Origin of the sequence: Brevundimonas sp. 2YAF1 (assembly GCF_052114745.1) — a bacterium.
Classification (GTDB): domain Bacteria; phylum Pseudomonadota; class Alphaproteobacteria; order Caulobacterales; family Caulobacteraceae; genus Brevundimonas.
The window spans coordinates 508454-557619 of sequence record NZ_JBFRFI010000001.1 but is presented as its reverse complement, the minus strand read 5'-3'; the positions used below and the strand labels follow the sequence as shown (position 1 = coordinate 557619).

General features: G+C 66.6%; 48 protein-coding genes and 5 tRNA genes. 31 read left to right on the top strand and 22 right to left on the bottom strand.

The genetic code is table 11. From position 1 onward, the window contains the following. Window positions 1-339 precede the first annotated feature (339 nt). The 5 genes from rplM (at window position 340) to msrB (ending at window position 3261) form a co-directional block, all read left to right on the top strand. Window positions 340-816, top strand: a complete 477-nt coding sequence (gene rplM / locus AB4Y68_RS02610) for a 50S ribosomal protein L13 (protein WP_441453791.1) — start codon at window positions 340-342, stop codon at window positions 814-816. A 2-nt stretch (window positions 817-818) separates the two neighbouring features. Continuing rightward, window positions 819-1304 (top strand): 30S ribosomal protein S9, encoded by a 486-nt coding sequence (gene rpsI / locus AB4Y68_RS02605; RefSeq protein WP_441453790.1) that lies wholly within the window; start codon window positions 819-821, stop codon window positions 1302-1304. Between the two features lie 95 nt (window positions 1305-1399). Next, window positions 1400-1657 (top strand): hypothetical protein, encoded by a 258-nt coding sequence (locus tag AB4Y68_RS02600; RefSeq protein WP_441453788.1) that lies wholly within the window; start codon window positions 1400-1402, stop codon window positions 1655-1657. Window positions 1658-1782: 125 nt separating this feature from the next. After that, window positions 1783-2718: an N-acetyl-gamma-glutamyl-phosphate reductase gene (argC, locus tag AB4Y68_RS02595; RefSeq protein ID WP_441453787.1), complete on the top strand. Its 936-nt coding sequence runs from the start codon at window positions 1783-1785 to the stop codon at window positions 2716-2718. 45 nt (window positions 2719-2763) lie between these two features. Next, entirely contained in the window at window positions 2764-3261 is a 498-nt protein-coding gene (msrB, locus tag AB4Y68_RS02590; RefSeq protein ID WP_441453786.1) for a peptide-methionine (R)-S-oxide reductase MsrB, read from the top strand. Here msrB and AB4Y68_RS02585 read toward each other — a convergent pair. After that, the gene (locus tag AB4Y68_RS02585; protein WP_441453784.1) at window positions 3249-3626 is read right to left on the bottom strand and encodes a hypothetical protein; all 378 of its coding nucleotides are present in this window, start codon (window positions 3624-3626) and stop codon (window positions 3249-3251) included. The genes msrB and AB4Y68_RS02585 overlap by 13 nt on opposite strands. Next, on the bottom strand, window positions 3623-5584 hold the full coding sequence (gene phaC / locus AB4Y68_RS02580; RefSeq protein ID WP_441453782.1) for a class I poly(R)-hydroxyalkanoic acid synthase: 1962 nt from the start codon (window positions 5582-5584) through the stop codon (window positions 3623-3625). The genes AB4Y68_RS02585 and phaC overlap by 4 nt, the downstream gene beginning before the upstream one ends. 64 nt (window positions 5585-5648) lie before the next feature. On the opposite strand from phaC, the gene AB4Y68_RS02575 reads away from it, so the two are divergent. The 7 genes from AB4Y68_RS02575 to AB4Y68_RS02545 all read left to right on the top strand — a co-directional run bounded on the left by AB4Y68_RS02575 (window position 5649) and on the right by AB4Y68_RS02545 (window position 9769). Then, window positions 5649-6113 (top strand): hypothetical protein, encoded by a 465-nt coding sequence (locus AB4Y68_RS02575; RefSeq protein WP_441453780.1) that lies wholly within the window; start codon window positions 5649-5651, stop codon window positions 6111-6113. A gap of 63 nt (window positions 6114-6176) precedes the next feature. Further along, window positions 6177-7979, top strand: coding sequence for a single-stranded-DNA-specific exonuclease RecJ (recJ, locus tag AB4Y68_RS02570; RefSeq protein WP_441453778.1), 1803 nt, complete (start codon window positions 6177-6179; stop codon window positions 7977-7979). 103 nt (window positions 7980-8082) lie between these two features. After that, window positions 8083-8157 (top strand) — tRNA-Glu (locus AB4Y68_RS02565). A gap of 160 nt (window positions 8158-8317) precedes the next feature. Next, window positions 8318-8392: transfer RNA gene (locus tag AB4Y68_RS02560), tRNA-Glu, on the top strand. A 182-nt stretch (window positions 8393-8574) separates the two neighbouring features. Continuing rightward, on the top strand, window positions 8575-9123 hold the full coding sequence (locus AB4Y68_RS02555) for a cold-shock protein (RefSeq protein ID WP_441453777.1): 549 nt from the start codon (window positions 8575-8577) through the stop codon (window positions 9121-9123). A gap of 25 nt (window positions 9124-9148) precedes the next feature. Then, a complete protein-coding gene (locus AB4Y68_RS02550; protein ID WP_441453775.1) occupies window positions 9149-9625 on the top strand; it encodes a DUF192 domain-containing protein in 477 nt (158 codons plus the stop codon). 67 nt (window positions 9626-9692) lie between these two features. Further along, window positions 9693-9769 (top strand) — tRNA-Pro (locus AB4Y68_RS02545). Between the two features lie 853 nt (window positions 9770-10622). Here the strand turns inward: AB4Y68_RS02545 and AB4Y68_RS02540 are convergent. Then, on the bottom strand, window positions 10623-11300 hold the full coding sequence (locus AB4Y68_RS02540) for a DUF2306 domain-containing protein (RefSeq protein ID WP_441453773.1): 678 nt from the start codon (window positions 11298-11300) through the stop codon (window positions 10623-10625). A 165-nt stretch (window positions 11301-11465) separates the two neighbouring features. Here AB4Y68_RS02540 and AB4Y68_RS02535 point away from each other — a divergent pair, with 165 nt between their 5' ends. Continuing rightward, on the top strand, window positions 11466-12176 hold the full coding sequence (locus AB4Y68_RS02535) for a LytTR family DNA-binding domain-containing protein (protein WP_441453771.1): 711 nt from the start codon (window positions 11466-11468) through the stop codon (window positions 12174-12176). Here the strand turns inward: AB4Y68_RS02535 and AB4Y68_RS02530 are convergent. Both AB4Y68_RS02530 and AB4Y68_RS02525 read right to left on the bottom strand, forming a co-directional pair. Further along, window positions 12173-12895 carry a glutathione S-transferase gene (locus tag AB4Y68_RS02530; protein ID WP_441453769.1) on the bottom strand — a complete coding sequence of 241 codons (723 nt, stop codon included), beginning with the start codon at window positions 12893-12895 and terminating at the stop codon, window positions 12173-12175. The two genes, AB4Y68_RS02535 and AB4Y68_RS02530, sit on opposite strands and share 4 nt — an antisense overlap. Window positions 12896-12990: 95 nt before the next feature. After that, window positions 12991-14301 carry an erythromycin esterase family protein gene (locus AB4Y68_RS02525; protein WP_441453767.1) on the bottom strand — a complete coding sequence of 437 codons (1311 nt, stop codon included), beginning with the start codon at window positions 14299-14301 and terminating at the stop codon, window positions 12991-12993. Window positions 14302-14420: 119 nt separating this feature from the next. Between AB4Y68_RS02525 and AB4Y68_RS02520 the strand changes: the two genes are divergently transcribed. Further along, window positions 14421-15065: a dienelactone hydrolase family protein gene (locus AB4Y68_RS02520; protein ID WP_441453766.1), complete on the top strand. Its 645-nt coding sequence runs from the start codon at window positions 14421-14423 to the stop codon at window positions 15063-15065. A gap of 6 nt (window positions 15066-15071) precedes the next feature. On the opposite strand, the gene AB4Y68_RS02515 is transcribed toward AB4Y68_RS02520, so the two are convergent. Continuing rightward, on the bottom strand, window positions 15072-15749 hold the full coding sequence (locus tag AB4Y68_RS02515) for a phosphoribosyltransferase (protein ID WP_441453764.1): 678 nt from the start codon (window positions 15747-15749) through the stop codon (window positions 15072-15074). A gap of 250 nt (window positions 15750-15999) precedes the next feature. On the opposite strand from AB4Y68_RS02515, the gene AB4Y68_RS02510 reads away from it, so the two are divergent. Continuing rightward, window positions 16000-16485: an Hsp20/alpha crystallin family protein gene (locus AB4Y68_RS02510; RefSeq protein ID WP_441453762.1), complete on the top strand. Its 486-nt coding sequence runs from the start codon at window positions 16000-16002 to the stop codon at window positions 16483-16485. Window positions 16486-16608: 123 nt separating this feature from the next. On the opposite strand, the gene AB4Y68_RS02505 is transcribed toward AB4Y68_RS02510, so the two are convergent. Further along, on the bottom strand, window positions 16609-17211 hold the full coding sequence (locus AB4Y68_RS02505) for a CC0125/CC1285 family lipoprotein (protein WP_441453760.1): 603 nt from the start codon (window positions 17209-17211) through the stop codon (window positions 16609-16611). Window positions 17212-17428: 217 nt separating this feature from the next. On the opposite strand from AB4Y68_RS02505, the gene AB4Y68_RS02500 reads away from it, so the two are divergent. After that, window positions 17429-18466, top strand: coding sequence for a zinc-dependent alcohol dehydrogenase family protein (locus tag AB4Y68_RS02500; RefSeq protein WP_441453758.1), 1038 nt, complete (start codon window positions 17429-17431; stop codon window positions 18464-18466). A gap of 18 nt (window positions 18467-18484) precedes the next feature. Here the strand turns inward: AB4Y68_RS02500 and AB4Y68_RS02495 are convergent, their stop codons facing one another. Together AB4Y68_RS02495 and AB4Y68_RS02490 are read right to left on the bottom strand one after the other, a co-directional pair. Continuing rightward, the gene (locus tag AB4Y68_RS02495) at window positions 18485-18883 is read right to left on the bottom strand and encodes a cupin domain-containing protein (RefSeq protein WP_441453756.1); all 399 of its coding nucleotides are present in this window, start codon (window positions 18881-18883) and stop codon (window positions 18485-18487) included. A 135-nt stretch (window positions 18884-19018) separates the two neighbouring features. After that, the gene (locus tag AB4Y68_RS02490; RefSeq protein ID WP_441453755.1) at window positions 19019-19738 is read right to left on the bottom strand and encodes a polysaccharide biosynthesis/export family protein; all 720 of its coding nucleotides are present in this window, start codon (window positions 19736-19738) and stop codon (window positions 19019-19021) included. 119 nt (window positions 19739-19857) lie between these two features. Between AB4Y68_RS02490 and AB4Y68_RS02485 the strand changes: the two genes are divergently transcribed. Then, complete coding sequence (locus tag AB4Y68_RS02485; protein WP_441453753.1) at window positions 19858-21303, top strand: GumC family protein; 1446 nt, start codon at window positions 19858-19860, stop codon at window positions 21301-21303. Between the two features lie 60 nt (window positions 21304-21363). Further along, window positions 21364-22065, top strand: a complete 702-nt coding sequence (locus AB4Y68_RS02480) for a hfsB (protein WP_441453751.1) — start codon at window positions 21364-21366, stop codon at window positions 22063-22065. Here the strand turns inward: AB4Y68_RS02480 and AB4Y68_RS02475 are convergent. Genes AB4Y68_RS02475 through AB4Y68_RS02455 form a run of 5 tightly spaced genes read right to left on the bottom strand, consistent with a single transcriptional unit; the run spans window position 22062 to window position 27706 of the window. After that, window positions 22062-23027, bottom strand: a complete 966-nt coding sequence (locus AB4Y68_RS02475) for a glycosyltransferase family 2 protein (protein ID WP_441453750.1) — start codon at window positions 23025-23027, stop codon at window positions 22062-22064. The genes AB4Y68_RS02480 and AB4Y68_RS02475 overlap by 4 nt on opposite strands. After that, window positions 23024-23767 carry a polysaccharide deacetylase family protein gene (locus AB4Y68_RS02470; RefSeq protein WP_441453748.1) on the bottom strand — a complete coding sequence of 248 codons (744 nt, stop codon included), beginning with the start codon at window positions 23765-23767 and terminating at the stop codon, window positions 23024-23026. The genes AB4Y68_RS02475 and AB4Y68_RS02470 overlap by 4 nt, the downstream gene beginning before the upstream one ends. After that, the gene (locus tag AB4Y68_RS02465) at window positions 23764-24702 is read right to left on the bottom strand and encodes a glycosyltransferase family 2 protein (RefSeq protein ID WP_441453746.1); all 939 of its coding nucleotides are present in this window, start codon (window positions 24700-24702) and stop codon (window positions 23764-23766) included. Before AB4Y68_RS02465 ends, AB4Y68_RS02470 begins: the two co-directional genes overlap by 4 nt. After that, the gene (locus AB4Y68_RS02460) at window positions 24699-26150 is read right to left on the bottom strand and encodes a lipopolysaccharide biosynthesis protein (protein ID WP_441453744.1); all 1452 of its coding nucleotides are present in this window, start codon (window positions 26148-26150) and stop codon (window positions 24699-24701) included. Before AB4Y68_RS02460 ends, AB4Y68_RS02465 begins: the two co-directional genes overlap by 4 nt. Beyond that, on the bottom strand, window positions 26150-27706 hold the full coding sequence (locus AB4Y68_RS02455; RefSeq protein ID WP_441453742.1) for an exopolysaccharide biosynthesis polyprenyl glycosylphosphotransferase: 1557 nt from the start codon (window positions 27704-27706) through the stop codon (window positions 26150-26152). The genes AB4Y68_RS02460 and AB4Y68_RS02455 overlap by 1 nt, the downstream gene beginning before the upstream one ends. 137 nt (window positions 27707-27843) lie before the next feature. Between AB4Y68_RS02455 and AB4Y68_RS02450 the strand changes: the two genes are divergently transcribed. After that, window positions 27844-27935, top strand: a tRNA-Ser gene (locus AB4Y68_RS02450). Window positions 27936-27977: 42 nt separating this feature from the next. Here AB4Y68_RS02450 and mgtA read toward each other — a convergent pair. The 3 genes from mgtA to AB4Y68_RS02435 all read right to left on the bottom strand — a co-directional run bounded on the left by mgtA (window position 27978) and on the right by AB4Y68_RS02435 (window position 32322). After that, entirely contained in the window at window positions 27978-30545 is a 2568-nt protein-coding gene (gene mgtA / locus AB4Y68_RS02445; protein WP_441453741.1) for a magnesium-translocating P-type ATPase, read from the bottom strand. Beyond that, window positions 30542-31501: a hypothetical protein gene (locus AB4Y68_RS02440; RefSeq protein WP_441453739.1), complete on the bottom strand. Its 960-nt coding sequence runs from the start codon at window positions 31499-31501 to the stop codon at window positions 30542-30544. Before AB4Y68_RS02440 ends, mgtA begins: the two co-directional genes overlap by 4 nt. 146 nt (window positions 31502-31647) lie before the next feature. Continuing rightward, window positions 31648-32322, bottom strand: a complete 675-nt coding sequence (locus tag AB4Y68_RS02435; protein ID WP_441453737.1) for a 2OG-Fe(II) oxygenase — start codon at window positions 32320-32322, stop codon at window positions 31648-31650. A gap of 323 nt (window positions 32323-32645) precedes the next feature. Between AB4Y68_RS02435 and AB4Y68_RS02430 the strand changes: the two genes are divergently transcribed. Both AB4Y68_RS02430 and AB4Y68_RS02425 read left to right on the top strand, forming a co-directional pair. Beyond that, window positions 32646-32951: an SCP2 sterol-binding domain-containing protein gene (locus AB4Y68_RS02430; protein WP_441453735.1), complete on the top strand. Its 306-nt coding sequence runs from the start codon at window positions 32646-32648 to the stop codon at window positions 32949-32951. A gap of 77 nt (window positions 32952-33028) precedes the next feature. Then, complete coding sequence (locus tag AB4Y68_RS02425) at window positions 33029-34234, top strand: acyl-CoA dehydrogenase family protein (protein WP_441453733.1); 1206 nt, start codon at window positions 33029-33031, stop codon at window positions 34232-34234. Window positions 34235-34302: 68 nt separating this feature from the next. Here AB4Y68_RS02425 and AB4Y68_RS02420 read toward each other — a convergent pair whose 3' ends face one another. Both AB4Y68_RS02420 and AB4Y68_RS02415 read right to left on the bottom strand, forming a co-directional pair. After that, on the bottom strand, window positions 34303-34485 hold the full coding sequence (locus tag AB4Y68_RS02420; protein WP_441453731.1) for a hypothetical protein: 183 nt from the start codon (window positions 34483-34485) through the stop codon (window positions 34303-34305). 112 nt (window positions 34486-34597) lie between these two features. Next, window positions 34598-35185 carry a sigma-70 family RNA polymerase sigma factor gene (locus tag AB4Y68_RS02415; protein ID WP_441453730.1) on the bottom strand — a complete coding sequence of 196 codons (588 nt, stop codon included), beginning with the start codon at window positions 35183-35185 and terminating at the stop codon, window positions 34598-34600. Between the two features lie 187 nt (window positions 35186-35372). Between AB4Y68_RS02415 and egtB the strand changes: the two genes are divergently transcribed. Next, entirely contained in the window at window positions 35373-37529 is a 2157-nt protein-coding gene (gene egtB / locus AB4Y68_RS02410; RefSeq protein WP_441453728.1) for an ergothioneine biosynthesis protein EgtB, read from the top strand. 69 nt (window positions 37530-37598) lie between these two features. Here the strand turns inward: egtB and AB4Y68_RS02405 are convergent, their stop codons facing one another. Then, complete coding sequence (locus AB4Y68_RS02405) at window positions 37599-37832, bottom strand: general stress protein (RefSeq protein ID WP_441453726.1); 234 nt, start codon at window positions 37830-37832, stop codon at window positions 37599-37601. Window positions 37833-38016: 184 nt separating this feature from the next. Here AB4Y68_RS02405 and AB4Y68_RS02400 point away from each other — a divergent pair, with 184 nt between their 5' ends. Continuing rightward, window positions 38017-38295, top strand: coding sequence for a hypothetical protein (locus AB4Y68_RS02400; protein ID WP_441453724.1), 279 nt, complete (start codon window positions 38017-38019; stop codon window positions 38293-38295). Window position 38296: 1 nt separating this feature from the next. Here AB4Y68_RS02400 and AB4Y68_RS02395 read toward each other — a convergent pair whose 3' ends face one another. Continuing rightward, window positions 38297-38998 (bottom strand): MBL fold metallo-hydrolase, encoded by a 702-nt coding sequence (locus AB4Y68_RS02395; protein ID WP_441453723.1) that lies wholly within the window; start codon window positions 38996-38998, stop codon window positions 38297-38299. Window positions 38999-39168: 170 nt separating this feature from the next. On the opposite strand from AB4Y68_RS02395, the gene tig reads away from it, so the two are divergent. From tig to AB4Y68_RS02375, 4 genes are all read left to right on the top strand, one after another. Then, on the top strand, window positions 39169-40512 hold the full coding sequence (gene tig / locus AB4Y68_RS02390; protein WP_441453721.1) for a trigger factor: 1344 nt from the start codon (window positions 39169-39171) through the stop codon (window positions 40510-40512). Between the two features lie 164 nt (window positions 40513-40676). Further along, a complete protein-coding gene (locus AB4Y68_RS02385) occupies window positions 40677-41603 on the top strand; it encodes a hypothetical protein (protein WP_441453719.1) in 927 nt (308 codons plus the stop codon). 115 nt (window positions 41604-41718) lie between these two features. Continuing rightward, complete coding sequence (locus AB4Y68_RS02380; protein ID WP_114816234.1) at window positions 41719-42360, top strand: ATP-dependent Clp protease proteolytic subunit; 642 nt, start codon at window positions 41719-41721, stop codon at window positions 42358-42360. A gap of 137 nt (window positions 42361-42497) precedes the next feature. Then, window positions 42498-42818: a hypothetical protein gene (locus AB4Y68_RS02375; RefSeq protein WP_441453716.1), complete on the top strand. Its 321-nt coding sequence runs from the start codon at window positions 42498-42500 to the stop codon at window positions 42816-42818. A 16-nt stretch (window positions 42819-42834) separates the two neighbouring features. Here the strand turns inward: AB4Y68_RS02375 and AB4Y68_RS02370 are convergent, their stop codons facing one another. Further along, a complete protein-coding gene (locus AB4Y68_RS02370) occupies window positions 42835-43482 on the bottom strand; it encodes an HAD-IB family hydrolase (protein WP_441453714.1) in 648 nt (215 codons plus the stop codon). A gap of 193 nt (window positions 43483-43675) precedes the next feature. Here AB4Y68_RS02370 and clpX point away from each other — a divergent pair, with 193 nt between their 5' ends. The 4 genes from clpX to AB4Y68_RS02350 all read left to right on the top strand — a co-directional run bounded on the left by clpX (window position 43676) and on the right by AB4Y68_RS02350 (window position 48191). Next, on the top strand, window positions 43676-44944 hold the full coding sequence (gene clpX / locus AB4Y68_RS02365) for an ATP-dependent Clp protease ATP-binding subunit ClpX (protein ID WP_441453712.1): 1269 nt from the start codon (window positions 43676-43678) through the stop codon (window positions 44942-44944). A gap of 336 nt (window positions 44945-45280) precedes the next feature. Further along, complete coding sequence (gene lon / locus AB4Y68_RS02360; protein ID WP_441453710.1) at window positions 45281-47680, top strand: endopeptidase La; 2400 nt, start codon at window positions 45281-45283, stop codon at window positions 47678-47680. Between the two features lie 118 nt (window positions 47681-47798). Next, window positions 47799-48074, top strand: a complete 276-nt coding sequence (locus AB4Y68_RS02355; RefSeq protein ID WP_441453709.1) for an HU family DNA-binding protein — start codon at window positions 47799-47801, stop codon at window positions 48072-48074. Between the two features lie 40 nt (window positions 48075-48114). Then, window positions 48115-48191, top strand: a tRNA-Val gene (locus AB4Y68_RS02350). The last annotated feature ends 975 nt before the right edge of the window (window positions 48192-49166 follow it).

Here is a 49166-nt window from a genome sequence, read left to right as displayed (position 1 = left end):
CGGACGCCGGGGTCCAGTTCTGTGGCTGCAAGCGGGGCGCATGGGGCTCGCACTGGATCCCGGCGTCCGCCGGGATGAACGGGAAAATGGTGGGGAACCCCTCATCCGTCGGCCTTCGGCCGCCACCTTCTCCCGCAAGGGGAGAAGGAAGGCGGTTTGTGCTGGTCATGATCGGGTATTTTAATACCGTTTAAGATAAGTTGTTTTAAATCAATATGTTGACTTAAAATTAGGTCGCGAACCGGTGTTGACCTGCTGTGGATGACCCTCTATCAGCACGCCTTCCGCTCATTCCTGCTTTGGAATGGGCCGCACCGTTCGTCTTTCAGGACCCTCATTATGCTGAAGAGCACTACGGCTTCGATGAAGCCGGCAGAGGTCGAAAAGAAGTGGATCCACATCGACGCCGAAGGCGTCGTGGTGGGCCGCCTCGCGACCTTCATCGCCAACCGTCTGCGCGGCAAGCACCTGCCGACCTACACCCCGCACGTTGACATGGGCGACTATGTCGTCGTCACCAACGTCGACAAGGTGGTGTTCACCGGCAAGAAGTCGACCGACAAGGTCTACTATCGCCACACCGGCCACCCGGGCGGCATCAAGCAAACGACCCCGGAAAAGGTCCTGAACGGCCGCTTCCCCGAGCGCGTGCTCGAGAAAGCCGTTGAGCGCATGCTGCCGAAGGAAAGCCCGCTGGCTCGCAAGCAGATGACGCACCTGCGTCTGTTCTCCGGCGCCGCCCACGAGCATGAAGCCCAACAGCCGCAGACCATCGACTTCAAGTCGGCCTCGGCCAAGAACACCCGGAGCGCCTGAGCATGACCGACGTGACTGCTGAAGCCACCGGCTTCGACGCCCTGAAGAGCCTGGGCACTGTCGAAAACGACACGCCCGTCTACACGCAAAAGCTGGACGCCCAAGGCCGCGCCTACTCGACCGGCAAGCGCAAGAACGCGATCGCTCGCGTCTGGATCAAGCCAGGCACCGGCAAGATCACCATCAACGGCAAGGACCAGGAAGTTTACTTCGCTCGTCCCGTGCTGCGCATGATGATCGCCCAACCGCTGACCGTTTCGGACCGCGCCACGCAATACGACGTGATCTGCACCGTCGAAGGTTCGGGTCTGTCGGGTCAAGCCGGCGCCATCCGCCACGGCCTGTCGCACGCCCTGACGCACTTCGAACCGGAACTGCGCAAGGTCCTGAAGCCGCACGGCTTCCTGACCCGCGACAGCCGCGTCGTCGAGCGTAAGAAGTACGGCCGCGCCAAGGCACGCCGCAGCTTCCAGTTCTCGAAGCGCTAATCGCTTTCAGGCGATTTGGATTTGGGGCGCTTCGGGGAAACCCGGAGCGCCCTTTTTCTTTGGAGCGGTTGATGCAGACGTCTTGGTTGCGAAGGATGATCGCGAAGGTCTTTCCGGAGGCGAGGCGCCGTACACCCGGGGAAGTGGTCGCCTACTTGTCGAACTTCATTGAAGGTGAGGGGCGTCCGAATGATTGGGACGATTTCACCTCTGTCGATATATCGGATCCAGAACTGGATGCGATCCGTGCTGCAGCGGCGAACATCTATCTGCCGGTGAATGTCGATGGCGACCGACGGCTGCGCACGCTTTTGGAAGAGGCGCGAAGAGTCGAGCAGGAGAGACGCCGTTGATGTTGGGCCGACGATTTGGGGCAGCGTCTCAAATCCGCTGAATTCTCGGGGTCAGTGCGACCCCTCATCCGACCCGCTGCGCGGGCCACCTTCTCCCACAAGGGGAGAAGGATCAGGAGTGTGACATGACCCACACCATCTTCATCGACGGCGAGGCCGGGACCACGGGGCTGGAGATCCGCGAGCGTCTGGAGGCGCGCACGGATCTGGAGCTGATCCTGCTGGGCGACCGTCGGCGCGACGTCGCGGCGCGGCGCGAGGCGCTGAACAGCGCCGATGCGGTGATCCTGTGCCTGCCTGATGATGCAGCGAAAGAAGCCGTGGCTATGATCGAGAACCCGAGCGTGCGGGTCATCGACGCCTCGACGGCCTACCGGGTCGATCCGGCCTGGACCTATGGCTTCGCCGAGATGGATGCGGGTCAGCGCGCGGCCATCGCCGCCTCGACGCGGGTGTCGAACCCCGGCTGCTATCCAACCGGCTTCATCGGCCTGATGCGGCCGCTGGTGCGGGCGGGGCTGGTCCCAGCCAGCCAGCCGGTCACGGTCAATGCGGTGTCGGGCTATTCCGGGGGCGGCAAGGCCATGATCGCCGAGTTTGAGGCGGCGGGGGCCTCGACCGCCTTCCGCGCCTATGGCCTGAGCCAGAAGCACAAGCATGTGCCGGAGATGACCCAGCATACGGGGCTGACGCTGCCCGTCCTGTTCGCGCCCGCCGTCGGGAACTATCGCCAGGGGATGCTGGTCGAGGTGCCGCTGCACCTGTCGGCCCTGCCGGAAACGCCCTCGGTCGAGCGGCTGCACGGCGCCCTGGTCGAGGCCTATGACGGGCAACGCTTTGTCGAGGTCGCCGATCTGGACGAGACCGAGGCCATGACGGGCATCGAGCCGGAGGCCCTGAACGGCACCAACCGGATGCGGCTGCACGTCTTCGGCGATCGCGGCGGGGAACAGGCGCGTCTGGTCGCCCTGCTCGACAATCTGGGCAAGGGCGCCTCGGGCGCGGCGGTTCAGAACCTGAACATCATGCTGGGTCTGGACGAGACGACGGGTCTGATCTGAACCCCCGAGCTGAAACCAAAGGCGTCCGGCCGTCGTATAGAGGGCATGGACGCTTTTCTCGAACGACGGGCGTTGGTTCTGGGCGGGGCCGCCCTGGCCCTGTCGGGCTGCACGCCCAAGGCGGCGGACGCCTCGGCGGATTCATGGGCGAACTCGCCCTTCCGCCAGATCAGCGATGCGGACTGGAAGCGGCGTCTCGGCGACGCCTCATGGAGCGTGCTGCGCCATGAGGGGACCGAGCAGCCGTTCAGCAGCCCTCTGAACGACGAGCATCGGCGCGGCGTCTTCGTCTGCAAGGGCTGCGCCCTGCCGCTGTTCCAGTCGGCGTGGAAGTTCGACAGCGGCACCGGCTGGCCCAGCTTCTTCCGCGTGACCGAGGCCAATATTGGCTCGAAGACCGATCGGCTGATCGGCATCGCCCGCACTGAATACCACTGCGCCCGCTGTCTGGGGCATCAGGGGCATCTGTTCATGGACGGGCCGCCGCCGACCGGGCGGCGCTATTGCAACAACGGCGTGGCCCTGACGTTTCAGCCCGCCTGACGGGCCTTGAGCGCGGACTGCACCGTCACCCCGAACCAGACGGCGCCGATGATGACCAGCAGACCGTAGTCGTGGCCGGGGAAGAAGACCGGCACGGCGGCGGCGAAGATCAGCACCAGCGGGAACAGGCTGGCCCAGACGGCGGTGGATGCGGCCTCGGGGTGGATCATCGGCGGGCGCTGCGTTCCCATGCGCTTGGCCAGGACGCCGTTGAGCGCAACGAACAGGATGCTGCAGATGACGGCCAGCAGGACATACTTCAGCGTGTTGCCCGGCTCGCCGAACAGGCTGGCGGTGGCGACCAGCAGAGCGAGGGGAATGGCGGTGGCGAGGGCCAGCAGCAGATTGGGTTCGATACGCTTCAAGACTTCACTTTCACATAGGCGCCGGGCGCGGGCTCGATGGGTTTGAGCGGGCCGGTTTTCGGATCACGCGCCGGGATCTGGTCGCCCGACTGGGGGTGCAGCCAGGCGGCCCAGTGATTCCACCAACTGCCCGGATGCTGTTCCGCGCCCGCTTGCCATTCCGCGAGCGTCTCGGGAAGGGCGGGGTTGGTCCAGTGCTGGTATTTGTTGGCCGACGGCGGGTTGATGACCCCGGCGATATGGCCCGATCCGGCCAGGGTATAGGTCACGGGTCCGCCGAACAGCCGCGCCGAGCGATAGACCGAGTTCATCGGGGCGATGTGGTCCTCGCGGCTGGCCTGGAAATAGAGGGGAACCTTGACCGTCGACAGGTCGATCCGCTGACCGCCGATCTCGAACTCGCCCCTGGCCAGAGCGTTCTGGCCGTACATGCGGCGCAGGTAGTCGAGGTGCAGGCGTTTCGGCATCCGCGTCTGGTCGGCGTTCCAGAACAGCAGGTCGAAGGCCGCCGGCGCCTTGCCCATCAGATAGTTGGACACGAAGAAGGACCAGATCAGGTCGTTGGCGCGCAGGGCGTTGAAGGTGTCGGCCATGGCGGCGCCCGGCAGGAAGCCGCCGGCGGCGTCCATCTGTTGCTCGATCCCGGCCAGCCAGTGCTCGTCGGTGAACAGCAGCAGGTCGCCCGCCTCGGCGAAGTCGTGCTGGGCGGCGAAGAAGGTGGCCGAGGCGATGCGGTCGTCCTGGTTCGCCGCCATATGCGCCAGGGCCGCGCCCAGAAGGGTGCCGCCGATGCAGTAGCCGACAGCGTTCAGCTGCTTCTGGCCGGTCTGTTCCAGCGTCTTTTCGACGGCGCGGTAGATGCCTTTTTGCAGATAGTCGTCGAAGCCGAACTCGGCCTTGTCCTTGTCCGGATTGACCCAGGAGCAGACGAAGACGGTGAAGCCCTGGGCCGACAGCCAGCGGATCAGCGAGTTCGCCGGCTGCAGGTCCATGATGTAGAACTTGTTGATCCACGGCGGGAAGATCAGCAGCGGCACGGCGGCTTGCGTCTCGGTCGCGGCGTCGTACTGGATCAGTTCGAACAACTCGTCGCGCCAGACGACCTGACCGGGGGCGGTGGCGACGTTCTCGCCGACCGTGAATTGGCCGTAGTCGGCCTGACTGATCTTCAGCTTGCCGGCCCCGCGCTCAAGGTCGGCGGCGAAATTCTGCATCCCCTTGACCAGGGACTCGCCGCCCGTCTCGGCCAGGGCCTTCAGCGCCGCCGGGTTGGAAGCGAGGAAGTTGGACGGCGAGAAGGCGTCGGTCAGCAGCCTGGTGAAGAACTCGGCCCGGCGCTTCACGCGCGGATCGACGTCCTCGACGCTGGAGACCAGGCCGTTCATCCATTCGGACGTGACCAGATAGGATTGGCGCATGACGTCGAAGACCGGGTTCTCGCTCCAGGCAGGATCCCTGAACCGCTTGTCGGTCGAGGGGGCGGGGGCGACGTCCTCGCCCATGGCGCGACGCGAGGTGGCGGACCACAGGTCCATATAGCGGCTGAACAGGTCGGCCTGGGCTTGGAACAATTTTTCGGGGCGAGCGGCCAGACTGGTCATGACCGAGGTCATGGCCGGGGCGATGTTGAACGGATCGGGCGACAGGGCGGCGGGGCGGTCGGCCTGACTGAGGGCCGCCTCGGCGATGGCCGATTGGGCCGTCATGGCCGCCTTGGCCAGGTTCAGCGACAGGGTTTCCAGCAGGTGGCGCTGATCGGCCCCGAAGGCGAAGGGATCGGCGGCCTCGGGCTGAGGCGGCGGAGGCGGGGCCGCCTTGGGCTGGGCGGGGGCTTCGGCGGACGAATCGGGCGCCGCCTTCTTCGGCCGGGGCTTGGCCGAGGTCGGACGACCCGATTTGCGCGGGGCGGCGGCGGCCGCCAGCGGGGCGGGGGGAGCCTTGGTCGGGCGCTTGGCCATGGGCGAACCTCCGGAACCGGCGCGCGTCGGGCCGCGAGCCTTCCTCCGGGACCGATGATGGCATATGACCGGGCCTGAGATGAACGTGTTCCTGTCGAAAAAGACGATCCTGCCGGCGATGACCGGTCTGCTGCTGGCCACGGGCGGCTGCGTCGGCGCGTTTAACCCGCAGACGGACATGACCTCGCCGGTCGCGCCGCGCGTGCAGGAACTGGTGGACAGTCATCGACAGTATCCGCGCTGGGCCGATTTCCCGGCGACGTCGACGGACCTGCCGCAGCCGGCGCAGGTGGCCGCGAAGGTCAATGCACTGAACACCGCGGGCGGCGCCCTGACGAACCAGGTCGCGCATATCGACTGGACCCTGACCGGCGATCCGGCGGCCTTCGTCGAGTCGGTGAACCGCCGCTTTGATCCCGCGCGGATGGCCCCGATCGGCCCGCAGACGCCGGAAGCGGTCGAGGCTCTGGCCGAACGCCTGCGTCGTCGCGCCGCCCCGCCGCCGCGGATCGACCGCCCGCGCCCCTGAGGCCCGTCCTATCGTCTGATCGACAGAATCCCGCGATGATGACCGGGCTCAAAAGGATTGTTCATGGCTGACGGTGGCGACACTCCCGCCTTCCTCGACGTTTCGCGCTCCCTGTCGGGCCGCGCCTGGCGACAGCGCCCGGCCGATGCCGGGGTCATTCGCGCCCATATGCAGGCGCTGGATCTGGACGAGCCGATGGCCCGGGCCCTGGCGGCGCGCGGCGTGGCGGCGGATCAGGGCGAGAACTTCCTGAGGCCTACGCTGCGGGCGCTGTTCCCCGATCCGTCCAGCTTCATGGACATGGACACGGCGGCGACCGCCGTCATCGACGCCCTGCAGGCCGGAAACAGCATCCACGTCTTCGCCGACTATGACGTGGACGGGGCGTCCAGCGCGGCCCTGCTGGTGCGCTGGTTCCGGACGCTGGGCGCGGAACTGCCCATCTATGTCCCTGACCGCCTGACCGAGGGCTACGGCCCCAGCGCGCGGGCGTTCGACACGCTGAAGGCGCGCGGCGCGGACCTGGTCATCACCGTGGACTGCGGGGCGGCGGCCAACGAGGCCGTGGCCCATGCGGCGGCCATAGGGCTGAAGGTCGTGGTCATCGACCACCATATGATGCGCGAGGAGCCGCCGGCCTGTCTGGCCGTGGTCAATCCGAACCGGCCGGGCTGCAACTCGGGGCAGGGCAATTTGGCCGCGGCGGGGGTGGTCTTCGTCCTGCTGGCCGCGCTGAACCGCGAGGCGCGGGCGCGGGGTCTGTTCGAGGGAAGGACCGAGCCGGACATCCGTCAGTGGCTGGATCTGGCGGCCATGGGCGCCATCTGCGACGTGACGGGGCTGACGGGCTTCAACCGGGCGCTGACCAGTCTGGGCCTCAAAGTCATGTCGGACTGGAAGAATCCCGGCTTGAAAGCCTTGCTGGCCGCTGCCGGGGCCGAGCCGGGGCCGGCCAAGTCCAATCATGCGGGCTTTATCCTGGGGCCGCGCATCAATGCGGGCGGGCGGATCGGCAAGTCGGACCTGGGGGCGCGCCTGCTGTCCACCGACGATCCCGATGAGGCGAGGGCGCTGGCGCAGGAACTGGACGCCCTGAACATCGCCCGCCGCGAGGTCGAGGCCCAGGTGACGGAACAGGCTGTGCGCCGGGTCGAGGCGACGGGCGCGCACAATGACGAGTCCGCCCTGGTCGTGATCTCGGGCGAGGATTGGCATCCGGGCGTGGTCGGCATCGTCGCCGGGCGTCTGCGCGAGCGCTGGCGCAAGCCGGTCGTGGTGATCGGCGTCGACGCCATCAACGGCCTGGGCAAGGGTTCCGGCCGGTCGCAGCCGGGCATGAACCTGGGCCGGGCGGTTCAGGCGGCGTGGAATGAAGGCGTGCTGATCGCCGGGGGCGGCCACGCCATGGCGGCGGGCCTGACGGTCGCGGCCGACCGGATCGACGAACTGCGCGCCTTCCTCAACGACCGTCTGTCGGGCGAGCGCGCCGAGGCCGTGGCCCAGGACTGGGTCGAGGTGGACGCCCTGATCGACCCGCGCGCGGCGACGCGCGACCTGTTCGAGGCCTTTGAGCAGATGGCGCCCTTTGGTCCCGCCAACCCCGAGCCCCTGTTCGCGCTGGAGGGGGTGCAGGCGCGCGAGCCTGCGGCCATGAACGGCGGCCATGTGCGGTGTCGTCTGGTGGGGGCCGACGGGGCCTCGGTGCGAGCCATCGCCTGGCGCTGCGCCGATCTGCCGTCGGGCAGGGCGCTGCTGGCGGGGCAGGGCGGGCTGAACCTGGTCGGGCGGTTGAAGGCCGACGACTGGAACGGCCGTCGTGGCGTGCAATTCGAGATCGAGGATGTGGCCGACCCGCGCATGGCTTAAGCGGCGCCGCCGAGCGCAGGTCTTTGAAAAAGTCGCACAAACGGAGCCGCAGGCGCTTGCAAGCGTCGGAATCGACGGCTATTACCCCGGTCCTCCGCGCAGCGGTCCCTTCGTCTATCGGTTAGGACGTCAGGTTTTCAACCTGAAAAGAGGGGTTCGACTCCCCTAGGGACTGCCACGCGGAGCTTTCCTTCCCCTGACATCGTTATCGGTTTCGCCCTTGATCGGGCTCCTGCTTTCGTGCGCGCGACCCCGATGTGATGTCTTTGTTCGGAAAGTTGGAAAACAGGCTTGCGTCGTCCGATAGGGGCGGCTATCAGGCCGCTCCTCCGCGCAGCGGTCCCTTCGTCTATCGGTTAGGACGTCAGGTTTTCAACCTGAAAAGAGGGGTTCGACTCCCCTAGGGACTGCCACGCGGAGCCTTCCCCAACATCGCTGAACTCGTCGCGCGGCCTCGCTTGTCGCTGCCGCCATACGGCTGCGACCGAGTTATGGTTACGCTTGGCTTTAAAACCGTCATTTTTGATTTTCCGCGGTTCAAAGAACCGTGTTAATCGTAATCCGCCTGAGTTGTTTTCAGGCGGGGGTTTGGCAAGTGACGGAATTCGAAGGGACTGAAGCGTCGGAGATCGTTCGTATCGCCGGCACGGTCAAATGGTTTGATCCGGGCAAGGGGTACGGTTTCATCGTGCCCGACCAGCCGGATCTGACGGATCTCAAGGACGTGCTGCTGCACGTCAGCAGTCTGCGCGACGGCGGTCATGAGACCGTGTCCGAAGGCGCGCCTGTGACCTGTGATTGCGCGCGCCGGGCCAAGGGCTGGCAGGTGGTTCGCATCGTGGATCTGGGCGAGGGCCTGACGTCGCCGGTTCGCCGGGAAACTGCGCGTCCGGCCGCGTCGGCGCGAGCGAATTTCGAGCTTCCTCCTGGCGCTCCGCTGGAGACGGCGGTCGTCAAATGGTTCAATCGGACCAAGGGCTACGGATTCGTGGTGCGCGACGGTCAGGCTGGCGATATCTTCGTCCACGTTGAAACGCTGCGGCGCTGCGGGCTGGATGACCTGGTCCCCGGCGACGCCGTGCAGGTGCGGTTCGCCGAAGGGCCCAAGGGCCTGGTGGTGGCCGATATCAGACCGGGCGAATAGGATTCGCCCTTCGAGGGGCCGAACCATGAATTTCAGTCGTCGTATCTTGCTGGCGGTCGCGCTTTCCGCGGCGAGCCTGTCTTCGGCCTGCGCCCAGAACGGGCCGGTCGACGCGGCTGGACGCGCGCTGGAGCCGCTGAGCATCGTCACCGCCTCCGGCGAGCACAAGTTCCTGGTCGAGATCGCTGACGACGAGGCGGAGCGCCAGCGCGGCCTGATGTACCGTCCGCCGCTGGAAGACGATCGGGGGATGCTGTTCCAGTTCCCGGTAGCCGCCGAACAGAACTTCTGGATGAAGAACACGCCCAGCTCGCTGGACATCATCTATATCGATCCTCAGGGGCGCATCGTGTCGATCGCCGCCCACGCCACGCCCTATTCGGAAACGCCGTTGCCGTCGAACGGCGCCGCCAACGGCGTGCTGGAGCTGCGCGCCGGCCGCGCCGCGGAGATCGGCGCCAAGCCGGGCGACCGGGTTCGACACCCCTTCTTTCGTCCCTGATGTGGATTAAGGGCGCAAGCGCGTTGCGGCGCGGCGCCCGCCGTGCCATGAGGGCGCTCCATCGGTTCGGGGTGTAGCGCAGCCTGGTAGCGCATCTGGTTTGGGACCAGAGGGTCGGAGGTTCGAATCCTCTCGCCCCGACCATGGATTAAGCCCGTTTGGGCTGGACGAGTTTTACACTCGTCCGAGAGGCAAAACGCTGCCTTTCGATCGGTACCCTCGCTGGACATTGATCCTAGGTCCCCAAGAGCGGACCCGCGAATGTCCGCAAAGGGTGGGAAGCGGACCTTATCGCCAGCGCGCTGCTTACCTTCGAGCGAGGCTAAAGGTGAAGGAAATGACGGTCTGGGCGCCGTTCTCGTGAAACGCGATATCGCTCCCCACCACCTGACGCCGACTGCCACAACGGAGCAGTCCCCAACTAGCGGTCGCTGGCTTGCCAATGGCCGAAGGCCAGCGTGCATACGGAAGGTCCTGAGGCGGAGTGAGCGCATCGCAGGGCCGCAGCAAAGCGGCTTCGACAGCCGACCTGACCTCTGGGTCCTTAAATAGCCTGCTGCCTACTGTGAGCCGTATGCAAAGGTCGAGTTCGCGGCAGTCGGGACTGTCGCCAGGACCGAGCAGTGCACAACCGTGCTGCAGCGACAAGAAGTGCTGGAGCGTGTCCTCCGCGCATAGCCCGGATTGGCCCAACGTATAGGCCTTATCCCCAAAGACCTCGTAGAAGCCTTCGCCCAGCTTGCTGCGGATGACTGCTTCCGTCGCCGCAGCCCGGAAGGCGTCGCCATAAGGTGCCGGATCGTAACCGATCAGGGGCGGCCCCTTCGGAAATGGGGCGCATCCGGCGAGAGCCAGGAGGCCTAGGACGAGCAGGGTTCTGAGGCGCATGGATGCACCCTGACGGGGCTGCCGGAAAAGCTCAACAGTTCGCGCCCACAACAGACGGCCTGAATGTCTCAGATGGGTCGAGAGCGGAATTTGGACGTAGCGCGCGCTACTATGCTTCTCCAAGACGTCCTGGCCGGGTTTGGACGCGCGCCTGCGTGCGTCGCAGCCAAAGCTCCGCCGCGATCAGGTTGGGGACCCAGGCCAGGAAGGAGATGGCGCGGTACCAAGGCAAGAACGGCAGATCCAGGACCATGACCAGCGGCAGGTAGAGCCGCAGGGTGACGGCGGCCAGCGTGAGCGCCCAGGAGCGGATCATCCAGCGGCGGTGCTCGGCGAAGCGGCCCTGCACGGCCGCGCGCCATCCCAGGAGGGTCCCGGCGACCCAGATGACAGCCAGGCTGCCGAAGCCCGCCGAGGCGATCGGGCCGGCGGAGGAGCCCGGCGCCAGGATGAGGCCCGCCGCGCCGCCGACCAGGCATCCCGCGACATAGACCCGTCCAGTCCAGCGGTGCGGCGGGCCAAAGCCTCGACCCTGGCCCCGGCGCAAGGCGGGCAGGAACTGCAGCGAGCCCAGCAGCAGTGCGGTGATTGAGCCGGCGATATGGATGAAGAGCCACGGAACCCCGAGCGGGTTGCCCAGCGCCTGGGCCGGCGTCTGTGGCGGATGCAGCAGGTAGCGCGCGGAATAACCGGCGATCCCCAGGCAGAGAAGGGCGAGGAGCATCCAGGCGATGCGGGCGCGCCAGGACGGGGTTCTGGTCGGGGGCGTGGCGATGGTGGTGGTCAAGCGGAGGTCCTCGTTGGCGGTTTCGCTGAACGCCATTGCCGACCGGGCGGCCGCTCGCTAGGCCTCGCTGCGCGAACGGCGCCAAGGTTACGCGAACGGGACGGCATGAACGGTGGGGCGAGAGGGGCGGGGGATATGGCGCGGCGGTGGGCCATAGACCTGGCCATGCTGATCGCGATCGGCCTGCTGATGGGGTTCCTGGGCCCGTTCGCCTCGGAGCACGCGCCCATCGTGGGACGCTATGTCTACTGGATGATCTGCATGGTCGGCGGGGGACTGATCGGAATTTGGGTGGACGGACTGCTGAGCCGGCGCATGGCTGTGATCTGGCGACGGGTGGCGGTGGTCTCAGTGCTCATGACGCCGCCGGTGTCGCTGCTGGTGATGACCACTGACCACCTTCTCATGGGCGGGCCGTTCGGCTGGCCAGGCTACCTGCGGCTGCTCTGGCAGGTGTGGCCTATTTCTCTGGCGGTGATGGTGGTCCGGGCCTTGGTCTGGCGGCGCTCGCCCGCGCAAGTCGAAACGCGAACCGTCATCGCCGCGCCGCTGCCCGAGGCCGAGGCGGCTTTCCGGCGTCGGCTTTCGGCGAAACGTCGCGGAGCGCGGCTGATCGCGATCGAGGCGCACGACCACTACCTGAAGGTCCATACCGACGCCGGCGCGGAGCTGATCACCCTGCGTTTCGGCGACGCCCTGGATGAACTGGCGCGGGCCCACGGCTGGCGGGTCCACCGCTCATGGTGGGTGGCGGCCGACACGGTGGAGGACGTGCGTTGGCGGCGCGGCGCGGGCGAGATGCGCCTCGTCGGCGGCCTCACGGCGCCGGTGAGCAGGACCTATGGTCCAGTGCTGAAAGAGGCCGGTTGGTTCTAGAGGTCTGTCTTGGCGATTCTCGATCCCAACACCTTGCGAAGGGATTGTTCGATCAGGCCGCCGCAATAGACCTCGCCGTACTCGTGCCCCGCGCGTTCGGCCAGTTGGGCGAGCGGGGGCAAGGTCGAGACGCGACGCGTCAAGCCCGCCGTCATGGGCGCGGCGTCCTCAAGGATCGCTCCTATCTGCGGAAACCGCTCGGACAGCGTCGCCCACAGGGTGGCGGTGACCACATCAGCGACACCGGGAGCGTCGCCGCCGAGCAGGAAGCCGGAACGGGCGTTCAGGCCATGTCGCCGTCCCAGGTCGTCCCACAGCGCCATCCACTTTCTCAGCCGGGGGACGAAGGCGGCCCATCGCTTATCGGTCCACATCTGGCGGCCCCCATCCAGAGTGAGTTCGTCGATGACGTCGTTCGCGTCGTTGACCACCTTGATCGTCAGCGCGCGCAAGGCCGGGGCCGTTGGTAGAAGCGCGAGCGTTTCTCCGAGGTAGAAGATGATCGCCGGCATCTGGGAGATAGCGACCCCCGCGGTCTCGTCGACCAATACCGGCGGACCCATGAACGGAACCGGCATGTCTTCTGGCGGGCCTTCCATCAGGGCGGCGATCGCGTCGTCGCCGGCTTCTGACCAGCGCTTTCCTGCGAAGGCCAGGACGGCGCGCACGAACTGGCCGCGAAAGGGCGCGGACCAATAATAGAGGGTGTAGCCGGGCATCCTGACCTCGCTGGCGTCGCGCCTCGCTCAACGCGGGCAGGGAGCGGTCTGTTCGCGCCGATCCAGCGCGCCTCGATCACCGGGCGGTTCGCCGGTCAAAGGCCGAAGGGATAGATGTCCGGCGCGCCTTCCGGCGGCGCCCCGGCCAGCGGCGTCACGGCTTCCGTCTCTTCGAACCAGACATAGGCGTCGAACTGGGCCGAAAGCCGGGCGTCGAAATAGTGGCTGCTGCGCTCCGTGTCGGGTCGGTAGATGACGCCGATGGCGCGTTCGAGCCGGGTTCCGCCCAAGGCCTCGGCCAGGCCAGGATCGGCGCGCCAATCGGTCAGCGACCGGCCCATGCCGGCCTGCTGGAAGACATGCTCCCAACTATCGCGGCGCGCCGGGATAATCTGTTTGAACTCCTGGGGGCCGCCCCAGTCGTCCGCCGCCGCCACCTGTCCCCGGTCGGTCCCGAAGCCGATGGACACGCAGTCCCGGTCGAAGGCTTCGCGGCACAACTGGCCGAGATTGTATTCGCCGGCCTCGCCCATGGCCGTGGCGGAGGCGTCGCCCAGGTGCGAATTATGCGCCCAGACGATGATCTTGGCTCCCGGACCGCGCGCCTGCAGCAGATGGCCGAGCGTCTCGAACATATGGCTGTCGCGCAGGTTCCAGCTCTCGACCGAGCCGCGATACATGGCGCGGTAATAGGCCTCGGCCGCCCGCACCACGCGCGCGTTCTGAGCCGCATCGAGATAGTCCTCGCCGTCCTGGCGGCTGTAGTCGAGCCGATGACGCAGCAGGCTGACCAGTTGGGCGACGACCGCGTCCTCGCAGTCGACCGTCCCCAAGCGCGCCGCCGCGCCGTAACGCTGAGGCTGGTCCAGATAGGGGCTGAGGCAGCCGTAGCGCAGGCGCGCCTCGCCCGCCGCCTGGGGATCGACCCGGTCCAGATAGTCCAGAACCTCGCGGCGCGACTGCGACAGGCTGTAGACGTCCAGGCCGCGCAGTTCGGCGCGGTCCGCCATGGGCCGCTCCAGGTTCCAGGCGCGCAGGGCGTGCACGAAGGCGACGAATTCGACGTTGCGCCACATCCAGCGGGGGAAATTGGGAAAACTGTCCCTTTGGCCCCAGACTCCGCGGTTGCGGATGAAACGGTCCAACTCGGCCACGTCGGGCCAGTCGCCTTCGACCGCCACGATGCGGAAGCCGTGCCGGTCGATCAGCCGTCGCGTGATCGCCGCCCGCGCCTTGTAGAACTCCCGCGTGCCGTGGGTCGCTTCGCCCAGCAGGACCACCCGCGCATTTCCGAAGCGATCGAAGGCGGCGGCGAAATCCTCTTCGGCGACGGGCGGTAGCGGCAGGGAAGACCTGCGCACGAGCGCGGCGAGCTCCTCGATCTGGAGTGAAGAGGGGGCGGTCATCTGCGCATCTGAGCCGCTTTCCGCCGCCTCGCCTTGACGCCCGTCAATGTCGAGGAGAGGCGTCGAACTAGACTTGCGCTCACCCGTCGTCGGTTCTGACGGTGGTTCAGGAGGCCGCCATGCCCGCCGACGCCGCCCCTTCCGCCGAAGCCGTCCTGATCCCGCCGCTGGATCTGGCTGGCGATCTTCGAAAGCCGCCCCGGCCGCGCGGCCTGGTGATCTTCGCCCACGGCAGCGGCTCCAGCCGGTTCAGCCCCCGGAACAGGGAGGTCGCCCAGGTCCTTGTCGGGGAAGGGATGGCCACCCTGCTGTTCGATCTGCTGACGGAGAAGGAGGCGGGAAACCGCGCCAACGTCTTCGACATCGACCTGCTGGCCGAACGGCTGGTCCAGACCATCGACTGGGCCAGGGCCCGGCCCGATCTGGCGGACCTGCCGCTGGGCCTGTTCGGGGCCAGCACAGGGGCGGCCGCGGCGCTCAGGGCGGCGGCGGATCGGCCTGAGACGGTCGCCGCCGTGGTGTCGCGCGGCGGACGGCCCGATCTGGCTGGCGAGGCGTTGGCGCGCGTCACGGCGCCCACCCTGTTGATCGTCGGCGGCGACGACGAACTCGTCCTGACCTTGAACCGAGAGGCGGAACAGCAGATCGCAGGGCCGAGCCGGGTGGCGGTCGTGCCGGGCGCGACCCATTTGTTCGAAGAGCCGGGGACGCTGGAGGCGGCGATCCGTCTGGCCGTCGGCTGGTTCGAGGACTATCTGCGCTGACTGTGCCTAGCCGTCCCGGTCTGCTCCGAAGGCGGCCGCGCGGGTCATCAGATCCAGCACCTCCTCGTCCTCCAACTGATGGAAGTCGGCATAGGCCTCGCCGACGCTGCGGAAGATCGAAGGCTCCTCCAGACAGACCAGGACGTCGACCGCTTCGCGCATCGCGGCGGCCACCTCGGGCGGTGCGACCGGCACGGCGAGAATCACGGTCGCGGCGCCCTGTTGGCGCAATCCCTGAACGGCGGCCCGCGCCGTCGCCCCCGTCGCCAGGCCGTCATCGACCACGATGGCGGTCCGCCCGCGCGGATCGGGTCGGGTTCTTCCGGCGAAATAGAGGGCGCGGCGGCGTTCGATCTCGGCCAGTTCGCGAGCCTGCGCCTGGGCCAGATAGGCGTCGCTGGCCGCGGTGGTTCGCCGGACGGACTCGTTGATCACCATATGAGGCTGGTCGCCGTCGAACACCGCCGCCAGCGCCAGTTCGGGGTAGCCGGGCGCGCCGATCTTGCGCACCAGGGCCAGGTCCAATGGCGCGTCCAGACGCCGCGCGATCTCGAACGCCACGGGGACCCCGCCCCGGGGCAGGGCGTAGATCACCGGATCATGGGTGTTCAATCCGGTCAGCACATCGCCCAGCCGCCGTCCCGCCTCGGCGCGGTCCTCGAACAGGGGCGGGCGCCGATCCATGGTCAGGACCCGGCCGTCAAGCTCAGGCGCGCGACGGCGCTGCCTGTTGAATCTTCCGTCACGGCTTCGATCTCCCTGTGGGGATCGTTCATCTTGCCCCATCGGCGCTCGGGTGGGTTGACGTCCGTCAAGTCACGGACGGGACGGGCAGGATCGATATGGTCCCGCCGCCCGGTCGTTCTCCGCTCCGCGAGGAAACTTCCTGCACCGAAGCCGGTTGAGGCCTCGGGGGCTCAATGGAGACGCCGTCATGCCGACCCAAAGCCTTATCCCTCAACCCTCGTCCCTGCTGGGCGCTTTCGACCGGGATCCATTTTCGCCGATGCAGCGAGAACTGGACCGGCTGATGGGCGATTTCTGGCGCATGCCCGAGCTTCGATCCAAGGGTTCCGACGGCGCCAGGCTCTGGCCCAGTCTGGAAATCAGGGAGACCGAAAAGGATTATCATGTCACCGCCGACCTCGCGGGCCTCGAGCAAAAGGACATCCAGATCGACCTGAACGACAATGTCCTGGTGCTTCAGGGCGAGCGGCGCGACACCCATAGCGAGAGCAGCGAGGGACGTTGCTATACCGAGCGCAGTTATGGACGGTTTGAACGCCGGATTCCTCTGGATCAGGAAGTCGACGCCGACCGGGTGGAGGCCCGGATCAAGAACGGGGTGCTCGATATCGACATCCCCAAGAGCCAGCACGCCCAATCCAAGGCGCATCGCATCCAGGTGAAGCCGGGCTAGGCGTAGGCTCGAAGGGGGGCATGAAGGCGGGTGGCTTAGCGGGGGCCGTTCTTGCGCCCGCCTTCTGGAGGCGAAGGCCGTTCCGAGGCCTGCGTCGCCGCAGCGCGGAGGAATTTGTCGGGATCAGCGGGGACGAACGATCTGGCTGGACAGGGCGTCCATCAGACTGCGGGCCTCGAACGCGTGAGGATCGTCGGCGGGCTTGGCCCCGCGTCCCATGATGATCTCGGCCGAGGCTTCGTACTGGGTGACCAGATCGACATCGAAGAAGGGATCTGAACCCCAAGGGTCCCAGCGCCGCCAGACGCCGATGCCGTCGTGGTAACGCCAACGCGGCCCCCAGGCCGGCCCCCAGGGGCGATCGATGGGATAGGCGTATGCCTGTGTGGTGGCGTCGGTGCTGCGCTGCGCCGTGGTGAACCAGTCATAGCCGGACTGAACCGTGAGCTCGGCGGCGCGATAGAGGAGATAGGTTTCGACCGTATCGCGAGAGGTCAGGCTGTTGCCCGCGAAGGTGACCCGCCAGCGGTCAGGCTGGAGCTGGACATCGCTGTAGCCGCCCGCCCCCTCGGACGAGGGCGCGCCCATCGGCTGGTAGGGGGTCGCCGTGGAGCAGGCCGCGAGCGCGGCGCCAAGGGCGGCGGCGACCAGCGCCCTGCGTCTGGACGAGTGTGAAAACGGGCTTCCAACGGACGTCGGGGTAAAGACGGGGGCGGGGCTTCTCATTGGCGTTCTCCAGGGCCGAAGAACGCGCCTCTTTCCCGCATTGGCCCTTGATCATCGTCAATTCGCCTCGCGAAATTCGGGGGTGAACCGCTCTGGCGCCGCGCGACGGAACTTGACGTCGATCAACTCGATCCCGGCGGAAAGGCGCGAGGGTCGGCGTCGCGTCGCCCGGTCGAGCGGCGCATACCGGCATCGTGCCGGAGGAGGAGTCCGCACCATGAAGGCGCTCGTTTACAAGGGGCCGGGCCAGAAGGCCCTCGAAGACCGGCCCATGCCCGTGATCCAGGCCCCCGGCGACGCCGTCGTCAAGGTGGTCAAGACCACGATCTGCGGCACCGACCTGCACATTCTCAAGGGCGATGTCCCGACATGCGCGCCAGGCCGGATTCTGGGCCATGAGGGCGTGGGGGTCATCGAGGCGATCGGCGCCGCCGTCACGACGTTCAAGCCCGGCGACCGGGTCCTGATCTCCTGCATCTCTTCCTGCGGGAAATGCGAGTATTGCCGCCGGGGCATGTATTCTCACTGCACCACCGGCGGCTGGATTCTGGGCAACGCGATCGACGGGACCCAGGCGGAATACGTCCGCATTCCTCATGCCGAGACCAGTCTCTATCCGATCGCGCAGGGGGCGGACGAAGAGGCGATGGTGATGCTCAGCGACATCCTGCCGACGGGATTCGAGTGCGGGGTTCTGAACGGCAAGGTCGCCCCTGGTTCGACGGTGGCCATCGTCGGCGCCGGGCCGATCGGACTGGCCGCCCTGTTGACGGCGCAGCTCTACTCTCCGGCCGAGATCATCATGATCGATCTGGACGACAGCCGTCTGGAAATCGCGCGTCGTTTCGGCGCCACGCAGGTGATCAACAGCAGCGACGGCAAGGCGGCGGAGACGGTGTCGTCCCTGACCGGCGGTCGAGGCGTCGACACCGCCATCGAGGCCGTCGGCGTCCCGGCGACCTTCGAGCTGTGCGAGGAACTGGTCGCGCCCGGCGGCGTCATCGCCAACATCGGCGTTCACGGCAAGGCGGTGAACCTGCACCTCGAAACCCTGTGGTCCCGGAACATCGCCGTCACCACCCGGCTGGTGGATACGGCGACGACGCCGATGCTCCTCAAGACGGTGCGATCCGGCCGGATCGATCCGACCCGATTGATCACGCACCGCTTTACGCTCGACCAGATTCTGGACGCCTACGACACCTTCGGCCGCGCCGCCGAGACCAAGGCGCTGAAGGTGATCATCAACGCCTGACGGACGGCCTCGGCCGCCTTAGGGTTCCGTCGTGACGCCGTCGAAATGTTCTTCGCCGGCCTCGGCATCCGACTTGGTGGCGCGCACAATCCCGTCCTTGTGATCCGGAGGACCATAGACGGTGTAGAGCTTCAGCTTCTTGTCGCCCGTGTTTACGACGTTGTGACGGGCGCCGGCGGGCACGATGATGGCGTCATCGGCCTTGATCCTGGTGCAGGCGCCGTCGATCCAGACCTCGCCTTCGCCCTTTTCGATGCGGAAGAACTGGTCATGGTCGTCATGGACTTCCTCGCCGATTTCTTCGCCAGGACGCAGGGCCATCAGGACGAGTTGCAGGTGTTTGCCCGTGTAGAGCACGCGCCTGAAATCCTTGTTGTCGACCGTCAGTCGGTCGATGTTATCGACGAAACCCTTCATGCCGCTCTCCTGACCCATGTTCTCGGAAAGCCTATCATCCTGACGAGGGGGCGGCCATTGACCAGCGTCAATGCACGTTCTTCGCTGAAAGGGTTTTGGGGCGGCGGCCTCTCGTCCCGACCCATGGAGGACCCGTCAGGTCGAGGCGTAGCCGCCGTTCAGGGCGTAGTTGAAGCCGATGGGCAGGGCCGCTCTCACCTGGGTGAAGAAGGCGGCCAGTTCGCCCAAAGTCGTGCGCGGCAAATAGATGATGTCCCCGCGACGCAGGGCGACCACCTCGCCTCGGCGAGGGCGCAGGTCGACCACGCGCATCATCCGCACCCCGCCCGGTCCGCGCCGAATCAGCGCGGCCTGTTGCAGCCTGGCCGAGGGCAGAGCGCCACCGGCCAGGATCACGGCCTGATGGGCGTCGATGTCGCCGGGCATGTCGAAGACGCCCGGATTGCGCACCTCGCCGTCGACCCAGACCTTGAGCGGGCCGGCCGCGCGCAGGGTGACCTCGACCTCGGGGCGTCTAAGCTGAGTGGCGTAACCTGCTGAAATGTCGGCCTCGAGTTGGGACAGGGTGCGGTCGGCGGCCATGACGTGGCCGAGCAGGGGCAGGGAGACGCGGCCGTCCGGTCCGACCTTCAACTGGCGGGTCAGTTCGCTGGCCGTCGGGGTCGCCACCTCGATCTCGTCGCCGGGATAGAGCAGGTATTCCGGCTCTACGTCGGTCCAGTCGGCGAAGGGGACGTCGGGGAACCGGCTTGCGGGTACGCCTTGCACGCGACGCGCGTCACCCGTCGCCGCGCCCGCGCAGCCGGTCAGGCTGGCGGCCAGACCCATCAGGACAAGGCGGCGATCAGGAATCATGGAGGCGGGGACCAGGCTGGAATTCGAGCTGATATGAAGCTGAACGGTTATGGGTAACGCGTGGTTAACGCAGGCCCCGCAAAGGTGCAGGCGACGATTTCAGTGGATTCGCCCCGTTCATGCGTTCGACAGCCTATGCAGCAGCCCGGCCGCGGTATGGCGTCATGGACGTCGTGGCCTTGCTGTTCCGCGAACTGCTGGTGATGATTCTGGTGTTCGTCGTCCTGTTCGTCATCGGCGCGGCGGCCATCCTGACGCTGAAGAAGACCTACACCGCCGGGGCCAGTCTGTTTGTCGGCGTCGGTCAGGAATATGTCTATCAGCCGCGCGTGGGCGCCACGGATCGTGCGTCGCCGCCTGCCGCGGGCGAGGTGGCGCAGTCGGAAGCGGCCATCCTGAACAGCCTTGAGGTCAAGCAGCGCGTGGTCCGCGCCCTGGGCGTCGAGACCTTCCAGGAAGGCAAGCGCGCGACCGGCACGCCCGAGGCGCAGGAAGCGTCGGCCGTCCGCGCCGTGGCGGCCAGCCTGGCCGTGACGGCGGCGCCGCTGAGCCCGGTCGTGGGCCTGAGCTACAAGAGCGATGATCCGGCCCTGTCGGCGCGCGTGCTGAACACGGTGATCGACCAGTATCTGACCTATCGGCGCGAAGTGTTTCAGGACCGCGCGACTCCAGCGATCCAGACCCAGCGTCAGACCTTCGAAGGCGAGCTGGCCGACGCGGACCGGGCCTATGAGGCCTTCCTGCGCAGCAACGACATCGGCGATTTCGCCACCGCCAAGGCCACCCTGGCGGGGACTTATCAGTCGACCTTCGCCGAACGCATGAGCCTGCAAGCCCAACTGAACCAGGCGTCACAGCGGCTGGCGACCCTGGTGGGCCAGCAGGCGCGCACCCCCGCTGAGATCGCTCTGCAGCAGGATCTCAACATCTCGGCGCAGGATCAGATCCTGCAACTGCGCACGCAGCGCGAGGGCTTGCTGGCGCGCTATCAGCCCGACGCCCAACCGGTGCGCGAGCTCGAAGGCCAGATCGCCCAGCTGCAAGCCTATGTCGGCACCGGCACGGCGGTCGGCGCCAAGGAGGTTCGCACCGGGCCGAATCCGATCTGGACCGAGCTGGAGACGACGCGCATCAACGCCCAGGCCGATCGCGACGCCCTGGCGGCGCGGCTGGCGGTTCTGGATCGTCAGGTGACGGACCTGCGCCAGCGTCAGGCGCGCCTGACCGAACTGGAATCGCGCAACGCCACCCTGTCGGGCAATCGTGAGGTGCTGTCAGCCTCGATCCGCGAGTTCCAACTGCGCGAGACGCAGAGTCGCGCCGACAACGAACTGGTCAAGGCCGGGGCCGACAACGTCACGGTGATCGAACGCGCCCAGCCGCCGTCCAAGGGCAAGAGCCTGAAGCTTCCGCTGCTGATCGGGGTCTTTCTGTTCGCCGGATTCACGGCGCTGTGCGTCGGGCTGCTGCGGGTCTTCCTGCGGCGCGGCTTTGCCATGCCATCGACGGCCAGCCGGACGCTGCAACTGCCCGTCCTGGCCGTGGTCCCGATGAAGCGGGCCTGATCCGCCGATGTCCGGCCATGCTAAAGCTGACGCCTTGAGGGCGAGCGCGTAACCGATTCGATGGTCGATCTGACGACGGAAATGGCGGGACTTTGGGCGGCGCTGGGGCCAGCGCCGGCTCATCGCGGCCGCGTGATCCAGTTCGTCTCGGCGACCTCGGGCGAGGGCGTCTCGACCGTGGCGCGCGAATATGCGCGGTTGGCGGCGGTCCGCGCACGCAGGCCGGTCTGGCTGATCGACGGCGATCTGGCGCAACAGGGGCAGGCAGACGCCGTCGCCGCCGAACCCGAGCGGTTCGGGCGGCTCGCCGCGCCGGTCCAGGCCTCGCCCGACGGTTCGGCCTTCTATGCCGTGACGCCGCCCATGCGCGGCCGCGACGGTCGGCCGGTGGCCCCGGCGCGGCTGATGACGGCGCGGGCCTGTCTGGGCGGGCGTCTGTACGTGACCCGATTCCATACGGAGTTGACGCGCGCCGGTCAGCGGGTCGAGCCGTTGGGCGAGGCGCGCTACTGGAGCGCTCTACGCGCCCACGCCGACACCGTCGTCATCGACACGCCGGCGGCGGATCGAAGCGACATGGCGATCACGCTTGCGCCCTTCATCGACGCCACCATCATTGTGGTCGCGGCGGAAGCCACGGCGGCCGGAGAGGCCGTAGCCCTGCGCGACGAGATCGGCGCCGTGGGCGGCCATATCGCCGGGGTGGTGATGAACCGCTCGACCTGGACGCCGCCGTCGATCCTGAGCCGTCTGACGGGCTAGCTGACGGTCTGTGCGGCGCCTTGGCGGTCCAGCCGCGCCAGTTCGTGTATGCCGTAAAAACGAGGCTCTAAGCCCTTCATCCAGAAGATTTTTCCGGTTCCTCGCGCGGTGCGGTCCAGCGCCTCGGCGCGCGTCGGACTCCGGACCAGCGTCAGCGCCAGAGCGGTTACGCTCCAGACCAGGGCTTGCGCGGCGCCGATCGCCATCCACCGCGCGACGCCCGGCCAGTCGCGCGCGGCGGCGGCGGTCTGGCTGGGTCCCTGGCCATAGGCGAAGGCGCGCGTCAGGGCGTAGCGCAGCCTGGCGCGATGCGGCGGCGCGAACTCGTCGACCCAGGCGTCAGCTGCCCAGCCGAAGCGGCCGCCACGCGCCGCCAGCGCCGCGAACAGGGCGTCGTCCTCGCCGCCCGACTGATCGGCGGCGGTGTTGAAGGGCGTTGCGCTGGGCAGGGCGGTCGCTCGCACCAGCAGGGCGTTGCCGCAGCCATAGGGGGCGTCGATCAACTGGGTGCGATCAGGGCCTTCGCGACCGAAGAAGCGTTCCAGATAGGGGCGTGTCCAGCCGGTTTCGTCCGGCACGCGGCCGCGAATGGGACCGAAGACGGCGTCGGCGCCCGTTAAAATTTGAGCCGAGATCAGCGCGGCCAGCCAGGAGGGCGAGGCGGCCTCGTCGTCGTCGAGGAAGGCGATCAGCGGGGCCGTGGTGGCGGCGAGGCCTTCGTTGCGGGCGGTGGCGACGCCGGGGCGCGGCGCATGGCGCCAGATTACCGGCACGCCGGCGTCGGCGGCGAGGCGCGCCGTGACGTCGCGGGCGCTGGCCTGGGGGTCGTTGTCGACGACGACGATCTCTCTCAGGCGATCCGAGACGCCGGTCTGGGCCAGCGCGGACAGGACGGCCCGCTCCAGGCTGGCGGGGTGGCGCAGGGTGGGAATGATGATCGCGACGTCGGCCTGGGCGCTCATGCCGCCAGAACCTCGCCGACGGTGCGGATGTCGCAGCCGACGGAGCGGGCGTGACCGATCAGCCGCTCCAAGGCGTCGGGCGTGCAGCCCCAGGGCGACGGCGTTTCGCGCACGTCGTGGGTGTAGAGGATCAGCCAGGCCTGTTCGGCCACGGCGCGGTCGATCCAGGCGCGGGCGAGGGATTCGCCATCGGGCCCCTCGATGCCCACGCCCGGCAGTTGGTTCTGGTCGTCGCCGTCGTGGACCAGCCCCCTGTGGACGCCGCGCAGGGAGGCGTAGCGGCCCCCCAGCTGCTTCTTGGCGCGGGGCGACACCTCGCCATAGGGATAGGCGAAATGAAGCGCGGCGGCGCCGAGGCCGCGCAGGGCGGTGTCGTTGGCGTCCAGATCCGTGCTCAGTTCGGCGGGCGTGGTGAGGTGGCAGTCCACGTGGTCGAAGGTGTGGCCGGCGACCTCATGCCCCTGACGGATCAAGGCGCCGATCTCGGCGGCGTCGGCGAAGCGGCCCATGTGCCCCATTTGCCCGAACAGGCCAGCGCAGACGTAGAAGGTGCCGCGCGCGTCATGCTTCTCCAGCATTTCCGCCCCTGAATGGGCGGCGCTGACGGGGATGTCGTCGAAGGTGAAGCTGACGGTCGGCCGCGCCAGGGCTAGCCGTGCGGGGCGACGGTGCGTCAGTCGCGCGAAGCGGCGGCGCAGCTTGCCGCCCAGGCTGACGTCGGGCGTGTAGGGCTGGATCATATCGCCTCCGCATAGAGGGCGACGCGGTAGAGCCGCAGGCTGAACGCCCTGAGGGCGACGGGCAACACCGGCAGCTCCGCCGCCTGCTTGAACAGGGGGCGGATAGCCTTCAGGCCCGGCACGGACTTCAACCGTCGCGCGACGCGGTAGCTGGGATAGACGGCGACGAAGTCGGGATGGCGGGCGACCACGCGGGCGAAGTTGGGCGCCGACTGCTCGTACTTGGCAGCCAGGGTCTCGACCGTGTCCAGACCCATGTGGGTGGCGGGGTTGTCGACGTGTTCGACTTTGAAGCGGCGTGAGACGCGCATGGCCCATTCGACGTCTTCCCAGCCCCAGCTGGTGAAGCCGGGATCGAAGGCCTCGGCCTCGAATACGTCGCGGCGGACCAGCAGGTTGGAGGTGAAGACGTATTTTTCAGGCTGCAGGGCGCGCTGGTCATGGGGGATACAGTCGGATCGCGCCGCCATGCTGCGATGGACGGCGAAGCGCGCCTCGTCGGGGGCTTGCAACAGGGAGAAGCCGCCGAAGGCCACGGCGGTCTGTCCGTCGCGCGCCAAGGCGGCCCAGGTGCGCAGGAAGCGGTCGTGGTCGGGGCGCATGTCGCTGTCGAGGAACAGCAGGCTGGACCCGCGCGCAGCGGTCGCCAGTCGGTTGCGTCCGACGGAGCGGCCTTCATTGGTGGAAAGGGAGATCAGGCGGATCGGCAGGGCGCAGACGGCGATCCGGGCGGTTAGCCGGGCGGTCAGGGCGTCGTCGCTCGTGCCGTCGTCCAGCAGGATCAACTCGGCCATGCCGTTTAGAGGCGGCGCTTCGCGGTCGAGCAGGGCGATCAGGGGCTCGGGATCGTCGCGAAGAAACGGGATCAGCACCGACAGGGCCGGGCGGGCGTTGGCCCAGGCCGCATTGTCGTGAATGGCGGCGGAGACGCTCATGCGGCCGCCCTCCGCGCCTGGACCGCACCGAGGATCCGCCGCGCCAGATCGCGCATCCCCCCAGCATTCAGGGCGAAAGCGCAGGCGCCATAGACCGCTGCGCCGACCGAGGCGTCGAGCATCAACTCGGGGAAGCCGCCGATGGGCGGCAGCAGCGACACCGCGACGGCCATCACCGCGCAACTTGTTCCGCACGTCAGCAGCGACCTCCACGGGACCGGAAGGGGCAGGATGCGACGCCCCATGGCCCAGGACGCGATCAGGCCGATGGCGAAGCTTGCGGCCGTGGCCCAGGCTGCGCCCAGAACGCCGAAGCGCGGAATCAGCACGATGTTGAGGATCACGTTGGCCAGCGCCGGAATGCTCATCGCCGCCAGCAGCCAGCCGGTGCGGCGGCCCAGGGTGAAGGCCTGATGGAAATAATAGACTGTCACGCCCGACAGCAGGGCCGACAGGGCGATCCATGGCGTGACCAGGGCGGCGGCGTCGCGGAGATCCTCGCCGATCATGAACTCGGCCAGCGGGCGCGCGACCAGGGCCACGCCGACCGCGGCGGGCAGACCGATCAGGATCAGGGTTGAGGCCTGCTCCCGCGCGGCGGCGGACAGTTGATCGCGCCCGCCGCGCTCCAGCGCCATGACCAGGGCAGGCGTGCCTGCCGCGCCGAGCCAGATGAACAGGACGTCCAGCGTCCGGTTGGCGATGCTGTAGCCTGCGTGATAGGCGCCGACGGCGGCCTCGTCCATGAACATGGCCAGCAGGAAGCGGTCGGTCGACGCCAGCACCAGGGCCAGGCCAAGGGAGGCGGCGATGGGATAGCCGTAGACCGCGTAGTTTCTTAGCCGCTCGCGATCGACGTAGCCGCTGCGCGCCTCGCGCAGCTCGCCGGGTAGGATGAAGGGCAGGGCGAACAGAGGCGCGATGAGAAGGCCCGCCAGCGGCGAGGCGGCCCCGCCGCCCGACAGGGCGAAGGCCGCGCCGACGCCGAAGCCGGCCAGGGTGTTCCAGATGTCGAGGCTGGCGGCCTGGCGCACCTCGCCCGCCGCGCGATAGCGCTCCTGCGCCAGCTTGGTCAGGCAGCGCACGGGGATGCCGAGCAGGGCCACGGCGATCGGCAGGCGGAAACCGTCCGGCATGGGCCACAGCCAGATCGCCAGACCCGCCAGCGGCAGGAACAGGCCGGTCAGGATAAAGGCGGTGCGATACAGGCTGGCGAAATGGCTGGCCATGTCGGCGCCGTCGCGCTGGGCGGCCCAGAACCGCGCCATGGCGGCCTCCAGCCAGCTGAAGGTCGCCACATGCGCCAGGGTCATGACCGAAAAGGCCAGGGCGTAGCGGCCGAAGTCTTCGGCGCTGAGCAGCCGCGTGTAGATGATGATCGCCAGGAAGCCGACGACGCCCTGAATGATGTTGGCGGGCAGATAGCCCAGGACCCCGCGCCAGAACATCAGCGCACCGACAGACGGTCGCCGAGCAGCACCGGGATGGTGACGGCGATGATCCACAGGTCGAGCCAGAAGGACTGGCGCTCGATATAGTCGATGTCGAGTTGCACCCGGCGACGCACTTCGGGCGCGGTGTGCATGGGGCCGCGCGAGCCCTTGATCGCGGCCCAGCCGGTCATGCCCGGCTTGATCCGGTGGCGATGGGCGTATTCGGCGACCAGACGGGCGGATTCGACGGCTCCGGTCTTCATGCCGATGGCGTGGGGGCGCGGCCCGACCAGGGACATCTCGCCCCGGATCACGTTCAGCAACTGCGGCAACTCATCCAGGCTGGCGGCGCGCAGGACCCGGCCCACGCGCGTGATCCGGTCGTCGTCGGCGGTGACCTGGCGGCTGGCGGTCGCGTCGGCGTCGGCGTGGCGCATGGTGCGGAACTTCAGCACCACGATCTCTTCCTGATTGAAGCCGTGCCGGCGCTGGCGGAACAGGGCCGGACCCTCGCTGTCGAAACGGACCAGCAAGCCGATCACGAGCAGGATCGGCGAGAGCAGGATCAGGGCTGTGGACGCCAGGACGACGTCCTGCAGACGTTTGTGGAAGGCGCGGCGATCGGGGTCGACAGGGCCTTCGAGCGGGGCCATCGGCGCCTGCGCCAGCTTCTCCAGCGCGGCGTTGCGCTGCTCGGCAGTCTTGGGGTCGATCAGCAGGGTCAGGCGAATGGGCAGGGCGCCGAGACGAGCGGTGAGGTCCCGCACGCGCGTCTCGGCCTTGGGATCGATGGCTAGCACGATCTGGTCGATGTAGGGCGTCAGCCGGTGGTTCAGCAGGGCGTCCGCTTCGCCTAGGAACGGCACGCCTTCAACCGCGTCGGGGGAGCGCGCCAGGCGATCGTCGAACACTCCCAGCACGTTCAGGTCGCGGCGCTGCAGCGCCTCCCGGATCAGGCGTTCGGCGTGGCGGGTGGCGCCGACCACCGCGATGTTAGGGGTCAGGGCGCCCTTGCGTCGCCAGTCCGCGACCAGAAGGCTCCACACCGCATGGGTCGCCAGCAGCAGCGCCATGACGCCCGCGCTCCAGCGGCCATAGACGACCCACGGCGTGGCCGCGCCATGCAGGGCGAACCCCAGGGTGAAGGTCAGCGCCGCGCCAAAGGCGACGACGCAGGCAATCGACGCCATATGGGACCGCAAGCCATGACCCCTGTCGAACCGATAGAGCCCGAGGGACCGGAGCAGGACGAGAAGGGCCAGGGCGCCCAGTCCGAGCGGAGCCGCATCAACCAGCCGCGCCGACAGAGGGGCTCCGTCCGCGAGGCGCGCGACAGCGACGACGGTCGCGGCTGCAACGCCCACGATATCCAGTCCGCGGAAATAGAAGACGCGCCGCCGGGCGGCGGTGCGCTGGCGCGTGTTCAACCAGAGGTCAGGGCGGAAGGGGCCGCGTCGCGCCTTGCCGGACGTTGGGAACGAATCACGCGTAGCAGAAACGGATTCGCGGATGCGCCGCGCCTGCACGTCGGAGCCGTCCGCAGCGGGAAAGAGGGTGTCGGCGGACGTCATGAGGCGAACAGCGTGATCCCGAAGCAATGATTACAGCTGTATTCGTCGCATAGCGCCTGTCTATCCGACGTTAACGCCACAGTTTGCAGGTCCCCGGTTGCGTCGCGGCGCGCGACTCGCTATCCACGCCGCCTGCCGGAGACGTGGCCGAGTGGCTGAAGGCAACGGTTTGCTAAATCGTCGTACCCTGTAAGGGGTACCGAGGGTTCGAATCCCTCCGTCTCCGCCAGACTTCCTCAAGTCTCGCACAAGCAGGTCAGCTTCAGCGGCCCTAGGGCTGCTGGCTGGCCGCTGACCGCATCAGGCCCGGCGTCTGCTCTGGTCGTTTCGCTGCACGGCGTCGAGCGTCGCGGAAGAACCACGCCTTCGCTGTCTCGGTCACGGCCACATAGGCGCACACCACGCCCAGCATGGCTGCCATCAGCAGCGGCGACAGGGGCGTGAAGCCGAACAGGCGGGAGACGGGGCCGAGATAGGGCGACGCGAGGGCGACCGCGGCCACGGCGAGGCTTGTCCAGACGAGCCAGCGCCCAGGCCGGCTTTTCCACGCTCGCCCTCGGGTTCGCAGCACCATGACCACGGCCAGTTCGGTCAGCAGGGACATCACGAACCAGGCTGTCTGGAACAGCGACTGGGGCGCGTGGAAGACCTGAAGCAGCAGGACGAAGGTGATCAGGTCGAACGGGGAACTGATCAGGCCGAACACCAGCATGTAGCGCTGGATGTCCGCCGTCCCGATGCGCTGGGCGACCTGAAGCTGCTCCGGGTCGACCGCATCCGACGATATGGCCATCGACGGCAGGCCGGACAGGAAGTTGTTCAGCAGGATCTGCTTGGCCAGCATGGGCAGGAAGGGCAGGAACGGCGTCGCCACGGCCATGCTGACCATATTGCCGAAATTGCCGCTGATGGTGATGGACAGGTATTTCAGCGTATTGGCGAAGGTGCGGCGCCCGCCCTCGACGCCGCGCTTCAGCACGCCCAGATCACGCTTCAACAGGACCACGTCAGCGCTTTCTCGGGCGACATCGACGGCCTGTTCCACCGACACGCCGACGTCCGCCGCCGACAGGGCGGGCGCGTCGTTGATCCCGTCGCCCAGATAGCCGACCGACTGGCCGCGCCTTTGAAGCGCGCGAACGATCCGCTCCTTCTGCTGGGGATCGACTTCGGCGAAGAGCACGGTGCGCTCGACCTGCACCCACAGGGCTTCGTCCTTCAGCGCGGCGATATCCGCGCCGGTGAGAAGCGCATCGCTCGCCAGGCCGAGGGCGCGGGCGACATAGGCCACGACGTGGCGGTTGTCGCCGCTCAGCACCTTCACCGACACGCCCAGCGCCGCGAGATCGGTGATCGCCTGAACGGCCTCGGCCTTGGGCGGGTCCATGAAGGTCAGAAAGCCTTCGAACCGCATGTCCACTTCGTCGGTCATGCCGTAGTCGGGCTGCGGCGGCAGGCGTCGCGTGGCCACGGCGAGCACGCGCAGTCCCTCCTCGCCGCGCGCCCGATACCAGGCCTCAAGGACGGCCTGCCGCTCTGGCGTCAACGGCGCGTCCGTCTGGCCGTCGCTGACTGTGGAGCACTGGGCGAGCACGGCCTCGAAGGCGCCCTTGCTGATCATCTGGCGATCGCCGCCCGACGCGTTCGATTGAACGACGATGCTCAGTCGCCGCCGGATGAAGTCATAGGGAATTTCGTCAATTTTGGTGAACCCTGCCGTCGTCAGTCCTCCGGCTTGACCTGCCGCCACCACGGCCTGATCCAGGGGGTTTTCGATGCCCGTCTCGAAGGCGGCGTTGATGAAGGCCAGCCGCCGAACCGCGGCGGAGTCCTGGCCGGCGGGGTCCAGGGCGCCCTTGAGCATGATGTCGCCCTCGGTCAGCGTGCCGGTCTTGTCGGTGCAGAAGACGGTCATGCCGCCCAGGTTTTCCATCGCTTCGAGCCGGCGCACGATGACGCCGTTGCGGGCCAGATCCCGCGCCCCGGCCGCGAGGGTCACGCTGACGACCGCAGGCAGCAACTCAGGCGACAGGCCGACGCCCAGGGCGACCGAAAACAACAGGGAGTCCAGGAATGGGCGGCCGAGCAGTTGGTTGGCGATCAGCACCAGGATGACCACCACCAGCATGACTCGGATCAGCATCTCGCCGAAGCGGCGTATGCCCCGGGCGAAATCGGTTTCGAGGGGCTTAGCCTTCAACCGCGCCGCAATGGCCCCGTAACGTGTCGCCAGGCCGGTGCGCAGAACCAGAGTCTCGGCTGTGCCGCTGCGGACGGAGGTGCCGAGAAAGACCATCTGATCGGCGGTCGGCGCTTGCGCGGTCGCCGGGTTGGGCCGTTTCTCTACAGGAAAGGATTCCCCCGTCAGCGCCGCCTCGCTGACCAGCAAGTCCACAGCCTCGAGCACGAGGGCATCGGCCGGCACGACGGCCCCCGCGGACAGCAGCACGCGATCCCCGGCGACGATCTGTTCGAACGGAATCGTCCGGATCTGGCCGTCCCGGCGCACACGGGCGTTCAGCGCCAAGCGCCGTTGCAGGGCTTCGACGGCGGCGGAAGCGCGGTATTCCTGGACAAAGCCGAGCAGGGTGCTGCCCAGCACAATGGCCAGGATGATGCCGCCCTCGAGCCATTGCTGCACGACGCCGGACACCACGGCGGCGATGACCAGGATGAGGACGAGGGGGCTACGGAACTGCTGAATCAGGAGGGCCGCGGCGGAATGGCCGCGCTTGGACTGGATGGCGTTGGGACCGTCCCGGCGCAGGCGCGCGGCGGCTTCGACGCTCGACAGGCCGCCTGCATCCTGCTGCTCGGCGATTGTGGCGCACGGAGTCATGGCACGATCGAGCGGCGCAGCCGAGCGCCGGCCTTGAGCGTCACGACAGTGGTCGCGACGATCGTCGCGGGGCCCAGGCTGTAGATCAGGCGATAGACCAGCAGGGCCGCCGCGGTCTCATGCGTCTGGGCCACGAGCGGCGTCAGTCCGATCACCACGGCCTCGAACACGCCGAGCCCGCCGGGCACGCCGGACGCGGCGCTGACCAGGGAACCGAGAATGAACACCACCAGAAAGACCGCGAAGGCGGCGATCGTGGGCTGCGGCAAGAGGATGAACAAGGCCGCGCCAGACGCCGCCCAGTCGCCCAGGCCCGCCGCCAGGGCGGCAAGGCGGTCTCGCCAGGTCAGTACGGACGGGCCGCCGCCTCCGAGCCATCGCGGGCTTGAGGAGCGAAACGCCGCGAACCAGATCGCGGCCGGCGCGACCAGCACGAGCGCCGCGACGCCGATCAGGACGTTCGAACGATGGAGTGCGTGCGCGAACACCGACGGGGCCATGGCGATCGTCAAGCCGGCCGTGACGATCCCGCTGAGAGACACCGCCGAACTGACGACCAGCGTCAGGCGCGCGATCTGAAACCGCGTCAGGCCGGCCGGCTCATAGCCGCGCAGACGCACGGCGCCGCCAGAGGCGAGGCTGAGGCCGAGGGTGTTGGAGACGGCGAAGGCCGAGATCGCGGTCAGGGCGATCCGCCGAGGGTTTGCCTTGAAGCCCATGATCCTGGTGACGATGACCTCGGTCATCGCCAGACAGCCGTAGCTGATCGCCGTCAGCATCAGCGCCGCGCCCACGGCCCACATAGGGATCTGGGTCAGAGCCGAAACGACCAGAGAGAGGGAAATGTCGCGGATCTCGCGCCAGATCACCCAGACCGCCAAGGCGAAGGCGGCGAATGAGAAGCCGATCTTGAGCAGGCCTGTGATCGGACGTCGGGCGCTGCGAATGACGCTCATGCGGCCTCCTCCATCTGGCGATGGTCGGGCGGCGTCCGAACGATGAAGGCTGGGGTCAAGGTCGGTTCTCGGCAAACCTCTCAATCAGCACGCTCGAACCGGAGCGAGTTTGACGATGGTCAAAACGCGAATTTCCGACCCGCCGGTCAGGCGCTCGGCTTCAGGCGGCCAAACCAGCGCTTCAGCTTCTGATGCAGGTGATTGTTGGCCACCTTGCGGTTCATGGCCTCGGCGTCTCGCAGCCAGGTGACCTGCACCACGCGACGCTCGCCGGTGAAGGGCAGGTGTCCATGCCAGGATCGGTCGGATCGCGGGAAGGCGAAAGCCGAGCCGTTCAGCGGCGGCACCTCGAGCGCATAAGGATCGTAGTTCTTGCCGTCGTAGAGGACGCGCAGGCGACCGCCGGACGAGTCGTGCCAGTCCGAGTTGAGGTAGATCAGCATCGTCATCACCTTCCGCTCGGAGTCGGTGTGGATGTGGCCCTCCTTGGCCTGTGACCAGCGGCGCACCGTCACCAGGCGGGGGAAGGGATGCATGTCGCGCCCGAATTTCCTCGAAAGGCGCTCGGTCAGGTCCGGCCCTTTCAACTCCTGCTCCAGGGCGGCGAAGGTCGGGGTCGAGGTCTCTTCGTCCAGCGTCACGAAACCCGACACCTTGATCGGCGGGTAGTCGGCCGCCAGGCGCTCGAAGGCCCCTGGAGCCAGCAGGTTGGGGACCAGAAGGTGAGGATACGGCTCGGTGGAGGCTAGGGACTCGTCCAGCGCCTTGAGATCGAGAAGCGTATCCGGATTTGGTTGAGCGGCTGGAGCGTGAGCGGGCAAGTAACGATCCTCCCGATTGGGACAATGGCTGAGCGATTCATCGAACCTGGTTGGGCAGCGGGCGCTGAAGCCTGACTTTTGTCAATGAGGTCGGAGGCGGGCGGCCTCGGTCGTAATTCTCGGCAAGGGGGCAGGCGAGGGGAGATACGTCCAAGAACGACGTGTTTCTCCATGATGCTAGCGCTTGGGGGGCGCGAGCGCCTCGCGCGTCAGCAGTCGGCTGGGGGGCTTTTCTCCTTCTAGACGTTTCCCTTGCGTGATCTTGGCGCCGTCGTCGGGGCGGGCTACGCCTGCGCCTCAACATTCTCTTGGGAGAGACGCACATGGCCGATCTGGCTTCCGTCACCGAACACATTCGCGGCGCCGTCGGCGACAACTCCGGCCTGGGCAAAACCGTCAAGCTGGACCTGGGCGATGTTGGCCAGATCTTCATCGACGGCGCCTCGGCGCCGAACTCGGTGAGTAACGACGACAAGCCCGCCGATGCCACGGTCTCGATGAAGTGGGACGATTTCATCGCCCTGTCGGAAGGCAAGCTGGACCCGATGATGGCCTTCATGCAGGGCAAGCTGAAGATCGCCGGCGATATGATGATCGCCCAGAAGCTGGCGCCGCTGCTGAAGCGCTGATGCGTTTCTGAGCAACCAGAACAATGGCGGCGCGGCTCCCTCGGGGCCGCGCCGTTTTGCTGTCGGAGGGACGAGCCATGAATTTCCAGCCCAGCGAACGGGGCCAGCATTGGCGGGAGCGGGTGCGCCGTTTCATGGACGAGCAGGTGCTGCCGCGCGAGGCGGAGTACCGCGCCCAGGTCCACGCTGATCCCAAGCGCCAGTCGCCGATCATGGAAGAGCTGAAGGCCAGGGCGAAGGCAGAGGGGCTGTGGAATATGTTCCTGCCCGGCGATCACGGCGCGGGTCTGAGCAATCTGGAATACGCCCCCATCGCCGAACTGATGGGGCGCGCCCTGTGGTCGGCCGAGGTGTTCAACTGCAACGCCCCTGACACCGGCAATATGGAAGTCCTGCACATGTACGGCGACGCCGCCCAGCAGGAGCGATGGCTGGCGCCCCTGATGGCGGGTGAAATCCGCTCGGCCTTCCTGATGACCGAGCCGGATGTGGCTTCGTCGGACGCCACCAATATCCAGACCAGCATTGTCCGCGACGGCGACCACTATGTCGTCAACGGGCGCAAGTGGTGGTCGACCAATATGGCGCACCCCAACGTCGCCATGACCATCGTCATGGGCAAGACCGACCCCGACGCCGCCACCCACCAGCAGCAGAGCCAGATCATCGTTCCCCTGAACACGCCCGGCTTCCGCGTCGAGCGGATGCTGTCGGTGTTCGGCTATGACGAGGCGCCGATCGGCCACGCCGAGGTGGTGCTGGACAACGTCCGCGTCCCGGTCGCGAACCTGATCGCGGGCGAGGGCCGGGGGTTCGAGATCGCCCAGGGGCGGCTTGGCCCGGGCCGCATCCACCACTGCATGCGTGTTATCGGCGCGGCCGAGAAGGCGCTGGAGCTGATGTGCGAGCGGCTGTTGACCCGTACCGCCTTCCGCAAGACCTTGGCCGAACATTCAGTCTGGGAGCAGCGGATCGGCGAGGCCCGCACCAATATCGAGATGTGCCGTCTGCTGGTGCTCAAGGCCGCCTGGATGATGGACGAGGTCGGCGCCAAGGGGGCCAAGTCCGAGATCGCCCAGATCAAGGTCGCTGCGCCGCGCATGGCGCTGAAGATCATCGACGATGCGATCCAAGCCTTCGGCGGGGCCGGGGTTTCGGGCGACACGCCGCTGGCCGAACTCTACGCCACGGTACGGACGCTCAGGATCGCCGACGGCCCGGACGAGGTGCACAACCGCACCATCGCGCGGTTGGAGTACGCCAAGCACGGCGGTCGCCGCTGACAAAAAAACGGGGCCGTGGCAGTTCGCCATGGCCCCTCCGCTCACGCCGCTATGAATCTATTCGACTGTTAGTGCCGCTTGTCCGGTCGATAGACCTGATGGTGATGGTGCGAACCGATGCCGCCCTCCGTCACGTCGCTGATGAAGAAGTTGGGGCTGTGTTTGTGCGGAGGTTCGCCGCCGAAATGGCGATGAAACCATCCTTTCAAACCGGGTTCCTTGGTTGGCCTCCTCTCTTCGGAGGTGTTCATGGAGCTATCCTGATCGGACGGGTTGCGGGGATGGGTATGAAGTGGGTTCATCATGATCGACTCTCCCGGGTCTGTCCCTAAAACAGGGTAGGAAGGCCTGCGTTCCCCCTGCCTAGCTGTCACCCTCAATTACATTTTGGACAGCTTCGACCGGGGGTTCGTCGAGCAGCAAGGCCAGTCGATGGCGCGCGCGATTGACGCGACTCTTGATCGTGCCGACCGCGCAGCCCGCTATGTCGGCGGCTTCCTGATAGGACAGTCCCGCCGCCCCCACCATGACGATGGCTTCGCGGTGCTCGGGCGGCAGGGCGTTCAGCGCCGCCTGCAAGGATGTAAGTTCGGCCGTCCATTCCTGGCTGGCCTCGGCGGTCAGACCGGCGGCGTAGCGCCCTTCCTCGTCGGGAACTTCGCGTCTGCGTTTGGCGGCGTTGGTGTACCAACTGTTGCGCGCGATGGTGAAAAGCCAGGCCCGCAGATTGCTGCCCGGTTCGAACCGGGCCCGGTGCGCCCAGGCCTTGGTCAGGGTCTCCTGAACCAGATCGTCCGCATCTGCTCCGTTGCGCGACAGGGAAAAGGCGAAGGCGCGCAGGGACGGAATGAACCCCATGATCATCTCGCGCCAATCGACCGGGTCGATGATGCCGGCTGGATGGCGAGGGCTCGCTGTCGGCGGCCCTTCAGGCACGCGAACATTGGGCATGCAACGGAGGTCCTGAACTCTGGCGGACGACCCGGCGTCGGGTCGAGGGCGCCAGAGGAACGTCGCGTCCCGACGACTGTTCCCGCCTCTCGCGCATCACATCGCGCGGAACCGGGGTCGATCAACCGGCATTGAATATCGTCGGCGCTGGATCGCCGAACGAGAGGCGGGAAGGCTCTGCGTGCGAATGACAAAGCCCATCGGGGTGGCGGTGAGCGTTGAAAGCGATCTTGAGCGGTACCGTCGGGTGCGTGCGGCTCTGCCGAATTTGGCCCAGGGCCTGTCGGCCGAGGATCTGGCGGTTCAGTCGATGCCCGACGCGAGCCCGGGGAAATGGCATCTGGGTCACGTCAGCTGGTTTTTCGAGGTCATGCTGCTGGGCCTCCGGCCTGGCTACCGGCCGGTCGATCCGCGCCTTCAACCCCTCTTCAACTCCTACTACGAAGCCCTGGGTGAACGGGTCGAGCGACCTAAGCGCGGTCTGATGACCCGGCCTTCTCTGGCCGAGGTGATGGCCTATCGCGCGGAAATCGACGACCGGATGGAGACGTTGCTGGCCGGCGGGCTGAAGGACGGACTTGAACGCTACCTGTTCGAACTGGGCCTGAACCATGAGCAGCAGCATCAGGAGTTGTTCCTGATGGATCTGTTGCACCTGATGTCCTGCTCGCCGCTGGACCCTGCGGCCTATGACGCGGAGCCGCGCAGCCAGAAATGCGAGCAAGCTCGAGGCGGCTGGGTGTCGTTCGAGGGCGGGCTCACGCAGATCGGAGCGGACGCTGGCGGCTTTGCCTTTGACAACGAGCGGCCCCCGCATCGGGTCTGGCTGGAGCCGTACGTCCTGGCGGAGGATCTGGCGACCAACGGCGACTGGATTCGGTTTATCGAGGACGGCGGCTATCGCCGGCCGGAACTGTGGCTCAGCGACGGATGGGCGGCGGTCAGGGCACAAGGATGGTCGGCCCCCCTGTACTGGCGAAATGATCCGTCTGGCTGGACCCTCATGACGCTGGCCGGGCGGCGGCCGGTCGATCCGGCGGCTCCCGTTCGCCATGTCAGTTTCTACGAAGCCGACGCCTATGCGCGGTGGTCGGGGCGGCGCCTGCCGACCGAGGCGGAATGGGAGCATGCCGCGCGGACCGAACCGGCGGCCTTTTCGAACCTGGACGGCGAGGCGTGGCAGTGGACCGCCAGCGCCTACGCGCCCTATCCGGGCTTTCGTCCGACCGAGGGAACGGCCGCCGAGTACAACGGCAAGTTCATGGCCAATCAGATGGTCTTGCGCGGCGGATCGTTCGCCACGCCGCCGGAGCATCGCCGGATCAGCTACCGAAACTTCTTTTACCCGCACCAGCGCTGGGCGTTTTCGGGGGTGCGGTTGGCCTGGGACAGCACGCCGGAAGGGATATCCATGGACGACGACGCGACCGACGCCTTTCGCCAAGACCTGATCGCCGGTCTGTCCGAACGACAGAAGACGCTGCCGCCGAAGTGGTTCTATGACGCCGAAGGGTCGCGACTGTTCGAGGACATCACGCGCCTGCCGGAATATTATCCGACGCGTCAGGAGGCGGCGCTGCTGCGGCGTGTCGCGCCCGAATGGGCGGCGAGGTTCGGCCCCGGCGCGGTCCTGGTCGAACTGGGCTCTGGGGCCAGCGAGAAGACGCGCATCGTTCTGGACGCGGCGCCGGACCTGGCGGCCTATGTGCCGATCGACATTAGTCCTGCCGCGTTGAACGAGGCGGCCGATCGCATCCGCGCCGACTATCCAGACCTGAAGGTTCTGCCGATCGTCGGCGATTTCGAGCATCTGTCGCCGCCGCAGTCCCAGGCTGGGCCGGGGCGGCGGGTCGGCTTTTTCCCGGGGTCCACCGTCGGCAATCTGACGCCCGAAGCCGCGACGCGGCTGTTGCGATCGGCGCGCGAGATTCTAGGGCAGGGGGCGTTTTTCATCCTGGGCGTCGATCTGGTGAAATCGCCGGCGACGCTGGTCGCGGCCTATGATGACGCCCAGGGCGTCACCGCCGCCTTCAACCGCAATGTCCTAGTGCGCGCCAATCGGGAACTGGGGACGGATTTCGACGTCGCCGCCTTCGCCCATCGCGCCCTCTGGAACGAGGCGCGATCGCAGATGGAGATGCACCTGCAGGCCCCGCGCCCCATGACCGTCCGTCTGGGCAAGCTGGCGTTCCGGTTCGTCGAGGGCGAGACCATCCACACCGAGAGCTCGCGCAAGTTCGACGAGGCTTCCGTACGCGAACTGGCCGAAGCGTCGGGCTGGAGGCTGGAGGCGTTCGAGGTCAGCGACGATCCGGCGGTGGCGCTGGCGTTGCTGGCCGACTAGCGGCGTCGGACATGGAAATGGCGGCGCTGCCTCCAGGTCGCGCCGCCAGTGCGGGGGCTGTGGCCGTCCCTAGCGCTTGGGAGGATTTTCGTGGGTCTCGGCCTTGTTGCGCGCGCCGTGGGAGGCTTCTCCGCCCTTGCGGCCGGCCTGCGCCGCAAGGCTGCGATCCTGCGAGAAGCTGCGTTTCTCACTGGGGACGCTGGCGCCGCCCTTGCGGGCGATCTCGCGCTGGCGTTCCGGGTCCATCGAGGCGAAGCCTCGCTTGGAAACACCGGAGCCGCGGGTGGGCTGACCTTCGGCCATTCGGCTGTTCCTTTCAAAGACGGTGGCGCTTGCCCGAAAGAACCCGGCGTCGCGGGTGAGGTTCCGAACAAGCACCATTTCCTTGTTCTGTGGACGATCCGTCGCGGGGGCGAAGGGGCGGCCAGGAACCGGCTGCCGCGGGGCGGGTTCAGCAACGACCCCTCGAACCACAGGAGATCGACCCATGGCCGAGCCCTATGCCTCCGACGTCTCGCCGGAAGATATTGTCAATGGAACGGCGACTGAAAGCCTGCGTCTGGAGCAGGAGGCGGACGCCATCATCGCCCGCAACATTTCCCCGCGTCCGCTTCGCCAGGCCGTGCGCGAAGACGCGGCGGAGGCCCGCGCCTGGGCCGACCATCGCGTCAAACGCGCGCGCGACGCCATTCGCGGCGAGCCGATCCGCGCGAGTCTCTACGCCCTGGGGCTGGGGGTGCTGATCGGTCTTCTGGCCGCGCGCTAGATCAGGCGGGGCCAGACGCAGGCCGGGCGATCGGCGCGCGCGACATGGCTTGGTCCGACACATAGGGATTGGTCCGCCGCTCGGCCCCGAAGGTCGAGTGCGGGCCGTGTCCCGGCACGAAGGTCACGTCGTCGCCCAGCGGCCAGAGCTTGGTCGTGATGGCGTTCAATAGGGCGGCGTGGTCGCTGCGCGGAAAGTCGGTGCGGCCGATCGAGCCCTGGAACAGGACGTCCCCGACCTGGGCGAAGCGGGCCTCGCGGTTGAAGAAGATGACATGGCCGGGGGTGTGGCCGGGGCAATGGACGACTTCCCAGGTTGTTTCGCCCAGCGTCAGAACCTCGCCGTCGGCCAAGAAGCGCGTCGGGGTGAAGGTGCGGGCGTCGGGCAGGCCGTACTTCTGACCCTGGGTGGGAATCAGGTCGATCCAGAACTGGTCCTCGGCGTGGGGGCCGATGATGTCGACGCCGGTCTTTTCCTGCATCTCGGCGGCGCCGCCGGCGTGGTCGAGATGGCCGTGGGTGATCCAGATGGCGTCCAGGGTCAGGCCGCGCCGGGCGATCTCGCCGAGAATCGCATCAGTCGAGCCGCCCGGGTCGATGACAGCGGCCTTCCTGGTGCGGGTGCACCAGACGGTGGTGCAATTCTGCTGCAGCGGCGTGACGGGCGTGACGAAGACGCCGATGGGGGAGGCGGGCTGGCTCATGCCCTCTCAGATAGCGTCAGGGGGGTGACTAAGGAACCGGGCGCGTTGACCTTTCGGCCCCTTCTCGACATAAGGGCGGGCTTCGAGGCGCCGCTCCTGAAGGGGGCGGCCCTATTGCTTTATCCACCGCGCGCCGCACGGCGTCGCCACAGAGCGTCAGAATCCCGACCATGCAAGTCGTCGAAAAGTCGAACGAAGGCCTCAGCCGCGTGATCGCGGTGACCATCCCGGTAGCCGAGCTGAACGAAAAGCTCGAAGCGCGCATCAAGGAAGTCGCGCCGCAGATGAAGCTCAAGGGCTTCCGTCCGGGCAAGGTGCCGGCCGCGCACGTCAAGAAGACCTTCGGTCGTGACTTCATGGGCGAAATCATCAACGCCTCGCTGAACGAAACCAGCCAGAAGGCCCTGGACGACGCCAAGCTGCGTCCGGCCGCTCCGGCCGAGATGAAGCTGATCTCGGACATGGACAAGGTCATCGCCGGTCAGGAAGACCTGGCCTATGAAATGGCCCTGGAAGTCATGCCCGACTTCACCCCCGTCGACCCCAAGACCCTGAAGCTGGATCGCCCGACCTACACGGCCTCGGACGAGGACCTGGACGAAGCCCTCAAGGAACTGGCCTCGCAGGCCAAGTCCTACGAGGACAAGACCGGCAAGTCGGTCAAGGCCGCCGACGGCGACCAACTGACCATCGACTTCGTCGGCAAGCTGGACGGTGAAGTGTTCGAAGGCGGCTCGGCCGAAGACGCCGACCTGGTGATCGGTTCCAACCGCTTCATCCCGGGCTTCGAAGAGCAGCTCAAGGGCGCCAAGATCGGCGAAGAGAAGACCATCGAGGTCACCTTCCCCGAGGACTACCAAGCCAAGAACCTGGCCGGTAAGGCCGCGACCTTCGACGTCAAGGTCAAGGCCATCAAGGCCGAGACCGAAGCCAAGGTCGACGAAGAGTTCGCCACCCGCATCGGCCTGGAGTCGCTGGACAAGCTGAAAGAGCTGCTGAAGGCCAACCTGGACCAGCAGTACGCCGGCGCCGCCCGCTTCAAGCTGAAGCGCGCCCTGCTGGACCAACTGGACGAAGCCCACGATTTCGCCCTGCCGCCGAAGATGGTGGAAGCCGAGTTTGAAGGCATCTGGGCTCAGGTGTCGGCTGACAAGGACGCCGGCCGTCTGCCGGAAGAGGACGCCAAGAAGTCGGAAGACGAACTGAAGGCCGAGTACCGCAAGATCGCCGAGCGCCGCGTGCGCCTGGGTCTGGTGCTGGCCGAAATCGGCCGCGCCAACAACGTCGGCGTGACGGATCAGGAACTGTCGAACGCCATCATGGCCGAAGCCCGCAACTATCCCGGCCAGGAAAAGATGGTTCTGGACTTCTACCGCCAGAACCCGAACGCCGCCGCCCAGCTGCGCGCGCCCATCTATGAAGAGAAGGTCGTCGACCTGATCGTCGGCGTCGCCGCCGTCACCGACACGCCGATCTCGAAGGAAGAACTGCTGAAGGAAGAAGACGAGGGCTAAGCCCCTTCTCTACTGACCAGCGGATAATGATCTGGCCCTCGCGCTCCGGTGCGGGGGCTTTTTCATGGGTCTGATGAAGATTTAATCTTGGATCGACGACCCGGCCTCATTGCGGCCCATTTAGTTTGTCGTTTTATAGAACGATGAAATCTGGAGAGGCCTGAATGGGCGCGTCGCTTGCAATGGGATTTATGGGGCTGGCCTTGCTGTCGGCGCCTGTCGATCAGGATCGGTCAGCATCTGCGCCCGCCGATGCCCAAGCGACCACGGAGCTCGCCGACATCGTCGTGCAGGGGCGCCGGATCGATGATCAGGTTCGAGGTTTCATCGATGAGATCGCCGCCGCGCCTACCGGTCGGGGACCCGCGCGCTGGCGCGACAATATCTGCGTCGGGGTCGCCAATCTGCGCGGCGAGGCGGCGCGGTACCTCGCCGACCGTGTGTCCCAGGTGGCGCTCGACATCGGTCTGGAGCCGGGGGAGCCTGGTTGTCGGCCGAATATTCTGATCATTGGTACGGACGACGGCGCGGCGCTGGCGCGCGGGCTCGTCGCGGCCCGAAAGAACGTGTTCTGGCCTGGCGGTTCGGGCATGAACCGGAGCCGGGCGGCGTTGGAGGCGTTCCAAGCGAATGATCACCCCGTGCGTTGGTGGCACATCAGTCTTCCGGTTGATTCCCAGACGGGGCAACTTGCGGTTCGATTGCCAGGGGAAGAGCCCCCCCAAATCTTCAAGACCACATCCGGACGGCTTCGCACCACGATTCGCAATGACCTGGGTCGCGTCGTCATCATTGTCGACCTGGCGAAAGCTGAAGGTTTGGATCTGCGCCAGATCGCCGACTATGCGGCGATGGTCGCGTTCTCCCAGGTCGACCCGGATGCGGATACGGGGGCCTACGACTCGATTCTGAATCTGTTTCGTCAGCCCGCGATGACGCCGAGCCTGACCAGTTGGGATATGGCCTATCTCAAGGCGCTCTACTCGGCCGAACTAAATCAGTCGTCGGCGGCGCATCAGGCGGGTGAGATTCAGGGGTTGATGGCGCGGGATCAGAAGCGCGAACAGGGCCTGACGGACGATCCGCACTGATCCTTGGTAGGCTAAGGCGAGCGTGCGGCCTTGCGCGGCGCGGGTCGGGTGGTGATATCTTGGCGACTAAGGTCGCGGCAGCGAGTCGCGCCGACAGAATTCGAAAAAGGCCTTCATGCGCGATCCGATCGACTACATCTCCAACAACCTGGTGCCGATGGTGGTGGAGCAATCCAGCCGCGGTGAACGGTCGTTCGACATCTTTTCGCGTCTGCTGCGCGAGCGGATCATCTTTCTGACCGGGCCGTTCGAGGACGGTATGGCCTCGCTGATCTGCGCCCAACTGCTGTTCCTGGAATCGGAAAACCCGAAGAAGGAAATCAGCATGTACATCAACAGCCCCGGCGGTCAGGTGACCTCGGCGCTCGCGATCTACGACACCATGCAATACATCAAGTCGCCGGTCTCGACCGTGGTCATGGGCATGGCCGCCTCGGCCGGTTCGCTGATCCTGACGGCCGGTGAAGCGGGCCAGCGCATCGCTCTGCCGAACGCACGCGTCATGGTTCACCAGCCCTCGGGCGGTTTCCGCGGCACGGCCTCGGACATCGAACGCCACGCCGAGGACATCATCGCCACCAAGCGCCGCCTGAACGAAATCTACGTCCACCACACCGGCCGGACCTATGAGGAAGTCGAGCGCACCCTGGACCGCGACCACTTCATGACGGCCGAGGAAGCCAAGGCCTGGGGCATCGTCGACCATGTCTATGACAAGCGCACCCAAGCCGACGACGACGGCGTGAAGACGGTCTGATCCGACTTTAGGCATCTAGCTGCCACGATTTGCGAGGCGGGGTCCGGAAACGGGTCCCGCCTCGAATCGTATCGCCCCGCGAATGAGGGGTGGAGCAGGGGTCTGGGCCCGCCCGCGGTTTGTGCTATCAGGCCGCCATGCAGTACACACGCGATGCCAGCGGGACCGTCGAAGTCGACGGCGACATCTATGAGTGGGAGATCCGCCGTCAGCCCCAGCCCAAGGCTGGCGGCCAGTGGGACGGCATGGCCATCAGCCTGCACCTGAAGGACTTCAAGCGCGAGGCGGTCATCCAGTTTCCCATGCCGATGCGTGCGAACGGACGGCCGGACCTGGAGAAGCAGCGCGTCAACGTCGACGCTGTGCGCAACTCCGTGACGGCGGCCATCGAGGCGGGCTGGAACCCCACCTCGCGCGGCAAGGCCGTGGTCTTCGACGTGGACGCCGACGGCCGCTGATTCTCCGAACGGACCCTCAGGGGCGGCCGGTGAAGACCCGGAAGCCCTTTTCCTCGGCGATGGCGATCATCTCGGTGTCGCCGGAGGTGTCGCCATAGGCGGCGGCCAGTTTCATGTCCGGTCCATAGGCGGCGCGCAGGCGGCGCACTTTTTCCTCGCCCCGGCAGTTCTCGCCCGCAAAGGCGCCGGTGACGCGGTCCTGGGCGTCGAACACCAACTGGGTGCCCAGCAGGCCCTCAGCCCCCAGACGGCGGGCGAAGGGGGCGACGGTCGTTTCCGGCGAGGCGGTGACGACGACGCGGTGCGCGCCCTTTTCGCCCCAGGCGTTCCAGCAGGCGAGGGCGTCAGGACGCATGAACTGATCCCAGTTCTGATTCGCGTAGCGTTCGGCCTCGGCCTCCAGCGTGGCGCGGTCCAGGCCCAGCAGGAATTCGCGCACCGAGGCGGCCTTGATCCGGCCCCGGTCGCGATCCCCGACATAGGCCGCCAGCGCGGGCGCCATCCTGGCCAGGCCCAGGGCCCAGCCGCCCGCGCCGGCCCGCCAGCGCAGGAAGGCGGTGAAGCTGTCGCGAATCGTCAGGGTGCCGTCGAAGTCGAAAGCGACGATCGGACGGTCCCCGGCGGGGGACTGGCGAAACGATTGTGCGGCGCCCATGTCAGACATTAGCCGTGATCCCCATAGAAACTGTGCTGTCCGTCCCTGTTAGCGCTTTGTCGTGTCGCAACAGGGTTGTGGCGGAACGTGTGATGGGTGATTGTCTTTTTTTGAAGACCTTCGTGCATAGATTCACGGATCGACCACGAGGTAAGCGCCTTTCGTCCCATGTCGGGCCGGATCGCGGGAGTGAGAAGGGTCTATGACCAAAGCCGCCGGCACAGACGCCAAAAGCACGCTCTACTGCTCATTCTGCGGAAAGAGCCAGCACGAGGTGCGCAAGCTCATCGCCGGACCGACGGTGTTCATCTGTGATGAATGCGTCGAGCTGTGCATGGATATCATCCGCGAAGAGCACAAGATCGCCTTCAAGACGACCAAGGACGGCGTGCCGACTCCCAAGGAGATTCGCGACGTCCTGGACGACTATGTGATCGGCCAGAGCCACGCCAAGAAGGTGCTGAGCGTCGCCGTCCACAACCACTACAAGCGCCTGAACCACGCGACGAAGAACAACGACGTCGAACTGGCCAAGTCGAACATCATGCTGATCGGGCCCACCGGCTCGGGCAAGACGCTGCTGGCCCAGACGCTGGCGCGCATCATTGATGTGCCGTTCACGATGGCCGACGCCACGACCCTGACCGAAGCCGGTTACGTGGGCGAGGATGTCGAAAACATCATCCTGAAGCTGCTTCAGGCGTCGGACTACAACGTCGAGCGGGCTCAGCGCGGCATCGTCTACATCGATGAAATCGACAAGATCAGCCGCAAGTCGGACAACCCGTCGATCACCCGCGACGTGTCGGGCGAAGGCGTGCAGCAGGCCCTGCTGAAGATCATGGAAGGCACAGTGGCTTCCGTGCCTCCGCAAGGCGGTCGCAAGCATCCGCAGCAGGAGTTCCTGCAGGTCGACACCGCCAACATCCTGTTCATCGTCGGCGGCGCGTTCGCCGGCCTTGAAAAGGTGATCTCGGCCCGTGGGGCAGGGGCCTCGATCGGCTTCGGCGCCAAGGTCAAGGAAATCGACGAACGCCGTACGGGCGACATCCTCAAGGGCGTCGAACCGGACGATCTGATGCGTTTCGGCCTGATTCCCGAGTTCATTGGCCGTCTGCCCGTTCTGGCGACGCTGGAAGACCTGGACGAACCGGCGCTGGTCACCATCCTGACCGAGCCGAAGAACGCCCTGGTCAAACAGTACAAGCGCCTGTTCGAGATGGAGAATGTGGCGCTGACCTTCACCGACGACGCTCTGTCGGCGGTGGCCAAGAAGGCGATCACCCGCAAGACCGGCGCCCGCGGCCTGCGTTCCATTCTGGAAGGCATCCTGCTGGAGACCATGTTCGAACTGCCGACCTTCGAAGGCGTCGAGGAAGTCGTGGTCAATGCCGAAGTGATCGAAGGCCGCGCCCAGCCGCTGCTGATCTATTCGGAAAGCACCAAAAAGAAGGCCGACGGCGCCGCCTAATCGAGCGTAGCAATGTTGGAAGGGGCGGCGCCGGCGACGGCCCGCCCCTTTTTCCGTCCCGAGGCCTCGATCTGCGGCGTCCGCGCCACAGTCCGGAAAGGACAGCAACGCGTCGCAACCGCCTGGACCTGGCCGGGCAGGTCGTCCACGATGGGCCCTGAACCACGCTTCTGTGGGCCATCCGACCGCTACGCTTGAACCCGGCGTCTCGCGAACCACATACTCACACGAAAGCCGCCGGAATCGGCGGGTCGTCCAGAGGAGCCTAGGCATTCGCGCCGAGGCGTTTCGGGGCGGCGGGCTGGAGATCCACGAAAGCCCTGGAAAGTACGCATCATGACCGAGAGCAAAATCCTCCCCGTCCTGCCGCTGAGAGACATTGTGGTCTTTCCGCACATGGTCGTGCCGCTGTTCGTCGGCCGCGAGAAGTCCGTGCGGGCTCTCGATGAGATCATGAAGGGCGACAAGCAGATCCTGCTCGCCACTCAGAAGAACTCCGTCGACGATGATCCGGCGCCTGACGCCATCTATCAGACCGGCGTCCTGGCCACCGTCCTGCAACTGCTGAAGCTGCCCGACGGCACCGTGAAGGTGCTGGTTGAGGGAAAGGGCCGCGCCCACCTGACGCGCTTCACCGACCGCGAGGACTACTACGAGGCCGAGGCCGTCGAGATCGCCGACGAGGAAGGCGACGCCTCGCAGAGCGAAGCCCTGCTGCGCGCGGTGATCGAGCAGTTCGAAAACTATGTGAAGCTGAACAAGAAGGTCCCGCCCGAGGCCCTCAGCTCCATTCCCCAGATCAGCGATCCGTCCAAGCTGGCCGACAGCGTCGCCGCGCACCTGTCGGTGAAGATCGCCGACAAGCAGGGCCTGCTGGAAACCATCGCCGTGCCGGCGCGCCTGGAGAAGGTCTATGGCCTGATGGAGGGCGAGATCAGCGTCCTTCAGGTCGAGAAGAAGATCCGCTCGCGCGTGAAACGCCAAATGGAGAAGACCCAGCGCGAGTACTATCTGAACGAGCAGATGAAGGCGATCCAGCGCGAGCTGGGCGAGACCGACGACTCGCGTGACGAACTGCTGGATCTGGAAAAGCGCATCCGCAAGACGCGCCTGTCCAAGGAAGCCCGCGCCAAGGCCGATGCGGAGTTGAAGAAGCTGCGCAACATGTCGCCGATGTCGGCGGAATCGACCGTGGTGCGCAACTACCTCGACTGGCTGCTGTCGATCCCGTGGGGCAAGGCCAAGACCAAGCCCATCGACCTGCAAAAGGCCGAGGACATCCTCGAAGAGGATCACTACGGCCTGGAGAAGGTCAAGGAACGCATCATCGAGTATCTGGCCGTCCAGGCGCGCACCGGCACGCTGAAGGGCCCGATCCTGTGCCTGGTCGGCCCTCCCGGCGTCGGCAAGACCTCGCTGGCCCAGTCCATCGCCAAGGCGACGGGGCGTGAATACGTCCGCATGTCGCTGGGCGGCGTGCGCGACGAGGCCGAGATTCGCGGCCACCGCCGGACCTATATCGGCTCCATGCCCGGCAAGATCATCCAGTCGATGAAGAAGGCGAAGACCACCAACGCCTTCGTCCTGTTGGACGAGATCGACAAGCTGGGCGCCGACTGGCGCGGCGACCCGTCGTCGGCCCTGCTGGAAGTGCTGGACCCCGCCCAGAACTCGACCTTCGGCGACCATTATCTGGAGGTCGACTACGACCTGTCTCAGGTCATGTTCGTGACGACGGCCAACAGCTTGAACATGCCTCAGCCCCTGATGGACCGGATGGAGATCATCCGGGTCAGCGGCTACACTGAGGACGAGAAGGTCGAGATCGCCAAGCGTCACGTCTTGCCGAAACAGCTCAAGGATCACGGGCTGAAGGAGGGCGAACTGATCGTCCCGGAAGAGACCCTCCGTGACCTGATCCGCTACTACACCCGCGAAGCCGGCGTGCGTTCGCTGGAACGGGCGCTCGGCGGTCTGGCCCGCAAGGCGGTGCGCGAGATGGCCAAGACCAAGGCCGTCTCCATCACCGTCGATGCGGCCAAGCTGGCTCAGTACGCGGGCGTGAAGAAGTATCGCTACGGCGAGACGGACACCGAGGATCAGGTCGGCATCGTCACCGGCTTGGCCTGGACCGAGTTCGGCGGCGACATCCTGACCATCGAGGCGATCAAGATGCCCGGCCGCGGCCGCATGACCGTGACCGGCAACCTGAAGGAGGTGATGAAGGAGTCGATCTCCGCCGCCGCCTCCTATGTCCGCAGCCGCGCCCTCAGCTTCGGGGTCAAGCCGCCGCTGTTCGAGAAGACGGACATCCACGTTCACGTGCCGGACGGCGCGACGCCCAAGGACGGCCCCTCGGCCGGCGTGGCCATGACGGTCGCGATGGTCTCGGTCCTGACCGGCGTGCCGATCCGCAAGGACATCGCCATGACCGGCGAGATCACCCTGCGCGGCCGCGTCACCGCCATCGGCGGCCTGAAGGAAAAGCTGCTGGCGGCCCTGCGCTCCGGCGTGACGACGGTGCTGATCCCTCAGGAGAACGAGAAGGATCTGGAAGACGTGCCGGAGAACGTGAAGTCGGCGCTCGAGATCATCCCGATCTCGACCGCGGACGAGGCGCTGAAATGGGCCCTGACAGGCACGCTGACGCCGGTGGAGTGGGACGAGGCGGCCGAGCCCCTGCTGCCCGTCCAGCCGTCCTCTCCGCCCCACGACGGAAAAGCCGTCAGCCACTAACGGCGACAAAAGAAGCGACCAAGCGCGCGGCCCGGGGAAACTCGGGCCGCGTTGCTTTTGACGTCGGCGTCAAGAAGCCGTTAAGTGCGCCCCGGGGAAATGCTGGGGAGCAAGACCAATGAACAAGACTGAGCTGATTGGCGTCATGGCCGAGGCGGCGGGCATCAGCCGCGACCAGGCCAAGCTGGCGCTGGAAGCCTTCACCGACAACGTAACCGCCTCGCTGACGCGCGGGCGCGACGTGCGTCTCGTCGGCTTCGGCTGTTTCGTGGCCGTGGATCGCAAGGCCGGAACCGCCCGCAATCCGCAAACCGGCGAGGCCATCGCCCGCCCTGCCTCGCGCACCGCGCGCTTCAGGGTTGGGGAAGGATTGAAAAGCGCCTTGAACGGCTGAGGAGACAGGGGCATGAAGCGTCCCTGACGCGCGACGTCACGGGCGGCTAGCTCAGCTGGTCAGAGCATCTCGTTTACACCGAGAGGGTCGGCGGTTCGAACCCGTCGCCGCCTACCAAATTTTCCTAGCAAATCAGTGGGTTGTACAGATTTTGCTGGTGCCGGTTGTTCCGGCAATTTGGGTCAAGGGGGCAGTAGGGGGGGGGCAGTTTCTGCGGATTTCGCTGAAATGTCCTGAAACGGTTTGGGCCCCTAAGGCGTGTTCTGACCCGAAGCGATCACCCGCCCTTGATCAATCCTCTCATGACGGACCGGGGATGACGTTGTTGAGGCCCCTCGATATCGGCTGCTCGTGACACCCAATGACGCCCTGCCCAGCGCCGCCGACGTCGAGATCGTCTGGGTTCACCGCGACGGCGGTCCGCGTGGCCGGGCCGAGGCCCTGACGACGGCGGCAGTTGCGGCAGCGGGACGGATCGACCCGACCATGCCTGTGTCTGGGTGGCCAGCGAGTCCTCGGTCGCTCGTGCGATGCGCGCCGCCTTGCTTCCTAGCTCTTCACATGTGCGCCAGCGGCGCAGGTTTGATCGTCTTCGAGCTTCTGGGACGGTATGGATCAGCCGCACTAAAAAGGCGCGGCCAATAGGTCCGCAGTGGGTCGAGTGCGGTCCTCGGCTTCGACGCTGAAAGCGCATCGGCTTAGGGTCCGCTAAGGGCCGCGTGCGGACGCCGGCTTAGCGTCCTAATGCCGACATTGGGCTGAACGCCTAGAAGGCGGACGCCTCAAACGTCAGCTATGGGTGGAGAGGGGAACTTCAACTTGACAAGGTAGCGTTGGCCACCAACCGAAATCAGGATCGCATGCGAAAGCTGGTTCAATGCCCAACAAGCTTTCGGATCGCCTTCCGGCAGGGTGTCGTAGTGGTTGCCTGCACGACCTTCGTCCCGCTAGCCGTTTGGGGGTTTGGCGCCGTCCTCGCAGCGGACGATGGCGTAGGGGCTGGGCTAATTTTTCTGGCGTTTTTCGCAGGATGGTCTCTCGCTGGCGGCGTCGCAAATACGATCCCTCTGATCGCGAAATGGGTCATCCACG

Bases quoted from the DNA above. Each gene is read 5' to 3' on its own strand.
- rplM (WP_441453791.1), top strand. From the start codon at position 340: ATGCTGAAGAGCACTACGGCTTCGATGAAGCCGGCAGAGGTCGAAAAG.
- rpsI (WP_441453790.1), top strand. From the start codon at position 819: ATGACCGACGTGACTGCTGAAGCCACCGGCTTCGACGCCCTGAAGAGC.
- AB4Y68_RS02600 (WP_441453788.1), top strand. From the start codon at position 1,400: ATGATCGCGAAGGTCTTTCCGGAGGCGAGGCGCCGTACACCCGGGGAA.
- argC (WP_441453787.1), top strand. From the start codon at position 1,783: ATGACCCACACCATCTTCATCGACGGCGAGGCCGGGACCACGGGGCTG.
- msrB (WP_441453786.1), top strand. From the start codon at position 2,764: ATGGACGCTTTTCTCGAACGACGGGCGTTGGTTCTGGGCGGGGCCGCC.
- phaC (WP_441453782.1), bottom strand. From the start codon at position 5,584: ATGGCCAAGCGCCCGACCAAGGCTCCCCCCGCCCCGCTGGCGGCCGCC.
- AB4Y68_RS02575 (WP_441453780.1), top strand. From the start codon at position 5,649: ATGACCGGGCCTGAGATGAACGTGTTCCTGTCGAAAAAGACGATCCTG.
- recJ (WP_441453778.1), top strand. From the start codon at position 6,177: ATGGCTGACGGTGGCGACACTCCCGCCTTCCTCGACGTTTCGCGCTCC.
- AB4Y68_RS02550 (WP_441453775.1), top strand. From the start codon at position 9,149: ATGAATTTCAGTCGTCGTATCTTGCTGGCGGTCGCGCTTTCCGCGGCG.
- AB4Y68_RS02535 (WP_441453771.1), top strand. From the start codon at position 11,466: ATGCTGATCGCGATCGGCCTGCTGATGGGGTTCCTGGGCCCGTTCGCC.
- AB4Y68_RS02530 (WP_441453769.1), bottom strand. From the start codon at position 12,895: ATGCCCGGCTACACCCTCTATTATTGGTCCGCGCCCTTTCGCGGCCAG.
- AB4Y68_RS02525 (WP_441453767.1), bottom strand. From the start codon at position 14,301: ATGACCGCCCCCTCTTCACTCCAGATCGAGGAGCTCGCCGCGCTCGTG.
- AB4Y68_RS02520 (WP_441453766.1), top strand. From the start codon at position 14,421: ATGCCCGCCGACGCCGCCCCTTCCGCCGAAGCCGTCCTGATCCCGCCG.
- AB4Y68_RS02515 (WP_441453764.1), bottom strand. From the start codon at position 15,749: ATGGATCGGCGCCCGCCCCTGTTCGAGGACCGCGCCGAGGCGGGACGG.
- AB4Y68_RS02510 (WP_441453762.1), top strand. From the start codon at position 16,000: ATGCCGACCCAAAGCCTTATCCCTCAACCCTCGTCCCTGCTGGGCGCT.
- AB4Y68_RS02505 (WP_441453760.1), bottom strand. From the start codon at position 17,211: ATGAGAAGCCCCGCCCCCGTCTTTACCCCGACGTCCGTTGGAAGCCCG.
- AB4Y68_RS02500 (WP_441453758.1), top strand. From the start codon at position 17,429: ATGAAGGCGCTCGTTTACAAGGGGCCGGGCCAGAAGGCCCTCGAAGAC.
- AB4Y68_RS02495 (WP_441453756.1), bottom strand. From the start codon at position 18,883: ATGAAGGGTTTCGTCGATAACATCGACCGACTGACGGTCGACAACAAG.
- AB4Y68_RS02490 (WP_441453755.1), bottom strand. From the start codon at position 19,738: ATGATTCCTGATCGCCGCCTTGTCCTGATGGGTCTGGCCGCCAGCCTG.
- AB4Y68_RS02485 (WP_441453753.1), top strand. From the start codon at position 19,858: ATGCGTTCGACAGCCTATGCAGCAGCCCGGCCGCGGTATGGCGTCATG.
- AB4Y68_RS02480 (WP_441453751.1), top strand. From the start codon at position 21,364: ATGGTCGATCTGACGACGGAAATGGCGGGACTTTGGGCGGCGCTGGGG.
- AB4Y68_RS02475 (WP_441453750.1), bottom strand. From the start codon at position 23,027: ATGAGCGCCCAGGCCGACGTCGCGATCATCATTCCCACCCTGCGCCAC.
- AB4Y68_RS02470 (WP_441453748.1), bottom strand. From the start codon at position 23,767: ATGATCCAGCCCTACACGCCCGACGTCAGCCTGGGCGGCAAGCTGCGC.
- AB4Y68_RS02465 (WP_441453746.1), bottom strand. From the start codon at position 24,702: ATGAGCGTCTCCGCCGCCATTCACGACAATGCGGCCTGGGCCAACGCC.
- AB4Y68_RS02460 (WP_441453744.1), bottom strand. From the start codon at position 26,150: ATGTTCTGGCGCGGGGTCCTGGGCTATCTGCCCGCCAACATCATTCAG.
- AB4Y68_RS02455 (WP_441453742.1), bottom strand. From the start codon at position 27,706: ATGACGTCCGCCGACACCCTCTTTCCCGCTGCGGACGGCTCCGACGTG.
- mgtA (WP_441453741.1), bottom strand. From the start codon at position 30,545: ATGACTCCGTGCGCCACAATCGCCGAGCAGCAGGATGCAGGCGGCCTG.
- AB4Y68_RS02440 (WP_441453739.1), bottom strand. From the start codon at position 31,501: ATGAGCGTCATTCGCAGCGCCCGACGTCCGATCACAGGCCTGCTCAAG.
- AB4Y68_RS02430 (WP_441453735.1), top strand. From the start codon at position 32,646: ATGGCCGATCTGGCTTCCGTCACCGAACACATTCGCGGCGCCGTCGGC.
- AB4Y68_RS02425 (WP_441453733.1), top strand. From the start codon at position 33,029: ATGAATTTCCAGCCCAGCGAACGGGGCCAGCATTGGCGGGAGCGGGTG.
- AB4Y68_RS02420 (WP_441453731.1), bottom strand. From the start codon at position 34,485: ATGAACACCTCCGAAGAGAGGAGGCCAACCAAGGAACCCGGTTTGAAA.
- AB4Y68_RS02415 (WP_441453730.1), bottom strand. From the start codon at position 35,185: ATGCCCAATGTTCGCGTGCCTGAAGGGCCGCCGACAGCGAGCCCTCGC.
- egtB (WP_441453728.1), top strand. From the start codon at position 35,373: ATGACAAAGCCCATCGGGGTGGCGGTGAGCGTTGAAAGCGATCTTGAG.
- AB4Y68_RS02405 (WP_441453726.1), bottom strand. From the start codon at position 37,832: ATGGCCGAAGGTCAGCCCACCCGCGGCTCCGGTGTTTCCAAGCGAGGC.
- AB4Y68_RS02400 (WP_441453724.1), top strand. From the start codon at position 38,017: ATGGCCGAGCCCTATGCCTCCGACGTCTCGCCGGAAGATATTGTCAAT.
- AB4Y68_RS02395 (WP_441453723.1), bottom strand. From the start codon at position 38,998: ATGAGCCAGCCCGCCTCCCCCATCGGCGTCTTCGTCACGCCCGTCACG.
- tig (WP_441453721.1), top strand. From the start codon at position 39,169: ATGCAAGTCGTCGAAAAGTCGAACGAAGGCCTCAGCCGCGTGATCGCG.
- AB4Y68_RS02385 (WP_441453719.1), top strand. From the start codon at position 40,677: ATGGGCGCGTCGCTTGCAATGGGATTTATGGGGCTGGCCTTGCTGTCG.
- AB4Y68_RS02380 (WP_114816234.1), top strand. From the start codon at position 41,719: ATGCGCGATCCGATCGACTACATCTCCAACAACCTGGTGCCGATGGTG.
- AB4Y68_RS02375 (WP_441453716.1), top strand. From the start codon at position 42,498: ATGCAGTACACACGCGATGCCAGCGGGACCGTCGAAGTCGACGGCGAC.
- AB4Y68_RS02370 (WP_441453714.1), bottom strand. From the start codon at position 43,482: ATGTCTGACATGGGCGCCGCACAATCGTTTCGCCAGTCCCCCGCCGGG.
- clpX (WP_441453712.1), top strand. From the start codon at position 43,676: ATGACCAAAGCCGCCGGCACAGACGCCAAAAGCACGCTCTACTGCTCA.
- lon (WP_441453710.1), top strand. From the start codon at position 45,281: ATGACCGAGAGCAAAATCCTCCCCGTCCTGCCGCTGAGAGACATTGTG.
- AB4Y68_RS02355 (WP_441453709.1), top strand. From the start codon at position 47,799: ATGAACAAGACTGAGCTGATTGGCGTCATGGCCGAGGCGGCGGGCATC.